The 57,671-nt window shown below is 62.9% G+C and carries 48 protein-coding genes (1 of these 48 running past the window's edge); 15 read left to right on the top strand and 33 right to left on the bottom strand.

The genetic code is table 11. The features are described 5' to 3' along the window. The 4 genes from xerC to PQQ95_RS00225 form a co-directional block, all read right to left on the bottom strand. A protein-coding gene (xerC, locus tag PQQ95_RS00240) for a tyrosine recombinase XerC (protein WP_408433512.1) crosses the window boundary here: on the bottom strand, positions 1–719 show its 5' portion. It extends 205 nt beyond the left edge of the window; the window shows 719 of its 924 coding nt (coding positions 1–719); it begins with the start codon at positions 717–719; its stop codon lies off the left edge, out of view. Positions 720–744: 25 nt separating this feature from the next. Beyond that, positions 745–1,464: a DUF484 family protein gene (locus tag PQQ95_RS00235; protein ID WP_408433509.1), complete on the bottom strand. Its 720-nt coding sequence runs from the start codon at positions 1,462–1,464 to the stop codon at positions 745–747. Positions 1,465–1,664: 200 nt separating this feature from the next. Continuing rightward, on the bottom strand, positions 1,665–2,528 hold the full coding sequence (gene dapF, locus PQQ95_RS00230; RefSeq protein ID WP_408433506.1) for a diaminopimelate epimerase: 864 nt from the start codon (positions 2,526–2,528) through the stop codon (positions 1,665–1,667). Positions 2,529–2,610: 82 nt separating this feature from the next. After that, complete coding sequence (locus tag PQQ95_RS00225; protein ID WP_408433503.1) at positions 2,611–3,495, bottom strand: lipid A biosynthesis lauroyl acyltransferase; 885 nt, start codon at positions 3,493–3,495, stop codon at positions 2,611–2,613. Positions 3,496–3,773: 278 nt separating this feature from the next. Between PQQ95_RS00225 and metK the strand changes: the two genes are divergently transcribed. After that, on the top strand, positions 3,774–4,964 hold the full coding sequence (gene metK / locus PQQ95_RS00220) for a methionine adenosyltransferase (RefSeq protein WP_408433500.1): 1,191 nt from the start codon (positions 3,774–3,776) through the stop codon (positions 4,962–4,964). 226 nt (positions 4,965–5,190) lie between these two features. Here the strand turns inward: metK and PQQ95_RS00215 are convergent, their stop codons facing one another. After that, complete coding sequence (locus tag PQQ95_RS00215; protein WP_408433497.1) at positions 5,191–5,565, bottom strand: hypothetical protein; 375 nt, start codon at positions 5,563–5,565, stop codon at positions 5,191–5,193. 462 nt (positions 5,566–6,027) lie between these two features. Here PQQ95_RS00215 and PQQ95_RS00210 point away from each other — a divergent pair, with 462 nt between their 5' ends. After that, complete coding sequence (locus PQQ95_RS00210) at positions 6,028–6,789, top strand: phytanoyl-CoA dioxygenase family protein (RefSeq protein ID WP_408433494.1); 762 nt, start codon at positions 6,028–6,030, stop codon at positions 6,787–6,789. A 62-nt stretch (positions 6,790–6,851) separates the two neighbouring features. On the opposite strand, the gene PQQ95_RS00205 is transcribed toward PQQ95_RS00210, so the two are convergent. Further along, entirely contained in the window at positions 6,852–7,058 is a 207-nt protein-coding gene (locus PQQ95_RS00205) for a DUF3185 family protein (RefSeq protein ID WP_408433492.1), read from the bottom strand. Between the two features lie 219 nt (positions 7,059–7,277). Here PQQ95_RS00205 and mgrA point away from each other — a divergent pair, with 219 nt between their 5' ends. Further along, positions 7,278–8,321, top strand: a complete 1,044-nt coding sequence (mgrA, locus tag PQQ95_RS00200; RefSeq protein WP_408433490.1) for an L-glyceraldehyde 3-phosphate reductase — start codon at positions 7,278–7,280, stop codon at positions 8,319–8,321. 229 nt (positions 8,322–8,550) lie between these two features. Here mgrA and PQQ95_RS00195 read toward each other — a convergent pair whose 3' ends face one another. The 5 genes from PQQ95_RS00195 to PQQ95_RS00175 all read right to left on the bottom strand — a co-directional run bounded on the left by PQQ95_RS00195 (position 8,551) and on the right by PQQ95_RS00175 (position 16,614). After that, positions 8,551–8,736: a hypothetical protein gene (locus PQQ95_RS00195; protein ID WP_179707336.1), complete on the bottom strand. Its 186-nt coding sequence runs from the start codon at positions 8,734–8,736 to the stop codon at positions 8,551–8,553. 349 nt (positions 8,737–9,085) lie between these two features. Next, entirely contained in the window at positions 9,086–10,366 is a 1,281-nt protein-coding gene (locus PQQ95_RS00190; protein WP_408433487.1) for an MFS transporter, read from the bottom strand. Between the two features lie 59 nt (positions 10,367–10,425). Continuing rightward, the gene (locus tag PQQ95_RS00185) at positions 10,426–11,940 is read right to left on the bottom strand and encodes an efflux transporter outer membrane subunit (protein WP_408433485.1); all 1,515 of its coding nucleotides are present in this window, start codon (positions 11,938–11,940) and stop codon (positions 10,426–10,428) included. Continuing rightward, positions 11,937–13,355, bottom strand: a complete 1,419-nt coding sequence (locus PQQ95_RS00180; protein ID WP_408433482.1) for an efflux RND transporter periplasmic adaptor subunit — start codon at positions 13,353–13,355, stop codon at positions 11,937–11,939. The genes PQQ95_RS00185 and PQQ95_RS00180 overlap by 4 nt, the downstream gene beginning before the upstream one ends. 76 nt (positions 13,356–13,431) lie before the next feature. Then, entirely contained in the window at positions 13,432–16,614 is a 3,183-nt protein-coding gene (locus PQQ95_RS00175) for an efflux RND transporter permease subunit (RefSeq protein ID WP_408433479.1), read from the bottom strand. A gap of 406 nt (positions 16,615–17,020) precedes the next feature. Here PQQ95_RS00175 and PQQ95_RS00170 point away from each other — a divergent pair, with 406 nt between their 5' ends. Next, positions 17,021–17,233 carry a hypothetical protein gene (locus PQQ95_RS00170; protein WP_035554043.1) on the top strand — a complete coding sequence of 71 codons (213 nt, stop codon included), beginning with the start codon at positions 17,021–17,023 and terminating at the stop codon, positions 17,231–17,233. A gap of 100 nt (positions 17,234–17,333) precedes the next feature. After that, complete coding sequence (locus PQQ95_RS00165; protein WP_408433476.1) at positions 17,334–18,362, top strand: serine/threonine protein kinase; 1,029 nt, start codon at positions 17,334–17,336, stop codon at positions 18,360–18,362. Between the two features lie 100 nt (positions 18,363–18,462). On the opposite strand, the gene PQQ95_RS00160 is transcribed toward PQQ95_RS00165, so the two are convergent. Further along, positions 18,463–20,364, bottom strand: a complete 1,902-nt coding sequence (locus PQQ95_RS00160; protein WP_408433474.1) for a DUF3857 domain-containing transglutaminase family protein — start codon at positions 20,362–20,364, stop codon at positions 18,463–18,465. 331 nt (positions 20,365–20,695) lie between these two features. Here PQQ95_RS00160 and PQQ95_RS00155 point away from each other — a divergent pair, with 331 nt between their 5' ends. Next, the gene (locus PQQ95_RS00155; protein ID WP_408433473.1) at positions 20,696–21,436 is read left to right on the top strand and encodes a PepSY-associated TM helix domain-containing protein; all 741 of its coding nucleotides are present in this window, start codon (positions 20,696–20,698) and stop codon (positions 21,434–21,436) included. Positions 21,437–21,508: 72 nt separating this feature from the next. Here PQQ95_RS00155 and PQQ95_RS00150 read toward each other — a convergent pair whose 3' ends face one another. The 11 genes from PQQ95_RS00150 to PQQ95_RS00100 form a co-directional block, all read right to left on the bottom strand. Further along, positions 21,509–22,531 carry an XdhC family protein gene (locus PQQ95_RS00150; protein ID WP_408433471.1) on the bottom strand — a complete coding sequence of 341 codons (1,023 nt, stop codon included), beginning with the start codon at positions 22,529–22,531 and terminating at the stop codon, positions 21,509–21,511. Then, the gene (locus PQQ95_RS00145) at positions 22,504–23,100 is read right to left on the bottom strand and encodes an SRPBCC family protein (RefSeq protein WP_408433468.1); all 597 of its coding nucleotides are present in this window, start codon (positions 23,098–23,100) and stop codon (positions 22,504–22,506) included. The genes PQQ95_RS00150 and PQQ95_RS00145 overlap by 28 nt, the downstream gene beginning before the upstream one ends. Continuing rightward, entirely contained in the window at positions 23,091–24,344 is a 1,254-nt protein-coding gene (locus PQQ95_RS00140) for a vWA domain-containing protein (RefSeq protein ID WP_408433465.1), read from the bottom strand. The genes PQQ95_RS00145 and PQQ95_RS00140 overlap by 10 nt, the downstream gene beginning before the upstream one ends. A 5-nt stretch (positions 24,345–24,349) precedes the next feature. Then, on the bottom strand, positions 24,350–25,237 hold the full coding sequence (locus PQQ95_RS00135; protein ID WP_408433463.1) for an AAA family ATPase: 888 nt from the start codon (positions 25,235–25,237) through the stop codon (positions 24,350–24,352). A 143-nt stretch (positions 25,238–25,380) separates the two neighbouring features. Then, positions 25,381–26,178 carry an FAD binding domain-containing protein gene (locus PQQ95_RS00130; RefSeq protein WP_408433462.1) on the bottom strand — a complete coding sequence of 266 codons (798 nt, stop codon included), beginning with the start codon at positions 26,176–26,178 and terminating at the stop codon, positions 25,381–25,383. A 22-nt stretch (positions 26,179–26,200) separates the two neighbouring features. Next, a complete protein-coding gene (locus tag PQQ95_RS00125) occupies positions 26,201–28,582 on the bottom strand; it encodes a xanthine dehydrogenase family protein molybdopterin-binding subunit (protein WP_408433460.1) in 2,382 nt (793 codons plus the stop codon). A 10-nt stretch (positions 28,583–28,592) separates the two neighbouring features. Next, positions 28,593–29,111, bottom strand: coding sequence for a (2Fe-2S)-binding protein (locus tag PQQ95_RS00120; RefSeq protein WP_408433457.1), 519 nt, complete (start codon positions 29,109–29,111; stop codon positions 28,593–28,595). A 1,141-nt stretch (positions 29,112–30,252) separates the two neighbouring features. After that, on the bottom strand, positions 30,253–31,644 hold the full coding sequence (bcaP, locus tag PQQ95_RS00115) for a branched-chain amino acid transporter BcaP (RefSeq protein WP_408433454.1): 1,392 nt from the start codon (positions 31,642–31,644) through the stop codon (positions 30,253–30,255). Between the two features lie 283 nt (positions 31,645–31,927). Further along, the gene (rqpR, locus tag PQQ95_RS00110; protein ID WP_408433452.1) at positions 31,928–32,584 is read right to left on the bottom strand and encodes a response regulator transcription factor RqpR; all 657 of its coding nucleotides are present in this window, start codon (positions 32,582–32,584) and stop codon (positions 31,928–31,930) included. A 10-nt stretch (positions 32,585–32,594) separates the two neighbouring features. Further along, entirely contained in the window at positions 32,595–33,434 is an 840-nt protein-coding gene (locus PQQ95_RS00105) for a sensor histidine kinase (protein ID WP_408433450.1), read from the bottom strand. A gap of 433 nt (positions 33,435–33,867) precedes the next feature. Then, entirely contained in the window at positions 33,868–34,638 is a 771-nt protein-coding gene (locus PQQ95_RS00100) for a ferredoxin--NADP reductase (RefSeq protein WP_149668681.1), read from the bottom strand. 377 nt (positions 34,639–35,015) lie between these two features. On the opposite strand from PQQ95_RS00100, the gene PQQ95_RS00095 reads away from it, so the two are divergent. Continuing rightward, positions 35,016–35,303 carry a hypothetical protein gene (locus tag PQQ95_RS00095; protein ID WP_408433447.1) on the top strand — a complete coding sequence of 96 codons (288 nt, stop codon included), beginning with the start codon at positions 35,016–35,018 and terminating at the stop codon, positions 35,301–35,303. Between the two features lie 92 nt (positions 35,304–35,395). Here PQQ95_RS00095 and PQQ95_RS00090 read toward each other — a convergent pair whose 3' ends face one another. The 5 genes from PQQ95_RS00090 to PQQ95_RS00070 all read right to left on the bottom strand — a co-directional run bounded on the left by PQQ95_RS00090 (position 35,396) and on the right by PQQ95_RS00070 (position 41,650). Further along, positions 35,396–36,355 (bottom strand): ABC transporter permease, encoded by a 960-nt coding sequence (locus PQQ95_RS00090; RefSeq protein WP_408433444.1) that lies wholly within the window; start codon positions 36,353–36,355, stop codon positions 35,396–35,398. Between the two features lie 29 nt (positions 36,356–36,384). After that, positions 36,385–37,362: an ABC transporter permease gene (locus PQQ95_RS00085; RefSeq protein WP_408434517.1), complete on the bottom strand. Its 978-nt coding sequence runs from the start codon at positions 37,360–37,362 to the stop codon at positions 36,385–36,387. 40 nt (positions 37,363–37,402) lie between these two features. After that, the gene (locus PQQ95_RS00080) at positions 37,403–38,968 is read right to left on the bottom strand and encodes a sugar ABC transporter ATP-binding protein (protein ID WP_408434514.1); all 1,566 of its coding nucleotides are present in this window, start codon (positions 38,966–38,968) and stop codon (positions 37,403–37,405) included. A gap of 496 nt (positions 38,969–39,464) precedes the next feature. After that, positions 39,465–40,484 carry an ABC transporter substrate-binding protein gene (locus tag PQQ95_RS00075; RefSeq protein WP_408433441.1) on the bottom strand — a complete coding sequence of 340 codons (1,020 nt, stop codon included), beginning with the start codon at positions 40,482–40,484 and terminating at the stop codon, positions 39,465–39,467. A 113-nt stretch (positions 40,485–40,597) separates the two neighbouring features. Beyond that, on the bottom strand, positions 40,598–41,650 hold the full coding sequence (locus tag PQQ95_RS00070) for a LacI family DNA-binding transcriptional regulator (protein ID WP_408434512.1): 1,053 nt from the start codon (positions 41,648–41,650) through the stop codon (positions 40,598–40,600). Between the two features lie 340 nt (positions 41,651–41,990). Here PQQ95_RS00070 and PQQ95_RS00065 point away from each other — a divergent pair, with 340 nt between their 5' ends. After that, positions 41,991–42,989, top strand: coding sequence for an aldose 1-epimerase (locus PQQ95_RS00065; RefSeq protein ID WP_408433438.1), 999 nt, complete (start codon positions 41,991–41,993; stop codon positions 42,987–42,989). 85 nt (positions 42,990–43,074) lie between these two features. Here the strand turns inward: PQQ95_RS00065 and PQQ95_RS00060 are convergent, their stop codons facing one another. Further along, positions 43,075–43,872, bottom strand: a complete 798-nt coding sequence (locus PQQ95_RS00060; protein WP_408433435.1) for an endonuclease/exonuclease/phosphatase family protein — start codon at positions 43,870–43,872, stop codon at positions 43,075–43,077. Between the two features lie 77 nt (positions 43,873–43,949). Further along, a complete protein-coding gene (locus PQQ95_RS00055) occupies positions 43,950–44,444 on the bottom strand; it encodes a hypothetical protein (RefSeq protein ID WP_408433433.1) in 495 nt (164 codons plus the stop codon). A gap of 291 nt (positions 44,445–44,735) precedes the next feature. On the opposite strand from PQQ95_RS00055, the gene PQQ95_RS00050 reads away from it, so the two are divergent. The 4 genes from PQQ95_RS00050 to PQQ95_RS00035 all read left to right on the top strand — a co-directional run bounded on the left by PQQ95_RS00050 (position 44,736) and on the right by PQQ95_RS00035 (position 49,436). After that, positions 44,736–45,713, top strand: a complete 978-nt coding sequence (locus PQQ95_RS00050; protein WP_408433430.1) for an AAA family ATPase — start codon at positions 44,736–44,738, stop codon at positions 45,711–45,713. Between the two features lie 502 nt (positions 45,714–46,215). Beyond that, on the top strand, positions 46,216–47,322 hold the full coding sequence (locus tag PQQ95_RS00045; protein WP_408433427.1) for an NAD(P)/FAD-dependent oxidoreductase: 1,107 nt from the start codon (positions 46,216–46,218) through the stop codon (positions 47,320–47,322). 226 nt (positions 47,323–47,548) lie between these two features. Further along, positions 47,549–47,860, top strand: a complete 312-nt coding sequence (locus tag PQQ95_RS00040) for a high-potential iron-sulfur protein (RefSeq protein ID WP_408433424.1) — start codon at positions 47,549–47,551, stop codon at positions 47,858–47,860. A gap of 283 nt (positions 47,861–48,143) precedes the next feature. Then, entirely contained in the window at positions 48,144–49,436 is a 1,293-nt protein-coding gene (locus PQQ95_RS00035) for an MFS transporter (protein WP_408433422.1), read from the top strand. Between the two features lie 142 nt (positions 49,437–49,578). Here PQQ95_RS00035 and PQQ95_RS00030 read toward each other — a convergent pair whose 3' ends face one another. Beyond that, positions 49,579–51,099, bottom strand: a complete 1,521-nt coding sequence (locus tag PQQ95_RS00030) for an amidase (RefSeq protein WP_408433419.1) — start codon at positions 51,097–51,099, stop codon at positions 49,579–49,581. Positions 51,100–51,191: 92 nt separating this feature from the next. Next, positions 51,192–51,890: a dienelactone hydrolase family protein gene (locus PQQ95_RS00025; RefSeq protein ID WP_408433417.1), complete on the bottom strand. Its 699-nt coding sequence runs from the start codon at positions 51,888–51,890 to the stop codon at positions 51,192–51,194. 308 nt (positions 51,891–52,198) lie between these two features. Between PQQ95_RS00025 and PQQ95_RS00020 the strand changes: the two genes are divergently transcribed. The 3 genes from PQQ95_RS00020 (at position 52,199) to PQQ95_RS00010 (ending at position 56,038) form a co-directional block, all read left to right on the top strand. Further along, positions 52,199–53,302 carry an NAD(P)H-dependent flavin oxidoreductase gene (locus tag PQQ95_RS00020; protein WP_408433414.1) on the top strand — a complete coding sequence of 368 codons (1,104 nt, stop codon included), beginning with the start codon at positions 52,199–52,201 and terminating at the stop codon, positions 53,300–53,302. Positions 53,303–53,735: 433 nt separating this feature from the next. Continuing rightward, on the top strand, positions 53,736–54,881 hold the full coding sequence (locus PQQ95_RS00015; protein ID WP_093644851.1) for a branched-chain amino acid ABC transporter substrate-binding protein: 1,146 nt from the start codon (positions 53,736–53,738) through the stop codon (positions 54,879–54,881). Positions 54,882–55,021: 140 nt separating this feature from the next. Beyond that, positions 55,022–56,038 (top strand): cupin-like domain-containing protein, encoded by a 1,017-nt coding sequence (locus tag PQQ95_RS00010; protein ID WP_408433411.1) that lies wholly within the window; start codon positions 55,022–55,024, stop codon positions 56,036–56,038. 92 nt (positions 56,039–56,130) lie between these two features. Here the strand turns inward: PQQ95_RS00010 and PQQ95_RS00005 are convergent. Beyond that, a partial coding sequence (locus PQQ95_RS00005; protein ID WP_408433408.1) for a collagen-like triple helix repeat-containing protein occupies positions 56,131–57,671 on the bottom strand: 1,541 nt, incomplete at its 5' end.

Raw genomic sequence — 57,671 nt, 5'->3', positions numbered from 1 at the left:
GCCACCAGCGCCGCGCGTTTCACCCGGTCACGCACGACATTCGGCGACAGCCGATTGCCACGCGCCGAGAGAAACAGCGGGTGCGGATCGTGTCTGACCATCTGATCCCGCACCGCGAGCCACGCGTTCAAGGCGTCGAGCGCCTTGCTGCCGACCGGCACGATGCGGCGCCGGTTGCCCTTGCCGAGCACCTCGACTTCGGCGGAATCGAGCTTGAGCCAGCCTGCGGAGCGGTAGCCATCGGCATCGGCAAAACGGGCGTCGAGACCGACCAGCTCAGACAGACGCAGGCCCGACGAGTAGAACAGTTCGAGCATCGCGTGATCGCGCAGGCCTTCGGGCGTCGCGGCGGGCGGGCTTTCCATCAGGCGCGTGGCGTCGTCGACGGAAAGCGCTTTCGGCAGTGCTTTGGCCTGTTTCGGCGCGCGCACGGTGGCGACCGGGTTGGCCGGCAGATCGACGCGGCCCGCGAGCCAACGGTAAAACGCCCGCCAGGACGACAGCCGATGGCTGATCGAGCGCGCCGTCAGGCCGCCGGCATGCGCCCGCGAAACCGCGCCGCGAATATCGACCGCGGTGAGGCTTTCGAGCGGCCGGCCCTTGGCCAGCAACCTGAGTTCCTCGAGTTCGTGGGTGTAGCCGCGCAGCGTATGCGCCGACAGCCGCCGCTCATGTTCGAGATTCGACAGGTAAGCGGCGATCGGGTCGGCGTCGGTCACGATGGCCTTGAGCGGGATCGGCGGCTCAGCGCGGCAGCAGACGGCTCAACGCCGCGCTCGCCAACGCGCCGATCTGCGTCAGGAAATCGGTCGCCATGCCGTCGTGGAAGCGGCGTGCGTCCGCCGAACCCATCACCAGCAGGCCGAAAGTGGGCGCTTCTTCCTTGCCTTCGGGGTCGCGCAGCGCGAGCAGCGCGATCGATTCCGTGGCGTGCGCGGACTCGCCCGTCCCGCCGGCGGCCCCGTCGTCGCTCACCGCCGATACGGCCGGCACCAGCCACTGCGCCGCTTCGAAGCCGGTGTTCGCGCCACAGTACGGCGTGGTGAGGCTATTCGCGAAGATTCGCACTTCCTCGCCGACATGGCGCGCGAATTCAGCCTGTGCGTAGGGCTCGGAGACGTCCCACACGCGCAGCGCGGCTTGCGGCACGTCGAAAATATCGCGCAAACCGCTGGAAATCGTGCGCGGCAGCGCGTACGGATCGCGCTCGGCCATCACGCGGATGGTCCAGCGATTGAATTTCGACGCGATGCTGTCGTTTTCGTGGCCGTAGCGCAGCAGCTCGGCCAGACGCCGTTCGAGGTGCTTGTTCTTGTCGCGCAGCATTTCCATCTGCCGTTCCTGCAGCGACACCGCGGCTTTGCCGTGCGGGTTCGCAAGCCGGATCGTCGCGAGCATTTCCGCGTGTTCGGCGAAGAATTCGGGGTTGGCGAGCAGATATTCGGCGACTTCGCGATCGTTCATGGTTTCGGCTAAAGGACTACGGGACGACGCCTTCGGGCGGCGCATCGGTCATGCGTTCTGGGCCGGTGGGAGAGCCGCCGGGTCCGGCGCTTTATCGGCCTCCGCATCGGCCTCTTCGTTGGCCTCCGTTCGAGGCCATGTGTCGGGTGCTTCCTGAGCCGATCGCTCGGCCGTTGAATCGGGTGGTGCGCTGGCGCGGGTCAATCGGCCAGTTCGATCTCGCCTTCGAAGACGGTTGCCGCGGGGCCGGCCATCAACAGCGGCGAGCCGTCTTGCGTACTGTCCCACGTGATGGTCAGCTTGCCGCCGTGCGTGTGTACGAGCACCGGCGCATCCAGCAGCCCACGGCGAATGCCGGCGGCGACTGCCGCGCACGCGCCCGTGCCGCACGCCAGCGTTTCGCCGGCGCCGCGTTCGTAGACACGCAGCTTGATTTCGCTACGGCCGACGATCTGCATGAAGCCCGCGTTCACTCGCTGCGGGAAACGTGCATGCCGCTCGATCACCGGACCTTCGACGAGAACCGGAAAATCTTCGACATCGTCGACCACTTGCACGGCGTGCGGATTGCCCATGGACACCACCGAAATCCAGCGCGTCACGCCGTTCACGTCGAGCGGCCAGAGCGTATCCGTGCCTTCGCGGCGGCCTTCGAGGCCTTTGGTGGCGAACGGTACGCGCTCCGGTTCGAACACGGGGGCGCCCATGTCGACCAGCACTTCGCCGTTTTCCTGCATGGTCAGCAGGATGACGCCGTTCTGCACTTGCACGCGCACGCTGCGCTTGTCGGTGAGGCCGCTGTCGCGCACGAATTTGACGAAGCAGCGCGCGCCGTTGCCACAGTGCTCGACCTCGCCGCCGTCGCAATTGAAGATGCGATATCTGAAATCGACGCCGTCCACGGTGGGTTTCTCGACCAGCAGCAACTGGTCGGCGCCCACGCCGAAATGCCGGTCCGCGAGCGCGCGCACCTGCGCCGGCGTCAGGTTGACCGGTTGGGTGTAGCCGTCGAGCACGACGAAGTCGTTACCCGCGCCGTGCATTTTGGTGAATTTCAGTTTCATCACGCTATTGTAAGTGACGCGCCTGCAGGTGGGCCGAACGCGACATTATTTCCGCTCTCCAGCGTTTTTTCGAAGCCGGCTCTCAATACACACTCGGCTCGCCCGGCGGCCGGGTCTTGAAGCGCTTGTGCACCCAGTAGTACTGCTCGGGGATCAACGGAATCTGCTCTTCGAGGAAGGCGTTCATGCGGCGCGCGTCGGCTTCGTCGTCGCCAGTGGGGTAGTTGTCCCACGGCTTGAAGACTTTCAGCCGGTAGCCCTTGTAGTTCGGCAGCACTTCGCCAATGAACGGCACCACTTGCGCATGGCCGACCCCGGCGAGCCGCCCGACAGCCGTCAGCGTGCACGTTGGTATGCCGAAGAACGGCACGAACGTCGAGTTGCGCATGCCGTAGTCCATGTCGGCGCCGAGCATGACGGGCTTGCGGTCGCGCAACCAGCGCAGCACGATGCGCGCGCTGTCGGCGCGGCTTGCCATGTCCGCGCCGAAGCGGCCGCGCGCGGCGATCGCCACGTCGTCGAGCACCTTGTTGGACATCGGCTGGTAAAGCGCGCCGCACTGCCGGTTCAGCGCGTGATTGATGAACACGGAGCCCGCTTCGATGCCGACGAAATGCGCGCCGAGCAACAGGGTAGGAGGCATGTCCGGGTCGCTCAGATCGATCTCGCTATCCACCTGCACGAGCTTTTCCAGCTTCTTTGCGGACCCGAACCACTGGACGCTGCGCTCGACATAGCTGCGGATCGCGTGGCGGAAGTGTTTCTGCGCGATTTCTTCGCGATGCTCGGCGCTCCACTCCGGGAAGCACAAGCTCAGATTGATGTGGACGATGCGCTTGCGATTGCTGGGGATCTGATAGAGCAGCCAGCCCAGTCCGTCACCGAGTCGCGCAACGAAACCGTATGGCAGCAATGCCAGAAATTTCAGCAGTCCAATGGCCAGGTGGGCACCAAGACGACTCAGCATGCCGCCCCTCCGTGTAGGGCGTCGAGCGACGCTTTGCTCAAGAAACCTGAAGACGGGTCGAAATACACCACGGGTGATCACTCTGTGACAATCAAAGGAAGTCGCTATAATAAGGGCTTCGCCGAGTTAATAGACAACTTGCGGGGCGAAGCTGGCGGGTGCGATCCATGGGATAGGCCCTCTGCCGGTAAGGTAATCCGCTAAAGCGTCGCCGCTTCAAGGCTCCCGAAGCTGGCTACGTGAAACTCAACCGTAACCACAAAACAGGAGTCTGCAACGTGGCAAACGATTATCTCTTCACTTCCGAATCTGTGTCCGAAGGCCATCCCGACAAAGTCGCGGATCAGATTTCGGACGCCATCCTCGACGCCATCCTGACCCAGGACAAGTATTCGCGTGTTGCAGCCGAAACGCTGTGCAACACGGGTCTCGTCGTGCTGGCCGGTGAAATCACCACCACCGCGAACGTCGATTACATCCAGGTCGCGCGCAACACGATCAAGCGCATCGGCTACGACAATACCGATTACGGTATCGACTACCGCGGCTGCGCGGTGCTGGTGGCGTACGACAAGCAATCGCCGGACATCGCTCAAGGCGTGGACCGCGCGCACGACAACAACCTCGATCAAGGCGCCGGCGACCAGGGCCTGATGTTCGGTTACGCGTGCGAAGAAACCCCGGAACTGATGCCGTTGCCGATCCACCTGTCGCACCGTCTGGTGGAGCGTCAGGCGAATCTGCGCCGCGACGGCCGTCTGCCCTGGCTGCGCCCGGATGCGAAGTCGCAAGTCACCGTGCGTTATGTCGACGGCAAGCCGCATGCAATCGACACGGTCGTGCTCTCCACCCAGCATTCGCCGGATATCGATCTGGCTACGCTGCGCGAAGCCGTGATCGAAGAAGTCATCAAGCCGACGCTACCGGCTGACCTGATCAAGGGCGACATCAAGTTCCTGGTGAACCCGACCGGCCGGTTCGTGATCGGCGGCCCGCAAGGCGATTGCGGTCTGACGGGCCGCAAGATCATCGTCGACACGTACGGCGGCGCGGCGCCGCACGGCGGTGGCGCGTTCTCGGGCAAGGATCCGTCGAAGGTCGACCGTTCGGCGGCTTATGCCGGCCGTTATGTCGCGAAGAACATCGTGGCGGCTGGCTTGGCGTCGCGCTGCCTGATTCAGGTTTCGTACGCAATTGGCGTTGCCCAGCCGACTTCGGTCATGGTCAACACGTTCGGCACGGGCCGCGTGTCGGATGCGACGATCACGAAGCTGGTGCTGGAGCATTTCGACCTGCGTCCGAAGGGCATCATCCAGATGCTCGACCTGCTGCGCCCGATCTATGAGAAGAGCGCGGCCTACGGGCACTTCGGCCGCGAAGAGCCGGAATTCACGTGGGAAGCTACGGACAAGGCACTGATACTCGCAGAGGCGGCCGGCACTGAACCGGTCGCTGCGCTGGCCGAATAAGCGCACGCAGTCCGCTTCAGCAAAAAACCCCGCCGGCGCAAGCCGTGCGGGTTTTTTTTATGGTCTTCGTCGGAGGCGCGCGCTGTACCGTGAGGCGATAGCAGCATTGACACCCTTGCGGCATGCACGCTTTACAGCTTGACCGAGGGCGTGGCGCCCGCTGTTCAAGGCTGGCGCGCGGTGCCACGACGCTGAACGGCTCGTTAGCCGTTCAGCCGCGATTCATTTACCGGCTAGCAAACGCGAAGGCGAACGCAAACCAGCCGGTGCTGCCGCTCGTCGACATCCGGCGCGGGCGACGGCTCGTGTTTTGAGGCGTGGCGACCGGCGCATTACGTGTTGCGGTGAGGCGCAGCGGCGTCGGTTTGCGCAGCAGCGTCCGCAGCGAAAAACGACGCGCGCTGCCTTGCAGACGCAGCGCGGAGAAGAAGGTATGGAACCAGGTGCGAATGCCGTCGACCGCTTTGGCTTCGCGCCATTGTTCGCCTAATGCGCGAGTGCGGGTGGCATGGTGACGCAGCGCGCGCACGACGTGACGGCGCGTCGGCCGCGCTGCTTTCAGTGCGGCGCGGGTAAGACGGGTGCTCAGAAGAGTATGCATGGCTTCACAAGTAGGCAGCGTGTCGCGCGACGGAGGGTGCGCCAGAATGAGCACCAAATGTGCCAACGGCGGTGTCGCGATGGACGGCGCGAAAGCCCGGAATTCGACGGGAAAGAACACGGAGGGCGGCGGAATCGGCCCTGGTGGCCTGTGCGCGCCGCAAAAGTGCGGGAAGAGCGATCAACATGTGTTCAGCGTACACGCGATTCATGACGTCAGAAAGTCGGTTTTTACCCTGCGAATACGGGTTTTTACGGGGGCAGTACGATGTGCGTGCTCGCGGGGTCGCGCCCTTTGCGGTCGATTTTCGTGCGTGCTTGCCCTGACAGCGTGCCGTGTCACCAGCCGTTTCGCGTGAAAGTAGTGCGTAAGGCCCTGGCCTCTCGAAAGGCGAAACAGCGCACAGTCCGATCGCGCCCGTTTTACAATCGAGCATCGGTCAGTCGAAAGTAACGGAACACCATGTCACTTCACTCGAAGAAAGAACAGATTCAAACGTTGCGGGAGCAAGGATTTGTCGTTGTGCCGGGATTGGTTTCTCCTGAGCGTTGCGCTGAACTGAAGCAGATTGCAGAGCGCCAGCTGCAGGAAGCGGCGGCGCCGATCGAGTTCGAAGCAGATCTGCGGTATCCGGGCGCACCGGAATCCAAACATGCGCCGGGCGGCCATACGGTTCGCCGCCTGCTGGATGCGTACGGGCGCCATCCGCAGTTTGCGCAATGGGCGACCGCGCCGGAAATTCGCGGCTGGATGGAGTTGTACTTCGGCGAGGAGCCGCGCTTATCGCGAGCGCATCACAATTGCATGATGACCAAGCACCCTGCTTATGGCAGTTTGACCGGCTGGCATCGTGACGTGAGGTATTGGTCGTTCGAACGCGACGACCTGGTGTCCGTGTGGCTCGCTGTCGGGTCGGAAACGGTCGACAACGGCGCGTTGTGGCTGGTGCCGAAGTCGCACAGCGCGGCCTTCACGTCCGACCGATTCGACGAGGCGAAGTTTTTCCGCTCCGACCTGGAAGAGAATCAGGCATTGATTCGCACCGCGGTTTCGCCCGAGCTTAAGGCGGGAGACGTGGTGTTCTTCCATTGCAACACGCTGCATTCGGCGGGCAAGAATCTCAGCGACCAGGTGAAATTTTCTTTGGTGTTCACTTATCACGGGGCAAGCAATGTGCCCCTGCCGGGATCCCGCTCGGCGGCCAAGCCGGAAATTGCCTTCTAGTTTTTTTGCCTCATGCGGCGCGGATGTCCCTTGATTCCGCGCCGTGCAAAACACGCGGCGCTCTACCGCTTGCGCCCGGAAACAGCCACCCCGGTCAGGCCGGCAATCGTGGCGATAACGCCGCCCACGATCAGCATGATCGCCTTGTTGGTCGGGGATCCGGTAAATACGCGAGACACCTCGCTGCTGACCGAGTTGAATGCCTGCCCGCCGAAATACAACAACACGATACCGCCGACAATCAGCGCGATTGAAATCGCCTTCGCCATGAATTCATCCCTCCGTTAAGCTTTGACCGGCCAAAGTGTAGGGGAGCCGCAAGCCATCGTCCATCCCGCATACTGGACGCCTGCACGTATCACGGCGATTGGCTACCATAGCGGTCCGGCCTCACCCATACCTAAACATAAAATCTGCACGCCTCCCGCAGCATGTGATCTCCTCACGCCCGTGATCGCCGGGCGACTTCAACATCAAGGACACTAGCAATGGCTTACGAAGCAGCTTCAGAACGCTATTCGGACATGCAATACCGCGTCTGCGGCAAGTCGGGTCTCAAACTGCCGGCGCTGTCGCTGGGCCTGTGGCACAACTTCGGCGATACCACGCCGATCTCCGCGCAGCGCGACATCCTGCGCACGGCCTTTGACCTGGGTATTACTCACTTCGACCTCGCCAACAACTACGGCCCCCCGTATGGCAGCGCCGAAACCAATTTTGGCCGGCTCTTCAAAGACGATTTCAAGCCGTATCGCGATGAACTGCTGATTTCGTCGAAGGCCGGTTGGGACATGTGGCCGGGTCCGTACGGTCAGGGCGGCGGCTCGCGGAAGTACGTACTCGCGAGTCTCGACCAGAGTCTGCAGCGCATGGGTCTCGATTACGTCGATATCTTCTATTCGCATCGTTTCGATGCCGATACGCCGCTCGAAGAAACCGCCGGTGCATTGGCAAGCGCCGTGCAGCAGGGCAAGGCGCTGTACATCGGTATTTCGTCATACTCGGCCACCAAGACGCTCGAAATGGCCAAGCTGCTTGCCGGGTACAAGGTGCCGTTGCTGATCCATCAGCCGGCGTACAACATGCTCAACCGCTGGATCGAAAGCGAGCTGCTGGACACGCTCGAGAACGTCGGGGCGGGCGCGATCGCCTTCACGCCGCTCGCACAGGGTTTGCTCACCGGCAAGTATCTGAACGGCGTGCCGGAAGACGCGCGCGTCAACAAGCCGGGCGGCGGTTCGTTGAAGCAGGAGCATCTGAGTCCGCAAAACATCGAACACGTGCGCAAGCTCAACGATATCGCGCAACGTCGCGGCCAAAGCCTCGCGCAGATGGCGCTCGCCTGGGCGCTGCGCGATCCGCGCGTCACGTCGGTGCTCATCGGCGCAAGCCGTGCGGAACAGGTGCGCGAGAACGTCGGTGCGCTGAAGAATCTCGCGTTCTCGGCGGAAGAGCTGGCGGAGATCGACCGCTACGCGACCGAAGGCGGCATTAACCTGTGGGAAAAGCCGTCGACGGATCAAGCGATCTGATCGCGTGGCGTTTCATGCCGTAAAGGCATGGCGTCGAAACATGCCGTGGCAACATGTAGTAAAAGGCACGCAGTAAAAGCACGCCGTAGAAACGAAGAAAGCCGCCCGTGAGGCGGCTTTCTTTTCAACCCAATTCAAGCGCACGCATTTCCCGCGCAATAGCCGAAGCGACTGCGTTCAGTCGACCGGACCATCGGCGAAGCGTCCAGGCCGTCTTCGCCGGACTTCGCTACACCAGCGCAGGCAAGCCTTCAACCAGCACGACTGCGAACACCACGCCGATCAGCGCGCCAAGCACGCGTAACACGTTGTGTCGAAATTCCGTCTTGCAGGGAAGCGCGCCGACAAACAGGGCGCCGGCCAGCGCCATCGGAATGACCAGGATGAAATCGCCAATCGTGAAGTAGGTCGTCATACCCGTCTCCTTATGTAGTACTGACGCGGGCGGTGGCTCGATTTCTGGAGTCATGCACTGCCAACGTTCGATTCGAGTATAGGCGACGCTTAGATCAACATAACAACGTTTTGCGGCGCTGCAGCGCGTCTTCGCAGGCTGCTGAACCCAGTACCGCAAAGGCCGCAGCGATTGGCGCGTTGCAGCAAAAACGCCTTGAAAAATGAAGTGTTTGCTTACACTGGCCTTACTTTTCAAGCCTGTTCGATGCGTGGCGGATGATTCTCGCCTGACGGGGAGCCAGCTCTTGCAGGCTCGGTTCCATGCTGCGTCCCGGATCGGTTGCCATCTAGCCGATCAACTGTGTCCCTCATGCCGTGAGCCGTTCCCGTTGACGTAAGCGTGTGGCCGAAACGAGGCCGACGACAAGCAGCACGCCTACCAGTCCGGCGACCCCGTTCCACCCATCACTCGCCCATACGTGTCCGCCATAAGAACCGACCACGCTCGAACCGATGTAATACGCGAGCAGATACAGCGCGGCCGCCTGACCTTTGGCTTCTTTGGCGAGGCGTCCGACCCAGCCGCTTGCCACCGAGTGTCCGGCGAAAAAGCCGAACGTCACGCAGGCGATGCCGGTCGCAATGGCCGCCAGCGGATGCAGCATTGTGAGTGCGAGTCCGAATAGCATCAGCAGCAAGCTGCCGGTCAGTACGCGCGTTCGGCCGAAGGTGTCGGCCATGCGGCCCGACCACGGCGAGGCGATCACGCCCGTCAGATAGACGACGAAAATCGCACCGATCTCCGTTTGGCTCAGCAGATAAGGCGGCGCGAGCAGGCGGTAACCGATGTAGTTGTACAGCGTGACGAAGCTGCCCATTAACACGAAGCCGAGCAGAAACAGCAGCGGCAAGCCCGGCCGCGTGAATTGCTTCAGCAATGCAGTGCGGTGATGGGCAAAGCCGAGCCCGCGACGCGGCACGAAATGGCGCGATGGCGGCAGCAACGCGCGAAACGCGAGCATCGACAAAATGCCGAGCACGCCGATCGTGCCGATTGCCACGCGCCACGAAAAAAGATCCGCGACGATGCCTGTAATCACTCGCCCTGCCATCCCGCCGATCGCCGTGCCGCCGACGTAAAGCCCCATCGCCAGACCGAGCCCGTCGGGGTGCACTTCTTCCGCGAGGTACGCCATCGCAACAGCGGGCACGCCACCGAGCGCGAGGCCTTCGAGCGTGCGCAGCACGAGCAGCTGATGCCAATGCGGCGCGATCGACACGCCGATCGTCAGCAGCGCCGACAGCATGAGCGACGCCGTCATCAGCTTGTGACGGCTCCATCCTTCCGAGACGAAGCCGGCCACGAATATGGCGAGCGCAAGCGCGGCGGTGGTCAGCGAGAGCGACAAGCTGCTTTGTGCCGGCGTCACGCTGAACGCCGTAGAGAATGCAGGCAGCAAAGGCTGTACGCAGTACAGCAGCGAGAATGTGGCGTAACCGGCGAACAGCAGCGCGACGCTGGCGCGCCAATAGGCCCGCGTGCCGCGTTCGAGATAGGGCGTGTCAGGGAGGGGCGCGGAGGTGAAAGAAGCCGATGACGCGGGAACAGCTGAAGAAGCAGTCCGGTGGGATTCCGGCGATGCGGTCACGAAAAAATCTCCTTGGGGAACGCAAAGTAAACAAAGGAGTTAAGGATACGCTGAAAAGCTTACCCGTGCGCCGCAGCCTCGCTCGCGGGTGCTGCGGGATGCACGATCTGTTCGTCGGTCGGCAATGCGGATGCATCCCAGCCGCCGCCCAATGCCTTGATCAACGCGACACTCGCGGCCATGCGGCGGCGCGCGATCGACACCGCATTCCGTTCGTTGGTGAGCGCGGTGGTTTGCGCGACCACGACGTCGAGATAGGTGATCGCGCCGTTTTTATAGCGGTCCGACACGACCGCGAGCGAACGTCGCGCGGCGGCTACGGCGTCGTCCTGCGCGGCAGCCTCCTGTTCCAGCACGCGCAATGCGGCGAGATTGTCTTCAACCTGGCCGAACGCGGTCAGCACCGTTTGACGATACTGCGCGACGCTTTCGTCGTAATGCGCTCGCGCTTGCTCTTTCACCGATGCACGTCCGCCGAAGTCGAGCAGCGTGCCCGCCAATGTCGGTCCGAGCGACCATAGACGGCTCGGCGCCAGCAGCCATTGACTGTAGTTGGTCGCTTCGAGCCCACCTGTCACCGACAAAATCAGGCTCGGAAAGAATGCCGCCGTCGCCACGCCGATCTGCGCGTTCATATCGGCAACGTGCCGCTCGGCCGACGCGATATCGGGCCGTCGTTCGAGCAGTGCGGACGGCACGCCGGCCGCCGCGACCACCGGCACGGCTGTGAGCGGCGCAACCGGCAGGGAAAATGTCGAGGGCGTCTCGCCGATCAGGATCGCGATCGCATGTTCGAGTTGAGCGCGCTGCACGCCGAGGTCGAGCGCTTGAGCCTGGGTGGTTTGCAACTGCGTCTGTGCCTGCGCGACGTCCGCGTCGGTGGCGATGCCGCCGGCGTAGCGATGTTGCGTCAGATCGAGTGCTTCCTTGTAGGCCTTGATCGTGTCGTCGAGAAGTTGGCGCTCCTGATCGAGACCGCGAAGTTCGAAGTAGTCCGTTGCCAGTTCAGCCTGCATCGAGAGAAGCGCGGCTTGCGCATCGGCGGCGCTCGCTTGCGCTTCGGCTTTCGCGCCTTCGACGCTGCGCGACACGCGGCCCCACAGGTCCGGTTCCCACGAAGCGTCGGCTTGCACGAGGTAATCGTTCAGCGTGAGACCGGCGGTCGATTTATGCAGCACGTTCTCCGAGGACCGCGCGCGGGAATAATCGCCGTTCGCGCTGACCAGGGGGAAGAAATTCGAGCGGTATTGCGCGACTGTCGCGCGGGCGGCGCGAAAGCGCGCCTCGGCGGCCTGCACGTTCTGATTTGCGCTCGCGACTTGCTGCTCGAGCGCATCGAGCGATGGGTCGGCGTAGACGCTCCACCATGCGCCTCGCGCGAACGTGTCGGCGGGTTGCGCGGGCTTCCAGCCGGTGCCTTCGAGTTCCTTGTAGGTCGCGGCGGTGACCGCAGGCGGCTTGACGTAGTCAGGGCCGACCGTGCAGGCGGTGAGTGTGCAGGCGAGTGCTGCGGCAAGCAGCGAGACGCGTGTGAATGGCGGCGCGAAACGGTGACGTGATGGCGGAGCGTTCATAGTGCGTTCCTCACTGCTTGCAGGCTGGCAACGTGCGCTGCAGGTGCGCCAGAAGCGCCCTCGCTCTTTGCCGCTGCACCAGAAGCACCCGCCGCACTTTCGCCACCGGCCGTTGCACCCGAAGCACCCGCTGCGCCCTCGCCACTTGCCGCTGCACCAGAAGCCCCAGCCGCATCCCCGCCACCAGCCCCAGCCCCAGCCCCAGCCCCAGCCCCAGAAGCGCCAACCGCATCCCCCGCCTTGTCCGCCACGATCCGCACCGGCGCTCCGTCCACGATCGAATCCTGCGGATTCAGAATCACCTGTTCATTGCCTTGCAAACCGGATGCGATTGCCACACGCGTGCCGAAGTCCGTTCCGAGCGAAACCGGCAGCAGCTTCACCTTGTGCTGCGGACTCACGGTCGCCACTTTCACGCCGTCGGGGCGGAACAGCAGCGCGTTGCCTGGCAGCGTAAACGGTGCGGCGCTCGCGCCCAAAGCGAAATGCACCTGCGCGTACGCGCCCGGCAGCAGATCGCCGTTGCGATTGTCGACATCGACTTCGACGAGCATGGTCCGCTGTTGCGGATCGACGGCGCCCGAGGTGCGCGCCACGGTCCCTGGATAATGCCTGGACGGCGTCTCGGTGAGCGTCAGAAACGCCGTCTGCTGCGCGCGCACCTGCTGCGCATAGGCCTGCGGCACGTTCACATACACGCGCAGTCTGTCCGCCTGTGCGACGTGGAACAGTTCCTTCGCCGGTCCGCCGGAACTCCCCGCATCGATCAGCGCACCGACGTCGACATTGCGTGCCGTCACGATGCCGTCGAACGGCGCGTAGACCTTCTGGAACGATTGCGTTTTTTCAAGGCGCGCCACGTTGAAGCGAGCGGCATCCAGCGTGCCTTTCTTTGCGAGCATGTCGCCGACCTTCTCGTCGGTTTCCTGCTTCGAAACCGATTTGCTTTTCAGCATGTCGGTCCAGCGGTCGGCGGTGCTTTTCGCGAGCGCGTAGTTGGCGTTGGCATTCGCGAGATCGGCGCGGGCGGCGCGCAGTTGATCGTCCACTTCGGGCGTGTCGATTTCCGCGAGCAGCTGGCCATTCTTGACGTGCGCGCCGATGTCCGCGTACCACTTCTTCAGATAGCCGTTGGTGCGCGCGTAAATCGGCGTGTCGAGAAACGCCTGCACGTTACCGGGCAGCACGAGGTCGAGTCCCGCCGTCGATTTTTGCGGACGCACGACTTCGACGCTCGTCTGGCTGGCGTGCTCGGCGTCGCGTTCAAGTGCCGCATGCGCGTCATGGCGCGACCAGATGCCTTGCGCCGCGAGCACGAGGATCACCGCGACCACCGCCGCGATCACCCAGCGTGAGCGCTTTTCCTTCGCGGGATCGCGCATGGCGTTGGATCCGTCCGGATGTTTTCCTTCCATCAAGTTTCCCCTGTCTGAATGCGTGGGCAGTCGAAGCTGCCTCTTGTGCTTCGTGTTGCGTGTATCGCGCGAGTCGTCATGGTTTTTGCACCACATGCTCGGCCGCCCGTTGACGCCGCGCCGCGAGCCGCCGGTAGATCATCGAAAACACGACGGGCACGAAGATCAGCGTAGCCAGCGTGCCGACCGTCAAACCGCCGATCACCGCGCGCCCGAGTGGCGCATTCTGCTCGCCGCCTTCGCCTAGACCGATTGCCATCGGCACCATGCCGATCACCATCGCGAGCGCGGTCATCAGCACCGGGCGGAAACGCGTGAAGCCCGCCTCGATCGCCGCGCGCGTCGCGTCGCCGTGTTCGAGCAACTTTTCGCGTGCGAAGCTAATCACGAGAATCGAGTTGGCGGTGGCGATGCCGATACACATGATCGCGCCGGTCAACGCCGGAATCGACAGCGTGGTGTGCGTGAGAAACAGCATCCACACAATACCCGCCAACGCACCCGGCAGCGCTGTGATGATGATGAAGGGATCGAGCCACGACTGGAAGTTCACCACGATCAGCAAATACACCAGCAAGATCGCAAACACCAGGCCGGCAAACAGGCCGGAGAACGAATCGTTCATGGTCTGCACCTGGCCGCGCACTTCGATGGTGGAGCTTTTGGGGAGATCGGCCTTGGCGTCGTTGATGATCTTGCTGATGTCATCGGAAACGCCACCGAGATCGCGGCCGTCCGCGGTGCCGAAAATGTCGATGGTGGTTTGCGCGTTGTAGTGGGTGAGCACCGCGTTGCCCGCTTCGCGTTTCATCGTGGCAAGCGAGCCGAGGATATTGCTGCGGCCGTTCGCGTTCAGCGGAATGTTCGCGAGCGATTGCAACGAATCGATCGTGTATTGCGGCGCTTCCGTGATCACGTTGTAGCTGACGCCGTTGCGCGGATTGAGCCAGAACGTCGGCGTGGTTTGCTGGCTGCCGGACAACGTAATCAGCAGATTGCTCGCAATGTCGCGTTGCGAGAATCCGGCTTGCTGCGCGCGCGTGCGGTCCACATCGATAAAGATGCGGGGCAAATCGGCGGGCTGCTGGATGCGCGCGTCGGCAAGACCCGGCACCGTGCGCAGCCGGTTCAGCAACTGCGCGGCGAAGGCGCGATTGCCGGCTACCTCGCGTCCGACGATCTGAATGTCGATCGGCGACGGCATGCCGAAGTTGAGCGTCTGGCTGACGATATCCGCGGGCAGGAAGGCGAACTGCACGCCGGGGAATTCGTCGGTGAGCGTTCGGCGCAGAATGCGCACGTAATCGGCGCTTGGATGATGATCGGGATTCAGCGTGATCAGTATGTCCGAATCCGAGGTGCCGATCGTGCCGGTGTTGCTGTACGAGAGGTTAATGCCCGAGACCGGCAAGCCGATATTGTCGATGAGCGAATGCAACTCGCCCGGTGGTATCAACTGACGAATCCGCGTATCGACGCGATCGGTTACCACCGCGGTTTCCTCGACCCGCATGCCGGTTTTCGCGCGCAGATGCAGCGCGATCGTGCCCGCGTCGACTTGCGGGAAAAAGTCGCGGCCGAGAAACGGCATCAGCAGCATCGACGCGCCACAGCAGACGAGAAACAGCGTCACGAACAGACCCGGCCGCGCAACCCGCGCCTCGAGAAACACGCGATAGCGTTCGCGAAAACGTGCGAAGCCGCGCTCGAAGCCATAGTGCGCGCGCATGAACGGATTGCGCGTTTGCTCGGGCGCGTGATGCAGGTCCGCCGGCTTGTGGTGATAACGCAGCAGGTATTTCGCCATGGTCGGCACGAGCGTGCGCGAGAAGAAATACGAGGCCAGCATCGCGAACACCACCGCTTCGGCGAGCGGAATGAACAGGTAATGCGCGACGCCCGTCAGCAGAAACATCGGCACGAACACGATGCAGATCGACAAGGTCGAGACCAGCGTTGGAATCGCGATCTGGTGCGCGCCGTCGAGAATCGCCTGCTCCAGCGTCTTGCCTTGTTCGAGTTGATGGCTGATGTTTTCGATCGCCACCGTCGCATCGTCGACCAGAATCCCGACCGCGAGCGCAAGGCCGCCCAACGTCATGATGTTGATGGTTTCGCCGAGCAGCGACAGCGCAATGATCGAGGTGATCATGGACAGCGGAATCGACACGGCGATGATCAACGTCGCGCGCCAGTTGCCGAGGAACAGCAGAATCATCAGGCCGGTCAGGCACGCGGCGATCAGCGCCTCGCGCAGCACGCCTTGCACGGAGGCGCGCACGAACAGCGACTGATCGGCGACCGGATCGATATTCAGCGAAGCCGGCACGAGATTGCGCAGCGTCGGCATCATCTTCTTGATACGGTCGACGATTTCGAGCGTGGACGTGTTGCCGCTTTTGTTGATGGTCAGCAAGGCGGCGCGCTGACCGTTCACACGCACGATGTTGGTTTGCGGCTGGAAGCCGTCGCGCACGTGCGCAACGTCGCGGATATAGACGGTGCCGTTCGCGGTGGATTTGATCGGGATGTTATTGAGGCCGGCGAGCGAATCCGGGCTGCCGTTCATCTCCACCGAATATTCCGTCGAGCCGATTTTCGCGGTGCCCGACGGCAGGATCAGGTTCTGTGCGGTGACTGCATTGACCACGTCCATGGGCGACAGGTTGCGCTCCTGCAGCTTGCGCGAATCGATATCGACCATGATCTGCCGCTGCTTGCCGCCATAGGGCAACGGCGCGGAGGCGCCAGGCACGGTGGCGAGTTGCGTCTTCAGGAAATTGTTGCCGAAGTCGAAAAGCTCCTGCTCGGTGAGCGAAGCGGACGACAGCGCGAGGCGCAGGATCGGTACCGTCGACGCGTTGTAGCGCAGGATATTCGGCGGCGTGATGCCCGGCGGCAACGAGCGCAATTGCGTTTGTGACAGCGCGGTGACTTCGGCGAGTGCTTCATCGATATTCGCGTGCGGCTGGAAAAAGATCTTCACCACCGCGATTCCGTTCAGCGAAGTCGACTCCGTATGCTCGATATCGTTGACCGCGGTCGATAGCCCGCGCTCGTAGTTGAGCACGATGCGCCGTTCCATCTCGTCGGCGGGCAGGCCGTTGTACGACCAGATTACCGACAGCACCGGAATGTCGATATTTGGGAAAATGTCGGTCGGCGTGCGCAGGATCGTCAGCGGACCGACGATCAGCAAAAGCAGGGCCAGCACGATAAACGTATAAGGGCGCCGCAGCGCCAGGCGAACGATCCACATGGCTAGTGAGGTAGATGAAAGCCGACGCGGCCCGCACAGCGGCCATGAGGTCTGCGGCGACGGCGCCCGGCGGTCGCAGCGGGCGGATTAAGTGGATCGTTCTGACGGTGCATGATTTTGATATATCGCCCCGGCTGGGTTTATGATGGTCTCGTTACGACGCTTTACGCCCAGATCATCGGCCCGGCGCGCTGTAATGGGAATAGGGCGAAACGACGGGTGAACAGCCTTGAGTTCGCGCTTTCCATGGCCCCGCAAAACGGGAACAATGACTCGAACCTCTCACGCGTCTTACGCGCAGCAGATTGGGTGCGTACGCAACGTTATTGGCGAAGCGGCGCTTTTATCATCACCTTGACCGGCAAGGAAACCATAAAGCCGGCTATGGGAGAAACGGGGAAACATCATGCAAATCGGTTCCATTGTCCGATCGGTGCATATCGCCGTGCCGCAAGGCGCACGCGGGATCGTCATGCGCATTCTCGGCGACATGGCTATGGTGGCCTGGTATGCCGGCGAACCCGGCACATCCGAGCATCTCAATACTGAACCCTTTTTCCTTGAAGATCTGATCGATACGGGCGAGCAGGTGCGTCCGTCGAGCGCACAGGTGCATTGACGCTGGTTTGAGTCCGCTTCATGGTAGTTGCAGGTGGCTGTCAGCCGCAAGGTGAGCCGACGCCCTCGTCTTTGACGGCGGCGCGGCGCACAATGCGGACATGAACGACGACAATCTCGACCCACAGGACGGCGCTGATAGCGCCGTGCCTTTCGCCCGGCTCAAGCCGGAAATCGTGCTCGACGCGCTCGACAGCGTGCTCAGCAGCGTCGGCGTGTACACCGACGGCCGCATGCTGCCGCTCAACAGCTACGAGAACCGCGTGTACCAGGTGGGCGTGGAAGACGGCCCGCCGGTGGTCGCCAAGTTCTACCGTCCCGAGCGTTGGACCGACGCCGCCATTCTCGAAGAACACGCCTTTGTCGCCGATCTCGCCGCGCGTGAGATTCCGGCGGTGCCCGCGCGCGTTTTCGACGGGCGCACGCTGCATACCTTCGACGGTTTCCGTTTCTCGATCTTCGAACGCCGCGGCGGCCGCGCGCCGGATCTGGACCGGCGCGATACGCTCGAGTGGCTGGGACGCTTTATCGGCCGCATCCATGCGGTCGGGCAGACACAGAACTACATCGAACGCCCGACGCTCGACATCAACACGTTCGGCTACGAGCCGCGCGACTTCCTGCTGTCACACCGCTTCGTGCCTGACGATGTGCGGGCCGCCTGGGAGACCGTGGTGAATCTCGCGCTTGAAGGCGTCGAACGCGCGTTCGAGCGCGCCGGCGATATTCGCATGCTGCGAATGCACGGCGATTGTCATCCGAGCAACGTGCTATGGACCGACGGGGGCCCGCATTTCGTCGACTTCGACGATAGCCGCATGGGGCCGGCGGTGCAGGATTTGTGGCTGCTGCTGCCCGGCGATCGCGTCGAGGCTTCGCGTGCGCTGGCGGATCTGCTCGCCGGTTACGAAGACTTCTGCGACTTCGAGCCGCGCGAACTGTATCTCGTCGAAGCCTTGCGCACGCTGCGGCTGATTCACTATCAGGCGTGGCTCGCGCGCCGCTGGGACGACCCTGCGTTTCCGGCTGCGTTTCCGTGGTTCAACACGCAGCGCTACTGGGAAGACCGCATCCTCGAACTGCGCGAGCAGCTTGGCGCGATGCAGGAAGGGCCGCTCTGGCCGGTTTGAGCGGTAGCAGCTTAGCTGCGCCTGCCAGGTCTGTGGCGGTGGGTGCTAACGCGGCAGCGCATCGGGCGTTGGCGCCAGGGCACGACACATCGACGCGCTCCTACGGCGCCTGCGACGCCACGCTCGACGATTCCACCAGCGTCGATTTAACAATGACTTCGGCGCGCACGTCGCGCCCGATCGCTTCGATCGCGGGACGCATCCGCGCGAAGTCATCGGGCGTGCAAACCTCGCTGTCGAAATGGGTGGCGCCGTCGCGCGTCATCGTCACCACGTTGCTGAGCGGATCGAACGTGTACTGCGACTGGAAATCGACGAAGCGGTCCTGGGTTCGTTTCGCTTCCGGCATCTCGAGCACGTGGAAATTCGCGGGCAATTCAATGCGCGCGCGTTCATGCAGCGCCAGGTTGTGGCAGACGAAGGGCTGCGTGCGCTGCCGTTCGCCGAGCCAGTAGCGGGTGTCCGCTTCGAGGCCGCCGGCCAGACTGGTCAGCGCCGGAATCGATGCCGCTGCGCCCGGCACCACCAGATTTTCGAGTATGCCTTTCATCGTGATCGTCAGCGGGCCGTCGGCAACGGTGAGGTCGCTGGTGGCCAGCGTGGCGGTGCCGCGCAAGTTGGCGCTGCGCAGTTCCGCCTGGATCGAGTCCTCACGTTGCGCGGGCGTCTGCGTGCGCAACATCGCGCGCGCCTGTTCGGCTGTCGGGCCCGATGCTTCCAGACGATAAGTGAAGCTCGCCGAGCCATCCGGTTCGACTTTGATCGACAGGTCGGTGCTGCGCGTGATCAACTCGGTGGCCGGCGTTTGTGCGACCACTCCCTGATTGACGAGGACGGTAGGCCGGTTCATATCGGACGAAGGCAGAAAGCCGAATTCGACATTCGACGCGGTCGAGTCGGCGTATTGCTGCAAGTCCGGCAGCCATGTGATGGCGTGATTGATGACGCCGTAACCCGGCACGCTGGGCAGCGTATAGATCGAACCGCTGCTGATCAAGGCCGGTTCGTTGCGAATGCCCACCGCGTCGAGCATCGCGCCGTACAGCGCCACGTGATCCTTGCAGTCGCCGTAGCGGTTCGCGAGGATTGCGCTTGCGCTGTGCGGCACCACCGAGCCGCGCCCGACGTAGATCGCCACATAGCGGACGTTGCGGCGCACCCAGTCGTATAGCGTTTTGGCTTTGTCGCGCGGGGTGTGGTCGCGCGCGGTGAGGGTTTGCGCCAGACGCGTGACGGTGGCGTCGCGCGCGCCCGGGTCGGCCGAGGATGCCCGGTAGCTTGCGGCGAAAGCGGCGTAGTCCGGAAAGGTCGAGACCATCAACCGGTCGCCGTACGATACGTACGCGATCGAGCCGCGCTCCAGCCGGCTGAAATGCGCCTTGTCGTAACGATATTCGTAGCGTGTGCGACCGTCGCGCGTGACGGGTTGAAGCGCGGTGAAGCCGCGCGCATCGGCATAAAGCGGCTTGCCGGCGGGCAGGTCGTAGATCAGGTGAAAGTTGTGCGTTGGCGCGAGATCGGGGGGCGTGAAGTCGCTGAATTCGCCCGGCACGATCGGCTGCTTTTGCGTCTTGCGATAGGTGAGATGGACGCGCGCGCCGGGTTCGACGGCGGGGAACACGATCACTTTTTCCTGGATGTCCTGGAACATCGGTGCGTTGAACGAGCGGGCTTCCTGCACGTCGCGGATCTGATCGGGCTGCACGTCGTGACGCACACCGTCGGCAGTGACCGTGTAGGCCTCGATGATCTGCACGTCTGCCATATTGCGGTTGAACCAGACGTATTGCTGCGCCACCCGCGCGACGCCTGCTTCGTTGTTCACGTGCAGCGTCATCGAATCGAGCTTCGAGAAGGAGCCGTCGGTGTTGACCGTGAAGGTCTGCGTTTCGCCTTCGTTGGTATAGGGATCGTCCAGTTTGGCCGCGAGGCTCGCGCTCGCGGTGTGGATGCCGGCAAGCCAGCCGAGCGAGGCAAGACAGACCAGGGAAGAGAGGCGCATGGCAGGCAGGTATCCGGAACGGCAACGTTGACGGGATCGCCAGCTAGAGTCCGTTTACGCCGCCCGGATGTCAAGCGGATGCCGCGCATTGCGATTGAGCAAACGCCCTAATTATGTAATGATATCCATTCTCAATTGAAAGGCGTCGCCAGCTTTCTGTCACATTTCTCCTCCTCTGTGACTGCCAGCCAGCCTCTCAGCCGGACGGCCTGGACCGCAAGCCGGGTCTGTCCGGCCCTTCCTTTCGAACTTCCCGTTACCGCTGATGAGAGCGAGCGCCTCGCTGCCGCCCGTCGGCGAGGGTTTAACTTGCTGCGCCTGGAGCATGGATGTGAACGCGCCTGATTCGATCGATATGAAACCTGCTGCGGGTGGCGGCACACAATACACCGCACATACGCCAGAGCGCGGCCATCATCTGATGGACGACGCGGAGCAGGCGGCACGGCGCCAGCGTTCGCGGCGGGCGAATTTCATCAAGTGGCTGCGCAAGGTGCACGGCTGGGTCGGCCTGTGGGGCGCGGTGTTGGGGCTGATGTTCGGCGCGACGGGCTTTTTGCTGAATCATCGGGGCGGACCGTTGAAGGTGTCGTCCGGTGAGCCGCAGGTCGAGGAGATGCAGATTTCCGTGCCGCAAGGGCAACTGAAGTCGCCGATGGAGATGGCGAAGTGGCTCAAAGGCGAGTTGAAGATCGACGGCAAGCCGGGGCGGGTGAAGCGCGAGCCGGCGCATCCGGTGGCGTGGGGCGATCGCCGCACGATGCAGCCCGAGTTCTGGCAGGTCGGGATTTTTGGGCCGACTCAGAATGTGCAGGCGGAGTACTGGGTTGGGAATGGGTTTGTTGCGGTGAAACGCACCCAGAACTCGTTTCTCGCGACGATGAACAACCTGCATCGCGGCGTGGGGTTGAGCGTCGGCTGGGTGTTGCTGATCGATACGATCGCCGGCGGCATGATTCTGCTTTCTCTGACCGGCGTCCTGCTGTGGACTGAGTTGAACAAGCGGCGGACGGTGGGCGTCGTGCTGGTGGGCGGATCGGTGATTGCTGCGGTGGTTTGCGGGTTGACGTAAGCGACTTCTGCCTCGCGCGGTGACCTAAGCGCATGAAGCGCCGCGCGGGCAAAAATCAGACGCTATGCCCTGTTAAACGCTGCAAGTCGCGCCACCCGAAGCCGCAATTTCCCGCGCGGCCTTAGCGCCCTCAACCTGCAGCAACGTCGGCAATGAAACGCCATTCTTGGCTGCGGTGACCTCGGCGAGAATAGAAACAGCGATCTCAGGCGGCGTCCGGCTGCCGATATAAATCCCAACCGGCCCATGCAACCGGGCCAACTCGGTATCGTTCAGATCGAACTCTTTCAATCGTTCGCGCCGGGCCTGATTGTTCCTTCTCGACCCCAAAGCGCCGACATAAAACGCCGGTGTCTTCAACGCCTCCATCAGCGCGAGATCGTCCAGTTTCGGATCATGCGTTAAAGCGATCACCGCACACCGCTCGTCGAGCTTCATGTCGATCACGGTATCGTCCGGCATGGTCCGCACGATTTTCGTGCCGGGAATATTCCACTCCTCGGTGTACTCCTCGCGCGGATCGCACACGGTGACCTGGTAATCCAGCCCGACCGCGATGTTGCATAGATAGCGCGACAACTGCCCCGCGCCGATCACGAGCATGCGGTAGCGCGGGCCGTGAATCGTCAGCAGACGTTCGCCGTCGAAATGCACACCGTCGGTTGCCTGCGCTGCACCGAGCCGTGTCGCGCCCGTCACCATGTCGACTTCGCGGGCCACCAGACGGCCGGCCTCCACCGCATTGCACAGATCGGCAATGCCGCTTTGCGGCGTCAAAGGCTCCAGCACCAGTTGAATCGTGCCGCCGCAAGGCAGCCCGAAGCGGTGTGCTTCTTCCGCGGAAATGCCGTACTTCACCGCTTCCGGGCGAGTCTGCTCAATACCTTTTTGCCGCACGCGGTCGATCAGATCGTCTTCGATGCAGCCGCCCGATACCGAACCCACCACGAGTCCATCCTCACGCACCGCGAGCATCGCGCCCTCGGGACGCGGCGACGAGCCCCACGTCTTCACCACCGTCACCAGTAGCGCGCGATGTCCTTCTTCCAGCCAACGTGCACTGGACTTCAGGACTTCGAGATCCACGCTGTCCATGATTTCTTCCTTTTCGTTCCGTCGCCACCGGACTCCGTGTCCGTGGCCTCATTCGATTCTGTATTCTGCGCCGCCGCATCCGCGGCTGCAGCGTCCCCGTCATCCGGGGCTGTGGCGCCGGCCGCTTCGCCGCCGACCTGCGCACCGAAGCGCTTGAAAAATTCGCCCGCGATTTTACGCGCCGCGCCGTCGACCAACCGTGAACCGATCTGGGCGAGCTTGCCGCCGACCTGCGCCGTCGCGGTGTACGAGAGCTTTGTCGCGGACTCGCCCTCTGGTTCGAGCGTAACGAGCGCATTGCCCTTGCCGAAGCCTGCCGCGCCACCCTGACCTTCGAAAACGATGGTGTAGCGGTTCGGCGCCTCGATGTCGGTCAGCAGCATACGCCCTTTGAAGCGCGCCTTCACCGGACCGACCGATGCGCTCACCACCACCGCATACGCGTTGTCGCCATCCGGGTCGATGCTCTCGCAGCCTGGAATGCACGCGCGCAGAATTTCGGTATCGTTGAGCGCATCCCACGCGCGTTGCTGAGGAACCGGCAGCGTATGGGTCTCACTTAATTCCATGGCGTTGCTCCTGCGGTTGTCGTGGCGCAGACGGTCAAGCGAGGCGCGCGCGTGAGTTGCGCGAGGTCGCGGCCGAACGCTGTCAGACTGTCCAGATTATGAACCGGACGATGTGCGTCGACGTACGGCAGGATCGCCCGCACGCCACGCGCCTTCGGTGAAAAACCGCTGAAACGCAGCAGCGGATTGAGCCACACGATGCGGTGTGCGAAGCGGCGCAGGCGCGCCATTTCGGTGTCGAGCACGTCGATCGCTTCGTGATCCAGGCCGTCGGTGACGAGCAGCACCGTGGCTCTGCCGGTCAACACACGGCGCGCCCAGCGCCGGTTGAATTCGGCGAGCGCCGCACCGATCCGCGTGCCGCCCGACCAGTCGACCACCTGATCGGTGAGCGTGGCGATCGCCACGTCGGGATCGCGCTCGCGCAGCGCGCGCGTCGCGTTGGTCAGACGCGTGCCGAAAAGGAACACCTGCAGGCGCTCGCGCGATTGCAGAAGCGCGTGGCAGAAGTACAGGACCGCGCGCGAATAGCTGCTCATCGAGCCGGAGATATCGAGCAGCAACACGAGCGGTGGTTTGCGTTCCACTACCGCGCGATACTTCCATACCGTCCAGTCGCCGCCCGCGCGCACCGCGTGCCGGGCGCTCGCGCGTAAATCAGCATGGGTGCCGTGCGAGGCGGCCTTCAGGCGACGCGTCGGTTCGGTGGCGAGCGGCAGACGCTGGCTGCGGATCAGATGCCGCAAGGTCCGCCATTCGTCGGCCGAAAGCGTGTCGAAATCGCGATGACGCAGCCGCTCTTCCGCGCTGAAGGTGACGTGTGCGTGCAGGTCGTGCTGCTCGGTTTCCTGCGGCGCTTTGCGGTGCGGCGAGGGCGGCGTGCGCACGGCAAGCGCGTCGGCGAGCCGATTGTTGCGCTTGGGAGGCGGCAGCCCGTCGCGGATTTTCGGCAGCAGCAGTGCGCGCAGCTTGCCCTCCCAATCCGGGTCGCGCCAGAACAGATCGAAGGCGGCGTTGAAGAGATCGCGTTCGTCCGGCGCACGAATCAATAGCGTGGCGAGTGCGGCGCGCACATCGTCGCGCCGGCCGAGGTCGATCCAGTGCAACGCGGCGAGTGCATCGACGGCTTGCGCCGGCGACATCGGCAAACCCGCGCCGCGCAGCACGCGCACAAAGTGGACGACGTTGCGCGCGAGTGTGGGGGTATCGATCGGTGCAGCCGACGGGTCGACGGAAATGGTCATCGCCGTTATCCCGGCGTTGTGAGACATTGCGCGATCTGCGCGGCGTCGACACGCGCCAGATCGTCCTGATACTTGAGCAGCACACCCAAGGTGTTCTGCACCGATTGCGGATCGAGTTCCGTTACCGACAGCGCTTCCAAAGCACGGCACCAGTCGATCGTTTCGGCAATGCCGGGCGCCTTGAACAGATCCATGCCGCGCAGCCGATGCACGAAATCGACTGCGCGCCGTTGCAATTCAACCGACGTCTGCGGCGCGCGCGCCGCGACGATCTCCAGTTCACGATCGCGCTCGGGATAGCCGATCCATTGATACAGGCAACGGCGTTTCAACGCGTCGTGTACTTCGCGTGTGCGGTTCGACGTCATCACGACGAGCGGCGGCCGCTCCGCGCGCACCGTGCCGTATTCGGGAATCGATACCTGGAAGTCCGACAGCAGCTCCAGCAGAAACGCTTCGAACGGTTCGTCGGCGCGGTCGATCTCGTCGATCAGCAGCACGCGCCGTGCGCCCGGATGATTTTCATCGGGCATCAGCGCTTGCAGCAGCGGACGCTTGAGCAGGAATTCGCTGCGATAGAGCGTGTCGTTGCCGGGCCGCTCGCCGGCTGCTTCAGCCAGACGCAGCGCCATGATCTGGCGCGGGTAGTCCCATTCGTAGAGCGCGCTGGCGGTGTCGAGTCCTTCGTAGCATTGCAGACGCAGCATCGTGGTGCCGAGCATCCCCGCCGCGGCTTTGGCGAGTTCGGTCTTGCCCACGCCCGGCTCGCCTTCGACGAACAACGGTCGCTCCATGCGCAGCGCTAGATACAACGCGGTCGCGAGTTCGCGGCTGGCGAAGTAGTTTTGGGCAGCGAGTTGCGCGAGGGTGTCGTCGATTGAAGCGGGCTGCATGGTGGTCCTGAGTCTGCACGGTGAAGAGCAAAACGGCGCGCTCGCGAAGCGTCGTGGTTGCGCCAATGCACCGCGCCGCTTGCGCGATAGAACAAGGCTGACGCGCTCCGCTGGGTCACGTCAGCCGCCGGTCGAAAGGATCGCTAACCGTTCGCCTTCGCCACCGCTCGCGCGGTCAGCACCGGAATCAGATGCGCGCGATATTCGGCGCTCGCGTGCATGTCGGTGTTCAGGTCGGCGTCGGATACGGTTACCGCTCGCGCGGCATCAGGCGTGAAATTCGCCGATAGCGCGCTTTCAAGTTCCGGGACGCGAAAAACCGATGCCGCCGCGCCCGTCACCGCCACGCGTACGCCGCTTGCGAACTTCGCGACGAACACGCCGACCAGCGCAAAGTGCGACGCCGGTTGGCGGAATTTCTCGTAGGCGGCGCGCTCGGGCACGGGAAACTCGACGGCCACGATCAGCTCGTCGGGCGCCAACGCGGTCTCATACATGCCGACGAAGAAATCGCTCGACGTAATCCGCCGTCGATCGGTGACGATGGTTGCGTCCAACGCCATCGCCGCAGCCGGATAGCAGGCGGCCGGATCGTTGTTCGCGAGCGAGCCGCCGATGGTGCCGAGTGCGCGCACCTGGCGATCGCCGATGTGCCCGGCGAGATCCGCGAGCGCCGGCAGCACGCGCCGAAGCTCCGCATGATCCGCAACGTCCGCATGGCAAACGGCTGCGCCGATTGTCACCTTGCCGGCATCGACGGTGATCGATTTAAGCGCTGGAATCCGCGTCACGTCGACCAGTTGCGACGGCTGCGCGAGCCGCAGGCGCATGGTGGGCAACAGGCTTTGTCCGCCTGCGATGAACTTTGCGTCACTGTCGGCGGCGATGGCTGCGGCGGCCGCTTTCGGATCCGTCGCGCGTTGATACTCGAATGAATACATGTCGAATGCTCCGCTCAGGATCTTAGTGGGTTTGCTTGGCAGCATGGATGGCGGACCACACGCGATGCGGTGTCGCCGGCATCTGCAGGTCGGTCACACCGAGTGGCGCGAGCGCGTCGAGGATTGCGTTGATGACCGCCGGTGGTGAACCGATCGCGCCTGCCTCGCCGCAGCCTTTCACGCCGAGCGGATTGTGCGTGCACGGCGTGCCCTTCGCGGTTTCGACGGTGAAGTTCGGCAGATCGGACGCATGCGGCATCGCGTAGTCCATATAGGAGCCGGACAGCAACTGGCCGCTCTCGTTGTCGTACACGCAGCGCTCCAGCATGGCCTGCCCGATACCTTGTGCGAGTCCGCCATGCACCTGGCCTTCGACAATCATCGGATTGATCACGTTGCCGAAATCGTCGACCGCGGTGAACTGCTGGATGCGGCAGACGCCCGTCTCCGGATCGACCTCGATCTCGCAGATATACGAGCCGGCCGGATACGTGAAGTTGGTCGGATCATAGAACGCGCTTTCTTCGAGACCCGGTTCGAGCACGTTGAGCGGATAGTTGTGCGGCACATACGCCGCGAGCGAGATGTCGGCGAAGGCTTTGGTGCGATCGGTGCCCGCGACGCGGAACACGCCGTCCTTGAAGTCGATGTCTTCCGCCGCGGCTTCCAGCAGATGCGCGGCGATTTTCTTCGCTTTGGCTTCGATCTTGTCGAGCGCCTTCATGATCGCCGAGCCGCCGACCGCGATCGACCGCGAGCCATACGTGCCCATGCCGAACGGAATGCGCCCCGTGTCGCCGTGAACGATCTCCACGCTTTCCAGCGCAATGCCGAGCCGGTCCGCGACCACTTGCGCGAAGGTTGTCTCGTGCCCCTGGCCGTGACTGTGGGAGCCGGTGAACACGGTGACCGAACCGGTCGGATGCACGCGAATCTGGCCGACTTCGAAGAGCCCGGCGCGTGCGCCCAACGCACCGGCGATGTTCGACGGCGCCAAACCACAGGCTTCGATGTAGCACGAGTAGCCGAGGCCCCGCAGCTTGCCGTTCTTTTCGGATTCCTGCCTGCGTGCCGGGAAGCCTTTCACGTCTGCGAGTTCGAGTGAACGTGCCAGGGTGGTTTCGTAGTCGCCGGTGTCGTAGGTGAGGCCGACCGGCGTGGCATACGGAAACGTGCGGATGAAATTGCGGCGGCGGATTTCCGCGGGATCGAGCTTCATCTCGCGCGCGGCGGTTTCGACGAGGCGCTCAACGACATACGTCGCTTCCGGACGGCCCGCGCCGCGGTAGGCGTCGACCGGGACGGTGTTGGTGAAGACCGCTTTCACCTCGGCGTAGATGGCGGGCGTCGCGTACTGGCCGGCGAGCAGCGTCGCGTACAGGATGGTCGGCACGCTCGATGCGAAGGTCGACAGATACGCGCCCATGTTGGCGATCGTGTGGATGCGCATCGCCAGGAACTTGCCATCGGCATCCATCGCCAGTTCGGCTTTGGTGACGTGATCGCGGCCGTGTGCATCGGACACGAAGGCTTCCGAGCGCTCGGCGGTCCATTTGACCGGACGGCGAATTTTCTTCGATGCCCACGTTAGCGCGACGTCTTCGGCATACAGGAAAATCTTCGACCCGAAACCGCCGCCGACATCCGGCGCGATGACGCGCAGTTTCGATTCCGGCAGCGACAGCACGAAAGCGGCCATCAGCAGCCGTTCCACGTGCGGATTCTGATTCGCGACGTAGAGCGTGTAGCTGTCGTCCTGCGACGAGTAGCTGGCGTTGACCGCGCGCGGTTCGATCGCATTCGGGATCAGGCGGTTGTTGACGATGTCGAGCGTGGTGACGTGCGCCGCTTTCGCGAAGGCGGTGTCGGTCGCGGCTTTGTCGCCGTGGCCCCAGTTGTAGCAGACGTTGTCCGGCACTTCGTCGTGAACCGCGGCTTGACCCGGATCGGATGCGTGCGCGGTATCGACCACGGCCGGCAGCACGTCGTAATCGACCTCGATCAACTCGGCGGCGTCTTTCGCGGCCTTGATCGAATCGGCGATCACCAGCGCGACCTGATCGCCGACGTGGCGTGCTTTCGTATGCGCGATGATCGGATGCGGCGGCTCGTTCATCGGCTTGCCGTCGGTGCTGTGGATCAGCCAGCCGCACGGCAGCCCGCCGACGTTGTCCGCGGCCAGATCGGCGCCCGTGAAGATCGCGACGACGCCGGGCGACTGTTTGGCCGCGGTGGTGTCGATGCTGTTGATTTTTGCGTGCGCGTGCGGCGAGCGTACGAATACTGCATAGGTTTGCTGCGGCAGGACGATGTCGTCGGTGTACTGACCGTTGCCGGTGAGGAAACGATAGTCTTCCTTACGTTCGACGGAGGCGCCGATGAGATGGGTGTCGGGTGCGTTCATCGTCGTCTCCTCAGGCGGTGGCTGGCGCAGTGGCCGCGGCGTTGGCGTTGGCCGTGCCGGCGGACTTCATGCCGTTGGCGCCTTCGAGCACTGCTTTGACGATGTTGTGATAGCCCGTACAGCGGCAGAGATTGCCGTCGAGCTGGGCGCGTACGTCGTCGCCGGTGAGATCGGGCTGACGTTCGACGAGCGAGACCGCGCTCATTACCATGCCGGGCGTACAGAAACCGCACTGCAGGCCGTGGCAGTGTTTGAAGGCGGCTTGCATCGGGTGGAGGGCGCCGTCTTTGGCGAGTCCTTCGATGGTGGTGATGTTTGCGCCTTCGGCCTGGACCGCGAGGATGTTGCAGGATTTGATTGCGCGGCCGTTCAGGTGGACTGTGCATGCGCCGCACTGGGCGGTGTCGCAGCCGATGTGCGTTCCCGTTAGGCGAAGTTGATCGCGCAGGAACTGGACAAGCAGGGTGTTGGGGTCGATTGAGGCGCTGATGGGCGCGCCGTTCACCGTCAGACTGATGCTGATCGCCATGAAGTTGTCTCCTTATGGGGTGAAACCGGACCTTTGTTTTTTCCTGCCTTTAGCTGCCTGCTCGTGGGGTCCGATGAGGGTGCTGCGGGTTTTGCGGTTTTTTTTATGGGTCTGCCGAAAAGTAAAGCACAAATTGCTTGGGGGCGCTATTGGGTTGTGTGCCTGCTTGGGGCTTGTTTGTCTGTTTGCTTGCGGTGTTGGGCTTTCTTTGGATTGGTTGCCTGGGCGGCGCTTCTCTTTCTCTGTATGCCTACGGCGTTGGCCTTTCCTTGTTTTCTTATTGGTTTATTAGCGTCGCCCCTGTGCGGGGCGGGCACTTACTTCTCTTTGCCGCCGCAAAGAGAAGTAAGCAAGAGAAAGCGGCTCACACCGCTAACTCTTAAGCGGGTCCCCCGCGCAGTTACGGTAGTGGTGCATCTGGAATCTGTGCTCTCGCGCATTCGGCGCCGGTGACAAAGCACTCGTCCGTTCCCACTTCGCACTGCGTGCGTCGCGGACGGGTCTGCGGAGGGAACCAGCGGTTTTGTTTCGCGCGGCGGGGACCATCGGCTTCGCCTCGGTGAGACGTTTTCGCTGTTATTGGCACAACCCGAAAGATGGGTGTATCGACGGCGATGGTCGGGCGAGCCGATCACGCTGATTATGTCCCGGCATCGGCGAACGCCCACTTCAACGGAAATATCGGCGAGTGCATTCACTATACGACCACAGTGTGTCCGCGATAGCGATGCAGCAACGAATCAGGAAACCGGAAAAGCTGCGAGAGCGAAACCGCAGCAAATGGTTGTATGAACCGGGCGTCGGCGCGCGCGGGCCGCCGGAAGTATGACTCCTTTGTCACTACCGCCGAATGCGCGAGAGCACGGATTCCAGATGCACCACTACCGTAACTGCGCGGGGGACCCGCTTAAGAATTCGCGGTTTGAGCCGCTTTCTCTTGCTTACTTCTCTTTGCGGCGGCAAAGAGAAGTAAGTGCCCGCCCCGCACAGGGGCGACGCTAATAGACCAATAACAATTCAAGGAAAGGCCAACACCCAAAGCGCACAAAGGAACGCGCCGAGCAGGCAAACAAACCAAGAAAAAGCCTACACCGCAAGCAAACAACCAACAAAAGCACGCCGCAGGCAAAACCCCAACCCTTTATTCCGCCAACTTAGAATGCCGCCGCGAATAGCCAAAATAAATAACCATCCCAACCAGCAACCAAACCACAAACGCCACCCAGGTAACAACCTGCAGATTAACCATCAAAAACAGACACGAGGCGACAGCCAACACAGGCACAACCGGCACCCCAGGACACCGGAACGCCCTCGGCAACTCAGGATGCGTCTTCCGCAAAACCAGAACCGCAATCGACACCATCGAAAATGCAGCCAACGTGCCGATATTGATCAGCTCCGCCAGCACATTCAACGGCACCAGCGCGCCAATCAGCCCAAAGAAAATCCCCACGAGCCAGGTCGTAAAAAACGGCGTAGCAAACTTCGGATGCACGCGCGAAAGCCGCGCAGGCAGCAACCCATCCCGCGACATCGCGAAGATCACGCGCGTCTGGCCATACGCCATCACCAGAATCACCGTCAGCATGCCCAGCACCGCGCCAAGGTCGATAAAGCCCGCCACCCACTTCTGACCTGCCACCTGCAACGCATAAGACACCGGGTGCGAAATGTTCGCGAACTGCGCCGACGGCACGATACCGGTGACCACGGCCGCCACCGCGACGTACAGCACCGCGCACACGCCCAGCGATGCAATGATCCCAATCGGCAGATCACGCTTCGGATCTTTCACTTCCTCCGCCGCGGAAGACACCGAATCGAAACCGATGAACGCGAAGAACATCACCGCCGCAGCGCCGAACACGCCGTTCCAGCCGTTCGGCATGAACGGATGCCAGTTCGCCGGCGTCACGTGGAAAACGCCCACGCCGATCACCAGCAGCACCACGACCACCTTGATCGCCACCATGATGTTGTTGATCCGCGCGGATTCACGCACGCCGAGCGACAGCAGTGCCGTGATCGCCATCATCACAAGGAAAGCGGGCAGGTTGAACCATGTCTCATGCCCTGGCAATGCGCCGGGCGCCGCCGTCAGCACAACCGGCAAGCTCACGCCGAAGCCCGACAGCAACGATTGCAGATAGCCCGACCAGCCGACCGACACCGCCGAGGTTGCCAGTCCATACTCGAGCATCAAGTCCCAGCCGATGATCCACGCGGCCAGTTCGCCCAGCGTCGCATACGAATAGGTGTAGATGGATCCCGCGACCGGAATCGTCGATGCGAACTCGGCATAGGCGAGCGCGGCGAACCCGCAGGCAATCGCCGCGATCAGGAACGAAATCATCAGCGCCGGGCCGGCCTGAACCGCGCCCGTGCCGGTCAGCACAAAAATGCCGGTGCCGATAATGGCGCCGACACCGAGGAAAGTCAGATCGAGCGCGCCAAGCGCTTTCTTCAGGCCGGCGTTCTGAGCGCTCGCGGCGATCATGTGCTCGACGCTTTTTTTGCGAAACAGGGACATTGGCGGTGGGTCTCCAGTAGTGCACGCATCTTGCGCGCCGAATGTCGGGAAAACTTTCGATTTTAACGGATGCGCACCTTTGCACCATTTTGGGACACTGTTTTTAGCGTCGGATGGAAAGGTGGAAAACGCCTGCCGGCGGTGATTCAGGGGTGACGTTTGTCCAGGCACAGCAAATGGCGCAAAGGCTTTCGCGCACGGCGCACCGGAAGGGTGGGAATCGCTCTCCTGTGGCTGCGTCCGCGGCGAACGGACGCTATTCAGCGATCCCGGAGCGCGAGCGTTAGCCGGTCATCGCCGGATTCAGATCGACGAGGCGGTTGCTCATGACGTAGAAAGTCAGTTCGGCGTTGTTGCGCAGCTTCATTTTCTCGAGCAGCCGGGTGCGGTACACGCTGACTGTTTTCACCGAAAGCGATAACGCCAGGGCGATATCCGTCAGCCGCTTGCCGGAGGCGAGCATGCATAGCGTCTGATATTCGCGATCCGAGAGTTTTTCGTGCGGCAATTGCTCGCCGTCGAAGGAAACGTAGTCCGCCAGCGCTTCTGCCATGGCTGGGCTGACGTATTTACGGCCGGCCGCAACTTGCTGGATCGCACCGATCATCTGCGCGGCGTCGACGGTCTTCGACAGGTAGCCGGCGGCGCCGGCCTTCAGCGCGCGCACGGCGTACTGGTCTTCGCGGTACATCGAGAACATCAGTACGGCCACGCGCGGCGCTTTGCGCTTCAAGCGCTTGAGCACTTCGACGCCATTCATGTCGGGCAGCGAAATGTCGAGTAGCACTACGTCGTAGCTGTGCTGGGTAACGGCCTCAAGCGCTTCGGCGCCGCTTTGCGCCTCGGTGACTTCGCGCGCTACACCGCGGTCGAGCAGCAACTGGCGGACGCCCTGGCGGACCACTGCATGGTCGTCGGCGAGCAGGATGCGCAGGCTCATGATGGCGTGCTCACGATTGCAGCGCGCGCCGTTCGGCGGCCGGCGCGCTCGCCAGCATCGCATCCCACGCAAAGCGGGCGCGCACGAGCGTGCCGCGCGGCGCGTTGCCGCTGTCGCCGCGGCGTGAGCCGATTCGCCGTGCGCTGATACGCAGCGTGCCGTCGAAGGCGGCGCAGCGCGCCTGCATACCGCTCAGGCCGAAATGGCCGCGACGGCTGCGGGCGGTGCGCGTCAGGCCGATGCCGTCGTCACTGACGATCAAGGTCAGGTGACGGCGGCCGGTTTCGATCCGCACATCGGCGGATTCGGCGCGTGCGTGCTTGGCAATATTGTTCAGTGCTTCCTGGGCGACCCGGAACACGGCCAGCGCGGCGTCGGTGGGCAGGCGCGTGAGCCGCACGTCGGCGGCGCAGACGAAACTCGTACGCAGGTTCGTGCGCGCGGCGAAGTCGCCGGTCCAGTGCGCCAGTGCCCCGACAATGCCCGCCTCGAGCGACGGCGCATGCAATTCCGCGACGGCCTGGCGGCTGGCGGCGCATACGGCGTCGAGTGAACGATTCGCAACGGCGAGCGCGGCGGCGCACTGCGGCGGCGCATCGGCGGGCAGCCAGGTTTCGACGCCGGCAAGGGCGAAACGCGTCGCGGTCAGTTCGGCGCCCACGCCGTCGTGCAGTTCGCGCGCCACATGGCGGCACGCCGCTTCCTGCGCCGCGACGAGCTCGGCCGACAGTTCGCGCACGCGGGCACGCAGTTGCGCGAGTTCGCGCTCAGCAGCGGATGGCGGCGGTGCGGCGTGTGCAAGTGAAGGCGGGGTGTGGGCGCTAAACGGGACGACAGTCGACGTATCCATGACTTTCCCTCTCAGGAAGCAGTGTGAACGGCGAAGCGGGTGCGCATCGGCGGCGCGAAGACAAAAGAACGCATGCGAGTCTCTGGCCTCCAGTGGTGTCCTTTACGCGTTGTGCGCGACGGACAAGTTACTACGGCTTGGCGTAACGAAATTTACATTCAGTAACATGCTGGTCGTACCACGGCAGGCATGTAAACCCACCGATCGTGCGTCGCGATGATATCTCATAAAAAGAAAAAATGCAGGCGCACCAAGGGTTAGCGCCTATATTTCATGCAATGGTTGACGTTTTGCAACGCCAGCGATGTAGGAAGAATGCTGACACCAAATGTCAGGGCGATGGCGCCGATTTGTAACTGCACAACAAAAAAAGGAGCCCGAAGGCTCCTTTTTGCTGGGTACGCGGCGCGAGCCGCTCAATCTGAGCGTTCGTTCAGCCGACGAACGCCTTTTCGACCACGTAGTGGCCCGGCGCGTTATTGCTGCCTTCCTCGAAGCCGAGGTCGTCAAGCAGCTTGCGCGTGTCGCGCAGCATGTGCGGGCTGCCGCACAGCATCACGCGGTCGTCTTCGAGCGAGAAGCCCGGCACGCCGAGGTCGGCGAACAGCTTTTCGGTTTCGATCAGTTCGGTGATGCGGCCACGGTTCTGGAACGCTTCGCGCGTCACGGTCGGGTAGTACAGCAGTTTTTCCTGCACCAGTTCGCCGAGATGCTCGTGCGCCGGCAGGTGATCCGTGATGTATTCCTTGTACGCCAGCTCGTCGACGAAACGGCAGGTGTGCGTCAGAACCACGCGCTCGTAGCGGTCGTAAATGTCCGGATCTTTAATGATCGACATGAACGGCGCGAGGCCCGTGCCGGTGGACAGCAGCCACAGCGTCTTGCCCGGCAGCAGGTTGTCGGCCATCAGCGTGCCGACCGGCTTCTTGCCGATCAGGACTTCGTCGCCGACCTTCAAATGCTGCAAACGCGACGTGAGCGGGCCGTCCTGCACCTTGATGCTCAGGAATTCGAGGTGCTCTTCGTAGTTCGCACTCGCAAGGCTATAGGCGCGGATCAGCGGCTTGCCGTCGACTTCGAGGCCCACCATCGTGAACTGGCCGTTTTCGAAACGGAACGACGGATCGCGCGTGCAGGTGAAGCTGAAAAGCGTATCGGTCCAGTGATGGACGCTCAGGACGGTTTGTGAATTCAGGTTGCTCATGGCTTCTTGGATAGTGCGAAAACAAAGGCGGCCAGTCGTTTTAGCCGGCCGGCACGGCAAGGGCGATGCTGCGCTAACCCGAGAACGGGAATCACGCGCAATCCGCTATTTTACCGCGCCCGCTGCCCGAGGGCTGTGGCGCGGCGGTTGAGCGTGGTGAAGCGGGTTACCGGACCAGGAAGCGTCGGCGCCGGCTGTGGATACGATCGGCGCCGCGAAGTACGTTGGCGTAGGTGCGGCCACGCTTCAGCAAGGGTACGGCGATGGGCGAAAACCGCGCGGGGCGGCTGCCATCGGCTGTCCGGCATGCGCCGGATAGGCGCGCCGCGCGGGCAACATTTTCAGGATGATACCGAAACCCGCCGTGCGCCGCAGCATTGACCCTGCTGATAAAACTGGCAAAAGCGCGGGTGAGCGGTGAGAAAACTCAGGAAAGCGCGATGGAGGGGCGGGATGTGCGCCTTCTTTGGGCCATGCTTGTTTGTCACGGCCGGTTGGTACACAAACGGGAATTGATGAACGGTTTATTCGCCGGAATCCCTTTCTGTGTAGGGAGGTTGGCGCATAAATTTGTGATCGCGTATGGTGACGCCCAGGCGAGGCTGCCATCACGCAGCCTGCCGCAATTCGGTGCGGCGATAAGCGTGTCGCGTGTTGTGTTTTGAGGACACCGACGCAATCAGCGAGACGCGACGATTGTTGGATCTCCGCTATGCCGAACCGCAATCGGCTCGCCGGCTCGGCGCCCTATTGCGAATTACGCTGCAGCAGCAACACGTTTCTTGCCGCGCTGCTTCAGCACTCTCGCCTGCAACACGATCACCAGCAGCAGGAACACGCCGCGAATCACCGATTGCCAGTAGGCCGAGAGGCTGATGAACCCCAGGCCGTTTTCGAAGTTCAGCAGGTTGAACACCAGCCCAAGCAGCAGCACGCCGGCAATCGTCATCGCGATCGAGCCTTCGCCGCCGGTGAGCAGGGTGCCGCCGAGCACCACCGCCGAGATCGCGAACAGCTCCCAGCCGACGCCCTCGTTCGGCTGACCCGCGCCGAACTGCGCGGCCAGGATCACCCCTGCCATGCCCGCGAGCAGGCCGCTTACCGCATAAGCAATCACCAGCGTCCGGTCGACGTTCAGGCCCATCAACCGTGCCGCTTCTTCACTGCCGCCGATGGCCAGCGAATGCCGCCCGAAACGCGTGCTGCGCAGCGCGAGCCAGCCGGCGATGGCGGCAACCGCCGCGACGATGCCGGGAATCGGCAGGCCGAACAGATCGCCTTGACCGAAGTTGCCGAAGTTCGAGTCGGCGGCAATCGACACCGCGTCGTTCTTGCCGAGCAGCAGCGCCACGCCGTGCGCGCCGAGGCTGGTCGCGAGCGTCACGATGAAGGGCAGGATTTTCAGCCGCGTGATGATCAGGCCGTTGAGCACGCCGACGGCCATACCTGCCGCACAGCCGGCCACGACGGCAACCCAGCCGCCGTACACGCTGGTCAACGCGGCGACTACGCTCGCCAAAGCGGCCACCGTGCCGACCGACAGGTCGATCCCGCCCGTGATGATCACGAAGGCCATGCCGATCGAGATCAGCGCGAACATCGAGTTGTAGCGCCAGAATGAGGTGATGTTGTAGGCCGAGCCGAAATGGTCGTAGCGCACGAGGCCGAGCACGAGGAGCGCGACGAGAGCGAGCAGGATAGGGAGGTTCTTTTTCATCGCATCGAGTCCGAAGTGTCCTGGAGGCGTTAGCGCGAGCGCCGTTGCACATACACCGCCGCGACGATGATGCCGGCCTTTACCACGAGTGCCGCCGCGTCGGGAATGCCGTGCGCGAGCAGCGTATAGCGCAGCAACTGGATGATCAGCGCGCCGATCAGCGTGCCGCCGATATACGCCTTGCCGCCCGTCAGCGCCGTGCCGCCGACCGCCACCGCGGCGATCGCATCCAGCTCGACGCCGAGCCCCACCACGTTCGCATCCGACGACGAATTCACCGAGATCGAGATCAGCCCCGCCAGTCCCGCGAGCGCGGCGCACAACGTGTAAGCGATCAGCTTGACGGTGGCCGTCGGCACACCGCACAGATAGGCGGCCTTTTCGTTGCCGCCGGTGATCAGCAGATACTGGCCAAACAGCGTCTTGCGCACGATCCACGCGAACAGCGCGACCAGCGCGAGCATCAGCAGCACCTGAAACGGCACGCCGGCAACCTTGCCCAAGGCGATCCACTGGAAGGCGGGCGTGTTGAACGCCTGCAGGCTGCCGTCGGTGACGACCTGGGCGATGCCGCGCCCGGCGATGAACAGCACCAGCGTCGCGACAATCGGCTGGACGGATAGCTTCGTCACCAGCAAGCCGTTGAAGACGCCGCACGCGGCGGCGGCCAGCACCGGCAGCACGAACGCCAGTGCAATGCCGCCCGGCCCCGGAATGTTCAGGAACAGCATCGGCGCGAGCGCGCCCGAGATTGCCATCGACGCACCCACCGACAGATCGATGCCGCCCGTCGCCACCACCAGCGTCATGCCGATGCCGACGATCACGATCGTCACCACCTGCGTCATGTTGACGTTGAAGGTTTGCAGCGACCAGAAGTGCGGGGTGAAGATCAGGTTGAACAGCACCATCGCAAGCAACACGATCACTTCGCGTTGCATGGCCAGGTGCCGCCATTTTTTCACCGTCGATGCGGCCGTGGCGCGTGATGTGGCGGCGTCCGGCATAGGCGGCGTGGCTTGGGTGTGCAACGACTCAGTGTGCAACTTAAGCGCCATGACGGTCGCCCTCCAACGCGTCTTCGATATGTGCGGATTGCGCGGCTTCGACCAGTTGCGATTGGCCTTCGCTACCGTAGGCGATGGCGTCCATGATCGCGGTTTCGCTCATGTCGGCGCCATTCAGTTCGGCGACGGTGCGGCCGTCGCGGATCACTACCGCGCGATCGGCCACCGCCGTCAGTTCTTCGAGTTCAGAGGCGGACAACAGCACAGCGAGGCCTGCATCGCGCAGTTCGCGCACGATCTTCGCCACGTCGGCTTTAGCGCCGACGTCGATGCCGCGGGTCGGTTCGTCGAGCAGCAGTAGCGACGGCTCCGCGGCGAGCCAGCGCGCGAGCAGGACCTTCTGCTGATTGCCGCCGGACAACTCGCGAATCGGCTGATCGGCCGAGCGCAGCTTGATGCCGAGCGACGCAATGAAACGGTCGACAATCGCCTGCTGTTTCTTCACGTCGACCACGCCGTTTTTCGCCAGCGTGCGCAAGCAGACGAGCGTGAGGTTGTCGCGCACCGAGAGTTCGGGGACGATGCCTTCGGCCTTGCGGTCTTCGGTGAGGTAAGCGAGGCCGCGCGCGATCGCGTCCTGCGGCGACTTCAACGCCACCGTCTCTCCGCCAATCGACAATGAGCCTTGCTCGAGCGCATCGGCGCCGAACATCAGGCGCATGGTTTCGGTCCGGCCCGAGCCGAGCAGTCCGGCGAGACCCACCGCTTCGCCCGCATGCACTTGCAGCGAGACGTCGCTCACTTTCGGATGGGCGCTCAGGTGCGTCGCGGCGATTGCCTGCTTGCCGCGCCGCGCGAGGTTCGCTTCGCGTGCAGCGGCGTCTTCGTGCACGACGGCGGCCAGCGTGCGGCCGAGCATCGTCGTGACGAGTTGCAGCTTGTCCATCTCCGCCATCGTGCTTTGCGCGACCGTCTGGCCGTCGCGCATCACCGTAACGCGGTCGCATAGCGCATACAGTTCGTCGAGCCGGTGCGAGACGAAAATCACTGCGCGACCGTCGTCGCGCAGTTTGCGCACGACGGTGAAGAGCAGTTCCACTTCGCGTTCGTCGAGCGACGAGGTCGACTCGTCCATGATGACCATCTTCGCGTCCGACGAGACGGCGCGCGCCAGCGCCACCATCTGCTGGATCGCGGTCGAATAGCGGCCGACCGGTTTCTTCACATCGATCTGCAAGCCGAACGATTCGAGCAAGGCGGCGGCGCGTTGCTGCACGGCGCGCCAGTCGATCAGGCCGAAGCGGCGTGGCTCGCGGCCGAGGAAAATGTTTTCCGCCACCGAGCGGAACGGCACCAGGTTGATCTCCTGATAGATCGTGCTGATGCCGGCTTCGCGCGCCTGTTTGGGCGTGCGGAAATCGACTTCGCGGCCTTCGAAGCGCACGCTGCCCGAGCCGCGCCGATACGCGCCCGTCAGGATCTTGATCATGGTCGATTTGCCGGCGCCGTTCTGGCCGATCAGCGCGTGCACTTCGCCGGCTGCCACGCTCAGATTGGCGCTGCGCAACGCGGGCACGCCGCCGAAGCTGATGCCGATGTCCTGCATGTCCAGCAGCGGCGAACGGGTAAGGGGAGAGTGTGGCGTCTGCGTGCCGGATTCCGTCACGGGGTGTCCTCCTGATGCAAGTGCTGCTTCACGTGCTGCCTTATTCGCTGCCTCATGCGCTCCATGAACCGCATGTATTGCGCAGGGCGAGCCGTGGTGGCCGTAAGTTCGGGCGCTATGCAGGCGATGTGGCAGAACCATGTTACGCCGCATAAAAGCGAAGCGACGGCTCGTGCTGCCACGAACGCGTCGCTCCGAACCCTTCCCGTCACCCGCCCCCCGAGGAGACTGATTCGGGGCGGGGACGTCCTGCGGGGCGTCCGGGGGGAGACTTTCGGGCGTCCGCGTATGGGGACTTCCGTCGGTCTTCCCCTATTCCTCGAAGGGATTGCCTTCGAGGCGGGAGACTTCCTTCGAGACGCAGCGGAGAGCGTGGACACTCCGCTGCGGTACCGCCGTCAAGCGCCCAAACTGCGCGTACGGCGGCGGTTCGCTATCAATAGCCGTACTGCATGTTCTGCTGCACGTTGCTCTTGTCGTAGAAGCGGTCCGAGACCTTGACCCACGTCGGGATCTTTTCGCCCTTCGCGTAACGTTGGGCGACGTCGCAGGCGAGCGGGCCGAAGAACGGGCTCGACTGCACGCTCGCGCCGAGTTCGCCGGCGGCGATCGCGTCCATGCCACCCTTGGTGCCGTCGATCGTGACGATCTGGATGTCCTTGCCCGGCTGCTTGCCGGCCGCCTTGATGGCAGCGATCGCGCCGAGCGCCATTTCGTCGTTATGCGCGTAGACGGCGGTCACTTCCGGATGCGCCTGCAACAGCGTTTCCATCACCTGACGGCCCTTGTCGCGCGCGAAGTCGCCGCTTTGCGAGGCGATGATCGTCATGCCCGGGTTCTTCGCGATGATTTCGTCGAAGCCCTTCTTGCGGTCGTTCGCAGCGGACGCGCCCGTGGTGCCTTCGAGTTCGATGATCTTCGCCTTGCCGCCCGTCGCCTTGACGAGCCAGTCAGCCGCGCGATGACCCTGATCGATGAAGTCCGAGCCGATGAACGTGATGTAGTCGCGGCCCGCCTTGGCCACCGACTGATCGACGTCACGGTCGACCAGGATCACGGGAATGCCGGCCTTTTTGGCTTGCAGCACGACCGGCGCAAGCGGCTTTTCTTCGCGCGGCGGGAACACCAGCAGATCGACGTGCTGCGCGATCATGTTCTGGATGTCCGATACCTGCTTGGAGTTCGAGCTGTTGGCGTCGGTCATGACCAACTGCCAGCCGCACTTCGCGGCGATGTCCTTGAAGCTCTTGGTCTCCGCGAGACGCCACGGATTGTTGCTTTCGGTCTGGGCGAAGCCGACCTTCAGCGGAGTTTTGGTGGGCAGCTTCGGCAGCGCGTCGTCGGCGTGCGCCGTGGCGACGCCGAAGCCGATGGCCAGAGCCAGCAGCGAACCTGCCAGCGGACGAATCTGCTGCTTGCGCGCGAGCTTGCGCGACTGCGTGTTGAGCGACGCCATTGTCTTCCTCCAGTACCTGGTGAGGTGTATTTGCTTTTTAGTGTTTCTCCTGTCGGCCGAGCTGTTTCACCCTGACCGGACGTGCCGATTATTCCACTGGGAATTATTATCGGTCAATCACTAATAATATTAATTATTGGCTTTTCTGCCTCGGTAATTACCCTGACCGAGTTGCGTTCGACGAGCGGACCGTCGAGTTTGACGAGACGATGTCGCACGGGCGCGCCGGCTGCGCGGTTGTGTTCTTCCTGAAGCAAGGTTTCGACGGCCCAGCGTCCCAGTTCGTAGTTCGGCAGCACCACGGTCGATAGCGGCGGATGCGTGTGGCGGGCAATTTCCTGGTCGTCGTAGCCGAGCACGGAAACGTCTTCCGGCACGCGCAGGCCGAGTTGCTTCAGGGCTTCGATTGCGCCCAGCGCGGTCAGATCGTTGGCGCAAAAAATGGCGGTCGGCGGATTCGCTTCACGCATCAGGGAGAGCGTCATTTCGAAGCCGAGCCCCGAGCTCCAGTCGCCGTCGCGCACCAGTTCCGGCGCATACGGCAGGTCGGCGGTGGCGAGGGCGGTGCGATAGCCTTTGAGGCGGTCTTTCGATGCGTCCTGCCACGGCTCGCCGTTGATATAGCCGATCCGCCGATGCCCTGACTGCAGCAGATAGTCGGTCGCCAGATGGCCGCCGGCGACCTCGGCGGGCACCACCGACGAAAATCCGCCTTCGCTCGTGTAGCAGTTCAGCAGGACGGTGGGCACCTGCGAGAGTGCCGCCGGCAAGATGACTTTGCGGGTGTAGACGGTCGCGTAGATCACGCCGAATACATGCGGGTTCGACAGCGTCGCGTCCAGCACCTGCTTTTCGATGTCGGCGTTGCCGTGCGTCGAATAGACGGCGAGCATCTTGCCGCTCGCATAGGCCGCATCGCGCGCGCCGTCGACGTTGACGACCGGATGTGGACTGGTGGAAATCTCGTCGGCCAGATAGACGATCAGGTTGCGTTCATCGTCCGAAACCGATACCGGTTCGCGCAGCGAGAGCCGGTAGCCGAGGTCGTGTGCGGCCTTCAGCACCTTGTTGCGGGTGGTCTCGGAGAACTTTGCGCCGGTCGCGTTGTTCAGCACGAGCGAGACAGTGGATTGCGACACGCCGGTGAGCTTGGCGATGTCGGTCATGGTCGGGCGGCGTTGAGTCGATTTTTTCATTGTGCGGGCCGCGCTGCAGCGGCGCGAAAACAGGAGCATGCCGATGGCATTCGTGATGCTGACGGTACCACTAATAATATGCGCACGGCAACGCACGCTAACCCGCCATTTGGGAGTTTTGGTAAGGCATGATTCGGCGTGTTTCGACAAATTTATTACTAATAATATTGACCGATGCGCTTTGGCGTGCGATTCTCGGTCGCGCGGAGCCCTGACGGCTCCGCCGGCCGCGCGCTGTGCGCGGCACGTCATAGGAGACATCGATGGGCGTTCATGCCGCCATCCGCCTGAGGCCCGGCCTTTTCTGACCATGCGCGACGTTTCCCCGAATCCGACCCGGTCCTTCGTTGCTGAACTCACGGCGCTCACCGGCCTCACGTGGCTCGACGACCCCGCGATCGCGCCGTCGCTTGTCACGTTAACGGCAGGTGCGATGCGTGTGGTGATCGCGCCGGAAATCGGCGGCGCGCTGGCGGCTTACTACGAGTCGACACCCGAGGGGCCGCTCCATTGGTTGCGGCCGGCCACGCAAGCGGCGTTCGATGAACGCGATCCGCTGCGCATGGCGAGTTTCCCGCTCTTTCCCTATTGCAACCGGATTCGCGACGCGCGGTTCCAGTTCGACGGCGGCACAGTCGATCTGAACGGCGATGACACGCGTTTTACGCATGCGTTACACGGCAATGCGTGGCGGCATCCGTGGCAGGTGGGGGCGCGCACGGGGAGCTCGGTGGAATTGCACTTCGACCACGAACCGGATTCGCAGCGGCCCGGCGACTGGCCGTTCCGCTATCGCGCGCAGCAGCGTATCGAGCTGATTGGCGGCGCGTTACGCATCACGCTGTCCGCGCAAAATCTTGGCGACAGGCCGATGCCTTTCGGCATGGGCCATCACCCGTACTATCCGCGCACCACGCAGACCCGCGTCTACGCCGACGTGCAGGCCATGTGGCATGCCGACGCCGACGTGCTGCCCACGCATCTCGGTCCGCATCCCGCGGTTGAGGCGTTGCGTCACGGCATGTCGCCGGACGCGTTTGAGCTCGACAACAACTTCGCCAACTGGTCGCGCGAGGCGACAATTGTGTGGCCCGACGAACACCGTCAACTGACGATGACCGCTGACGCGCCCTTCGATCATTTGGTGGTATTCGCGCCCGCCAACGATGCGCAACTGTGCGTGGAACCGGTGACCAACACCACCGATTGCTTCAATGCCGTCGGCATGCAGGAGTACGTGGGCGGCTGCGTGTTGCAGCCGGGCGAGAGGATCGCCGCGGGCTTGATCTGGACGCCGAGCAGAAGCTAAGCGCGGTTGTTAGCCGCGCGCTCGTGCTTGTACGTTTGAGACAGGCAAAAGAAAAAGGGCGGCCATGCCGCCCCCTCAATCTGGCTCACTCGACTCGCAACCGCGCCATATACGGCAAATGATCCGACAGCCACGCCGTTTCCTGCGTTGGCTGGATCCATTCGACCGGCTGCATGCCGCGCACGAACATCTTGTCGAGCGCGAGCGCCGGCGAGAAGGCCGGAAACGTGCGGCCCGATTCGCCGAGCAGCGTGGCCACTTCCTGCAGGCCGTGTTCGGCGAACAGCGGCACCGAGTCGTTGCGCCAGTCGTTGAAGTCGCCGGCCAGCACCAGCGGACCTTCCGGCGCTTCCTTCGCGATCCAGTGTGCGATCCAGTTCATCTGCCGCAAGCGCGCCGAGCGCGTGAGCGCGAGATGCGCGCACAGCAGCGTGACCGAATGACCACCGAAGGTTGCTCGGGCCACCAACAGCCCGCGCTTTTCGAAGCGATGCGCGGAGATATCCCAGCGCCCGCCGAGATCGAGCGGATGCGGTGACAGAATCGCATTGCCATGCCGCCACGATGGTTTGAACACATTCGGCCCAAGCGCGATTTCGAGTTCGGCTGCGCGTGCGATCTCGGTGGCCTGGCAGTGCCAGACATCACTCAACGGATCGGCGAGCGGCGAGCCGAAACTACTGGCCAGAATCGGCGAGGGCATGCGCCGCGCCATCGCTTCCTGTAAAAAATACGCGTCCGCGTGAGTCGATTGAACCCAGCGCTGCATCGCCTGCCAGGCCTGAAAGCCGAGCGGTGTGCGGCCCTTGTGCAGATTCCAGCTCACCGCAATGAAATCCTTCGGCGCTACGCTTTCGCGGATCAATTCTTCTGGGTTTCGCATGCCGCGTTGTCCACGTGTTCTGTTGAGGCTTCGGTTGTTCGTTTCAGTTCGTGCCGTTCGCAGTGCACTGATTCGCACTAGTTTGCGCTGTTCGCAAGACTCGCACGCACGCGATAGACCAGGTTCGGATCCTTGTCGACGATCGTCCAGCTGACCCATTGATCTGGCGGCAGTTTCAGGCCCGGATGACTCGCGTTCACCTGACGCGGTTGCGGCGGCAACTTGCAGCCGGTGTCGGTTTGTTGCGCGCCGTCTTCCTCGAACGTTTCCTGGGCGTCGATCGACAGCGTGACCGCACTCGCATCCGCCTGGAGCGGCGAGATCGTCAGCGTACGCGCCAGATCGATGCTGCCGCCCGGCTGGTCCTTGCAGCCGACGTTATGCTGGACCATCTTGTGATGCGTGTCCGTGCGCGCCTGGCCGACGGTGGTGGTGCCGTCGAATGAATCGATCTGCTGGCCGTCGCGCATGACCTGCAACTGCCATTGCACGACCTGCTGCGCCGCCCCTTGTTGCGCGTTCGCGAGCAGCGAAGTGCCGAACAGCACGGCCACGATACTGGTTTTCCACATAGAAGGATGCTCCGGTCACTGCGTCCGGCAGAGTAGTCAGAAGGCCATCTTACGCCTGATGGGCTGAACGCTTTTCTGACACGCCGAACGGGGCCGGGTTCAGCAATACATCATTTCCGATGAGGACGTGAATCCCACGGGGCTTCGTTCCGGGCTTCGCGGAAAACGGGCCGTTGTTAGCAGCAGACCCGCATGACTGCTGGCTTGCACGCGAATATGTCCTCGCTACACTGGACTTGAACGGTGCCCATCAGGCGCCGCAGCAGCAAGACCAGCCAGACGGGGTGAGCGATGACAACAGCAATGGTCAAACAGGAAATCGCCGTGGCATCTTTCAGTCGGGTATACGACCTCGATCAGGTCGAGACCGCGCTGAACGAGCTGAGCGAAGGCGCGAACGAGGCGCTGCGCGCCACTTACGAAAAGATGCTGAAAACCGGCAATCTGCGCTTCTGCGTCAAGCCGAACCGGATGCCGTCGATCGACGATCTGATCGACGCGCTGCCCAACTTTTCAGCGCCACTCGACGACATCCGCAAACAGGTTGCCTTGTGTCTCGAGACCGAAGACCGGCTCGAGCTGATGCCGATCCTGCTGCTCGGCGATCCGGGCATCGGCAAGACGCACTTTGCCAAGCAGTTGGCGCGCCTGCTCGGCACCGCCTATCAATATGTGGCGATGAGTTCGCTGACGGCGGGGTGGATTCTGTCGGGCGCGTCGTCGCAGTGGAAGAACGCGAAGCCGGGCAAGGTGTTCGATGCGCTCGTGAACGGCAGTTACGCGAACCCCGTGATTGCCGTCGACGAAATCGACAAGGCCAGCGGCGATTCGCAATACGATCCGCTCGGCGCGCTTTACGCGCTGCTCGAGCACGATACGGCGCAGACTTTCATCGACGAATTCGCCGAGATTCCGATCAATGCCGGCCACGTGATCTGGATCGCGACGGCGAACGACGAGCGCTCGATCCCGGAACCGATTCTGAACCGGATGAACGTGTATGAAATTCCACCGCCGGATCACGACGGCGCACGCCGTATCGCTCAATCGATCTACGACGAAATTCGCTCGGCGCATAACTGGGGATTGCGCTTTCCCGAAACGCTCGGCGACGCCGCGCTCGATGCGTTGAAGCTCGCTTCACCGCGTGAAATGCGGCGCGCGATTCTGAACGGCTTCGGCGCGGCGCGCATCGACGGGCGGGATTGGATCCAGGCTGGTGACATTCGGCTGGATTACGGAAATCGCCGAAAACCGATCGGTTTTTAGGTATTTTTGCCCTTTTTTTGCCTGAAAGCCGTCTTTGGACGGCTTTTTTCGATATCAAACAGGTGTTTCACACCTAAAACAGGATGAATGTCGCAGCAATTATTGCGAGTTTTGAGATTGCAGAGGGTTTTAGCCGGTATGTCCTTCTCCAGACGGGTGTCTGGCAAGTGTCCGGCGGCGAGCTAACCGCCGCTGCTGGCAACGATTTCACGACGCGCGGCGACACCATCGCCTGCTTGAAGAGTCGAGCGCGGCAGGCGTCGACGGCGTACACTGATCTTGTCCGGCCCATACGTTTAAGTCCTGCTCAAGACCGAATGCCCGCAGTCGCTCGACTGCGGGCATTTCTGTCTGTGCAGCGTCGTACAATTTTGTAGAGCGGTTGCGTCAGGCCAGATGCGTTCGACAGCAAGCGGTGTGCGGTCCTCGATAGCCGCACGCTGTCTTCATGGATATCGGGTGAACGAGGCAGCGCGCGGCGAAGTCAGCCGCGTCAAGGGACATGGATCAAATCGAATGTGTAGTGATCGGCGCGGGTGTCGTCGGTCTCGCCGTGGCGCGCGCATTGGCGGCGCGCGGGCGTGAGGTGATCGTGCTGGAAGCGGCCGAAGCGATCGGCGTGGGCACCAGCTCGCGCAATAGCGAAGTGATTCACGCGGGGATCTACTACCCGCGCGGCTCGCTGAAAGCGGCGCTTTGTGTGCGCGGCCGCGAGATGCTCTACGACTATTGCGTCGAGCACAACGTGCCGCATTCGCGCTGCGGCAAGCTGCTGGTCGCCACCTCGCGCAATCAGATTCCTCAGCTCGAAAGCATCATGGCGAAGGGGCGCGAGAACGGCGTACTCGACCTGATGCGGATCAACGGCGACCAGGCGCAAGCGCTCGAACCGGCGCTCGAATGTGTGGAGGCCGTGTTCTCGCCGCAGACGGGCATTGTCGATAGTCACCAGTTGATGCTGGCGATTCAGGGCGACGCGGAGCGCGACGGCGCGGTCTGCGCGTTTCATGCGCCGGTCGAGGCGATCGAAGCGAGCAATGGCCGCTTCATCATCACGGTGGGCGGCAGCGCGCCGACCACGATCAGCGCAGCCTGCGTGATCAACAGTGCCGGTTTGTACGCGAATGCGCTGGCGCGCACGATTCGCGGCCTCGACGCGCGGCATGTACCGCCGCTCTATCTCGCGCGCGGCAACTACTTCAGCATCTCGGGGCGTGCGCCGTTCAGCCGTCTGATCTATCCGATGCCGAACGAAGCCGGCCTCGGCGTGCATCTGACGATCGATCTCGGTGGCCAGGCGCGTTTCGGTCCCGACGTCGAATGGGTCGATGCGATCAATTACGATGTCGATCCGCGTCGTGCGGAGTCCTTCTACGCGGCGATTCGCGCATATTGGCCCGCGCTGCCCGACGACGCCTTGCAGCCCGCCTATGCGGGGATTCGTCCGAAGCTTTCCGGCCCAGGCGAGCCGGCTGCCGACTTCGTCATTCAAGGTCCGGCCGCGCATGGCGTGCGCGGGCTCGTCAATCTGTTCGGTATCGAGTCGCCGGGATTGACGGCTTCGCTCGCGATCGCTCAGCGTGTTTGCGAAGTGAGTGGGCGTGTTTAACTGTCCGACCCTTGGCGGAGTTATCCCGCTGATCACGTCGTCGCTCATCTCACCGCTCGCGTCATGCGGCCAATGGACATTCGGGGCGCGTAAGGCCCGCGCGGGGTAGTACCGATTCGGTTATCTCTATCATTTGGGCCGTCACGCGCGACGGCTTCATTGCTATCCTTGGGGACCGCTGTCATCAGAACGGCGATCAGTTCAATATAAATGGAGTGAGTCCCCCATGAAATCTTCCCGTCGTACGTTTTTGATCTCCAGTATTGGTGTGGCATCCGCGTTTGCCCTGTCGCGCCAGGCTTTCGCCGATGCCCCGAAGGTCGCCGAGACCGACCCGACCGCACAAGCGCTCGGCTACAAGGCCGACGCGAGCAAAGTCGACAAGGCCAAGTTCGCGAAGTACGCAGCAGGCCAGGACTGCGGCAACTGCAGCTTCTATCAAGGCAAGCCGACCGACCCTTACGCGGGCTGCCCGATGTTCGCGGGCAAGCAGGTCGCGAGCAAGGGTTGGTGCAGCGCATATAACAAGAAGGCCTGATCACGCTTGAGCCGCATACATATTCAGTGTTGCGGCAAATGCGCCGCAACATCGCGGCGGCCGGATTGCGGTTCGGTTATCAAGGCGTCTGCCGCCCTGCGCGACAGACGCCTTTTTGCTGCTTGATAACAGCTTGCGCGCTCTTTACACTCCAATGCGATTGCTGCGGCGGGCGTTGTTTTTTCTCGTTCACGCCAAGGCGCACTAACGCATAACGCACGCTGAAGCACATCTACGCTGAGACGCCGCACCACGCGACATGTTTCGCAAGCTGGAGATTCGAATGGCACCAGCGTCCCGGAGCCTCAATACACGCGCCGTTGTGGCGGCTGTGATCGGCAACGCGCTCGAATGGTACGACTTCACCGTGTTCGGTCTCCTCACGGTGGTGATCGCGCAATTGTTCTTTCCGGCAGGCAACGACTACTCGTCGATCCTGCTGACCACCGCAACCTTCGGCGTCGCCTTCGTCATGCGGCCGATCGGCGGCATCGTACTCGGACTGTATGCGGATCGCGCGGGACGCAAGGCGGCGCTGTCGCTCGTCATCGCGCTGATGACGCTCGGCATTCTGCTGCTCGCGATCGCTCCGCCGTATTCGGCGATCGGTATCGGGGCGCCTTTGATGATCGTGCTCGGGCGTTTGCTGCAGGGTTTTTCCGCCGGCGGTGAATTCGGCAGTGCTACTGCATTGCTGATCGAAGCGGCCCCGTTTTCGAAGCGCGGCTTCTACGGCAGCTTGCAGATGGCGAGTCAGGCGGCGGCGCTTCTGCTCGGCGCCATGGTCGGCGCGTTGATCACGCACGGTCTTTCACCCGAGGCACTCAAGTCATGGGGTTGGCGCATACCGTTCATTCTGGGCTTGATCATCGGGCCGATCGGTTTTTATATCCGCAGGCATCTCTCCGATTCGGAAGCCTTTCTGCTGGCGCAAAAAACGGCGCGGCGCGCCACGCTCGGCGAAGTGTTCAGAAGCCATAGCCGCGACGTGCTGTGCGGACTCGGCGCAGTGATCGCGCTCACCGTGACGATCTATGTGCTGATCAGTTATCTGCCGACCTTCGCGGTCACGCAATTGAAGCTGCCTTATGCGCAATCCTTTTACGCGGTGATCGTCGGCAATCTGCTGTTGACCGTGCTTTCGCCGTTGGCGGGCGCGTGGTCGGACAGGATCGGACGCAAGGGACTTTCGTTGTGGTCGCTGGTGCTGACGCTCGTGATCATCTATCCGCTGTTTGCTTGGCTCGCGGCGGCGCCGAGCGTGTCGAAACTGATTCTCGTGCAGGCGCTATTGTCGATTGCGCTGTCTGGATACTACGGGCCGTTCGGCGCGCTGATCGCCGAACTGTTTCCGGCGAACGTGCGCTCGATCGGCTTATCGCTCGCGTACAACGTCGCGGTGATGCTGTTCGGCGGCTTCGGGCCTTTCGTCGTGACGTGGCTCATCGACACCACCGGTTCGGCGCTCGCGCCGACTTACTATGTGATGGGCGGACTGGCGCTCTCGATCGTTGCAGTGGCGTGCATCCCCGGCAAGCGTCATGCGGATCTCGATGCGCGGCGCAAACCGGCCTGAGTGTTCAACCGCGCGGCGGCCTGAATCGATTCTTCTGACGTTGCCGGAGCCGGAGACCGAGCCTGAGTAGACGACGTCTGGGTAGGCGCATGAATTGTCGTCTGAACAGGCGCCTGAATCGATACACCGGGCGCCTGCTCGTCTAGCTGCGCGCCTGTATCAACGGTGGCCGTTTGTTGAACCACGGCCGCGTCGCTTCGAGTTGCGCGGCCAGCCGCAGCAGCGTTGCTTCGCCGCCCTCGCGTGTGGCGAACTGCACGCCGATAGGCAGCCCGCGCGCGTTCCAGTAGAGCGGCACCGACATCGCCGGTTGGCCGGTCAGATTGAACAACTCCGTGCATCCTGCCCATGCGAATGCCTTGTTCGACGCTTCGGTCAGCAGCTTCTTCATCAGCGGTTCGAGCGGCATCGCCGTGACGGCGCGCATCTGCATGCGCTCCGCGGCGGTGGGATGCATTTCGCCGATCTTGATCGGCGCGCCGGCGAGCGTCGCGCACAGGAGCACGTCGTAGCGGTTCAGCAAATCGGTGAGGCGTTCCGTGATCCGGCGCTGTTCTTCGAGCGCGCCAGGCAGGCTGCGCTCACCGAGTTTTCGGCCGACGTGCGCCATGGCCCACGTCGAGATTTCGAATTCGTCCCGCAGCGGTTTGCGGCCGGTGATGCGATCGGCGTGCAGCACCATCTCTTCCGCTGTCACGGACCAGAGCATCAGGAACGCATGGCGGACTGCCGCGAAATCGATACCGAGCGACACCGGTTCGATGTTGTGGCCAAGCGAACTGGCGAGTTGCGCGGCGTCTTCGAGCGCGGCGCGCGCGTCGGCGGAGAGCGAGGGCGCCAGCATCGGATCGGTGACGTAGGCAATGTTCAGCGGCTTGCAGGGCTCGCGGCTGGCGCCGAGGAAAGTGCCCGGCGCACCGAGTGGTCTGTCCGCATTGCCCGCCAGCAGATCGAGCAGCAGCGCACTGTCGCGCACGCTGCGCGATACCGCGTGATCGATGCCGAGATCACCGGCCGCGGCAGTCGGTGTCGCGCGCGGCACGCGTCCGCGCGAAGGTTTGAGGCCGAACAGTCCACAACATGAAGCGGGAATGCGGATCGAGCCGCCGCCGTCCGATGCATGCGCGAGCGGTACGATGCCTGCGGCGACCGCCGCGGCCGCACCGCCGCTCGAGCCGCCAGGCGTGTGGTCGAGATTCCATGGATTGCGGCACGCGCCGAACAGTTCGGGCTCCGTATAAGGCATCTGACCGAGTTCGGACGTGCTGGTCTTGGCGAAGATGTTCAGGCCGGCCGCTTTCGCGAGTGCGACGACCGGTGCGTCCTCGGTCGGCTTGAAGTGGCGATAGTGGCGGCTGCCCATCGCCATGCGCAACCCGGCGACCGCCGCGCCCAGGTCTTTGATCAGATAGGGCACGCCCGCGAGCGCTGCTTGCGGGCTTCCAACCTCAGTATGGTTCGCGCCGTTCGCCCGGTTTGCATCGTCACGCGAGGCCCGCTGACGCGCGGCGTCGTAGTCCTTCAGGACAATTGCGTTGATCGCGGGATTGACGGCCTCGGTGCGGGAGATCGCGATGTCCAGCAACTCGCGCGCGCTGGCTTCGCGGCGTCGAACCAGGTCGGCGAGGCCGATGGCGTCATGGGCGAGATAGTCTGATTGCACGACGCCAGGTTCCTCTTTATAGAGTGTTGATTTTGCCGGTTGTCTCCTTGGGGTGACAACCGGGTGTTCTATCCGCGAGTGACCGTGGCAGGTTACAGCCGTTCGCCGAGGAAGGTCAGCGTGCGGCCGTGGGCGAGCGCTGCGGCGCGCTGGTTATACGACGCGCGATCCGTGCAGTTGAAGCCATGATCGGCGTTCGGATAAATGTTGAATTCCGCATCGGCACGGCCGGCAAAGCGCTCCTGAATCTGACCGACGGCCGACAGCGGAATATGCGCGTCGAGTTCACCGTAGTGGAATTGCATCGGCACTTTGATGTTCGCGGCGTGATCGAGCTTGTTCTGGATGCCGCCGCCGTAGTACGCGACCGCGCCGTCGAGCGTGCCCTGCGCAGCGGCCAGATACGCGAGTTGACCGCCAAAGCAGAAGCCGATCGCTGCAATCTTGCCGGTCACTTCCGGCATCGCGCGCAGCGCCGCGGCGGCTGCGCCGATATCGGCCACCGCCAGATCGACATTGGTCTTTTGCATCAACTCGATGCCTTTCGCGCGATCCGCGCCGTCATACGTCAATTCGACGCGCGGCTGCACGCGCCAGAACACGTCCGGGGCGAGCGCGATGTAGCCGTCCTGCGCGTACTGATCCGCGACCGCACGGATGTGGCTGTTCACGCCGAAGATTTCCTGAATGATGATGACGGCCGGCCCCTTGCCGCCTTTGGGCAGCGCCAGATAGCCGCCGAAACTGTCGTTGCCGGCGGGGATGTCGATCCAGCGGGAAGTCGTGCTCATGTTGCTCTCCAATTACTCGTGCGTCGATGCGCGGGGTCGGTCTGAATGAATGCCACAGGCCTGAATGCCTGAGACGGGCGGTCAGTTTGCCATCAAAAGAAACGCCTTGCAGTGAGAGGCCGCGCGCGGTCTGACGACGCCCGCAGTGCACCTTCAGTGCGCCCACCGTGCCCCCACAGCGCGGCGCCAATCTCGTAAGACGATTGAAACATTCTCGATAATTCATTTTTCCGCGCGCGCGAGGCTCGGTACAGTCGAGCGTATCGGCTCGCGCGTGCCGCGCGGGTCCTGAGACAGAGGAATCGATCATGAGTGAAGGCAGTTTTGTGACGCCATTTGCCGAACGTTTCGGCATGCGGGTGCCGGTAGTGCAGGCGCCGATGCTCGGCGGCGCGACCACGCCGGCGATGGTCGCGGCAGCATCGAACGCGGGTGCATTCGGTTTTCTGGCCGGCGCGGCGCTGGCGCCGGAGAAGATCGCGAGCGAAGTTGCGGCGATCCGCGCGCTGACTGATCGTCCGTTTGGCGTCAATCTGTTTGCACTGCCGCCTGCTACCCCCGATGAGGCGACCGTGCGCCGCGCGCTCGAAGCGATCGATCCGATCCGCGCGGAACTCGGCTTGCCGCCGGGCAACCCGCTTGAACGCTATGCGCCCGACTTCCGCGCGCAACTGGAAAAACTGATCGAATTGCGTGTGCCGGTGGTCAGCTTCACGTTTGGGCTGCTCTCCAAAGACGACGTTGAACGTTTGCGCGCTGCGGGTTCGTATGTAATAGGCACCGCGACACATGTCGCAGAAGGACTGGCGTGGCGCGACGTGGGCGCTGACGCGATCGTCGCGCAAGGCGCGGAAGCCGGCGGCCATCGCGGCACGTTCATCGGCGCTTTCGAAGACGCGCTGATCGGCACCATGGCGCTGGTGCCGCAACTCGTCGATGCGACTGGCCTGCCGGTGCTCGCGGCGGGCGGCATTATGGACGGACGCGGTATCGCCGCAGCATTGGCGCTGGGCGCGCAGGCGGCGATGATGGGGAGTGCGTTTATCACGTGCGCCGAAAGCGCGATCTCCCCGGCATGGAAAGAGCGGTTGCGTTCAATGTCCGACACGTCGACTTCCGTGACGCGCGCGATCACCGGCCGTCATGCGCGTGGCATACGCAATCCGTTGATGCAGCGTTTGAGCGAGTCGCCGCATAAGGTCGCGCCTTATCCGGTGCAGAACGGCTTGACGCAGGAACTGCGTCAAGCCGCAGGCCGCGCGGGTAACAGCGACTATCTGTCTCTGTGGTCAGGCCAGGGTGCGCCGCTTGGCCGCAAGCGCCGGGAAGGTCTCGGTGCCGCCGAACTCGTTGGGCAACTCGAGCAGGAATGGCATGCTGCGGCGGCACGGATCGGCGCGCTCAAACGTTGATTCGGCACGGCTCAGGCGCGTCGCGCAGCACCCTGCGGCGTGCCTTGTTTTTAAGCCTAAAGCCTATTCGAAACATTAACGGTTTAACACGCTAAAAGCTTTAGGCCGTGTCGTTAGACGAACAGCTCACCTAGCGGAAACCCGCATGGGCTGGTGCTTTCCAGCCTGTCTTTCGCGCTGGAATCGGCTCCTGTTGGATAAACGCTATTAGTGTTCATCCCACTTCCTCAAAAAAGTCCCACAATTTAATTTGATGGCCTACACTTGCGCGCAAGTGCGATTTGCCGTCTGCCACAAACAGTCCGGTGAACGTGCTGGCCAAGTGCATGAACGATGCAACCGGCGTGGTCGTCCACGGGACTGAGCGACACGTGTAGGGAAGCGGGGGCACAGGGCGATTACGTTGTTTTTGGGACCGAAACTGGAGACTTACATGAACATCAAGATTCAAAAGCTGTTGCCGATCAGCGCTGCGGCCATGTTGTTTGCGTCGTTGGCAACGGGCGCGGTGGCGGACGAGGTCGTCAAGATCGGCCACGTTGCACCGTTGACCGGCGGTATCGCTCACCTGGGTAAAGACAACGAAAACGGCGCGCGCCTGGCAGTTGAGGAAATCAACGCCAAGGGCCTGACGATCGGCGGTCAGAAAGTCACGCTGCAACTCGACGCACAAGACGACGCAGCTGACCCGCGTACGGCTACGCAAGTCGCGCAGAAGCTGGTTGACGATAAGGTCGTCGCCGTGGTCGGCCACTTGAACTCGGGTACGTCGATCCCGGCTTCGAAGATCTATAGCGATGCTGGCATCGTGCAGATCTCGCCGTCGGCAACGAACCCGGCCTACACGCAACAAGGTTTCAAGACGACGTACCGCGTCGTGGCGACCGACGCACAGCAAGGTCCGGCACTGGCTAACTACGCAGCCAAGGGTCTGAAAGTGAAGAGCGTCGCGATCGTCGACGACTCGACCGCTTACGGTCAAGGTCTCGCCAACGAATTCGAAAAGACCGCCAAGTCGCTGGGCCTGAACGTGATGTCGCATGACGCGACGAACGACAAGGCTGTCGACTTCCGCGCGATTCTGACGAAGATCAAGGGCGAAAACCCGGACGCGATCATGTACGGCGGTATGGATGCAACCGGCGGCCCGTTCGCCAAGCAAGCCAAGCAGCTCGGCCTGCGCGCGAAGGTGCTGGCAGGCGACGGCGTGTGTACCGACAAGCTGTCGGATCTGGCTGGCGACGCAACCGACAACATCGTCTGCTCGGAAGCCGGTATGGCGCTCGAGAAGATGGCTGGCGGCGCAGCGTTCCTCGCCAAGTATCAGAAGCGTTTCGGTCAACCGATCCAGATCTACGCTCCGTTCACGTATGACGCTGTGTACATCATCGTCGACGCTATGAAGCGTGCGAACTCGACCGATCCGGCGAAGATCCTGGCAGCAATGCCGGCGACCGACTACAAGGGTGTGATCGGCGAAACCACGTTCGACTCGAAGGGCGACCTTCAACACGGCGTGATCTCGCTGTACAACTACAAGGCAGGCAAGAAGACGCTGCTCGACGTAGTCAAGATGTAAGAGCCGCATGACCGAAGACAGCCTGGTTTGTCTTCGATCAAGTAGATAAAAGGCACGCGCGCCGTATGGCTCGCGTGCCTTTTCTTTTGGGATTGGCACGAGAGGTTGGCGAGTTTGAGAACATTGTTTGGGAGAATGCCGTGACCACTGAAATCCGTTCGATCGACAACGGCTGGCGCCGCTGGATTGCCGAGAATCTGCTGCTCGACGCACCGCCGCCCGCCGTGCACGGTGCGCTGGTCGGACATGGTTTCGACCCGGCCGAAGCCGCGCGCGAAATCGAGACGGCGCTCGCGAGTCCTTACTTTGAGGGCGCGGTGCGCTTGCGCAATCGTTTGCGCAAACGCGAATGGATATTATCGGTGTACGGCGCACTCAATCGGATGCGCGCTGGAAGCGGTGTGATCGAACGGCGCGAGCGCTTATCGCGCGACGCGTTCTTTGAGCAGTACTACTTTCAGAACCGGCCCGTGATCATCACTGGCGCTTTCGATTTCTGGCCGGCGCGCACGCAGTGGAGTTTCGACTACTTTCGCGAGCGGTGCGGCGATTGTGAAGTCGAAGTGCAGTTCGGCCGTGAGTCGGATGCGAATTACGAAATCAATCAGCCGAAGCTCAAGCGCATGATGCGTTTTGCCGATTATGTCGATCTCGTCGAGCGTAGCGGCTCGACTAACGATTTCTACATGACCGCCAATAACACCTCGCACAATCGCGCGGCGCTCGCGGCGCTGTGGTCAGACGTGCCGACTATTCGCGAATATCTCGACGCCGAGTCGCCCGATACGGGTTTTTTCTGGATGGGGCCCGCTGGAACGAAGACGCCGTTTCACCATGATCTGACCAATAATTTCATGGCGCAGGTGATCGGCCGCAAACAGATCAAGCTGGTTCCGCTGTCCGATACGCCGCATATGGCGAACATGCTGCATTGTTATTCGCAGGTGGACGGCAGTGCGATCGACTACGAGCGATTCCCGTCCATGCGCAATGCGCATTTAATCGAATGCACGCTCGAACCCGGCGAATTGCTGTTTCTGCCGATCGGCTGGTGGCATTACGTGGAAGGACTCGATGCATCGGTGACGATGACGTTCACCCATTTTCTGCAGCGTAACGACTTCTCGCGCGACTATGTGACGTATCACGAACTCTGACAAAAAAACGGCGAACCGGTTTGACCCGGCTCGCCGCCCCCCTTTGACGCTTGTTTTTCCGCGTCTTTATTTGCTGTCGTTTTTTGTATTCGTTACTTCTTCGTCGTCAGGCCACCTAGACCGCCGAGCAAGCCGCCGCCCGTGGTGCCGCCCGCCGAGCCCGCTGTACCCGTCAGCGCGCCGGTGACGGTGCCCAGCAGACCGGTGATGGGCGCAAGCGGGTTGCTGGTGCTGCCGCCCGTGCCGCCTGACCCCGCAGCCGACCCGAGCGCGCCTGTCAGCGACGACACCGCCGACGTCACCGGTGCCAGCGGGTTGCTGCCGCCGGTCGCACCGCCCAATGCGCTGGTGACCGAGTTCAGTACGCCGGTCAGTGGGGCAAGCGGGCTGCTGCCTGAACTGCCGCCGAGGCCACCCAGGCTGCCCGTCACGGTGTTGAGGACGCTGGTCAGCGGTGCAAGCGGACTGCTGCCTGAACTGCCACCGAGGCCACCGAGGCCACCGAGGCCACCGAGACTGCCGGTCACGGTGCTAAGGACACTGGTAATGGGCGCAAGCGGGCCACCCGAACCGCTGCCGCCGGTCAGGCCGCCGCTCAAGGTACCGGGCAACGCGGTGAGAATGCTGGTCAACGGCGCTAGCGGATTGCCCGTAGCACCGCCACTGCCGCCCGGATTCAGGATGCCGGTGAGGCCGCCGAGCGGATTGCCGCTGCTTGCGCCGCCCGCGGTCAACAGGCCGCCGGCGGAGGTGACGGTATCGCCGAGCTTGGTCACGACATTGCCGAGGTTCTGGCCGATCGGGTTGCCGGTTGCACTGCTGACCTGGCTGCCTGCGCTGTCGAGGCCGTGGCCGATGGTCGACAGCAAACCGTTCAGCGGTGCGCCGAGTCCGGTCGTATCGCCGACGGTTTGGGTCGTTTGCGCGAGCGTGGTGGTGATCGGCGTGATCGCGGTGCTGACCGTTTGCGTGATCTGCTGGATCGGGCCGTTCGTCAGTTGCGAGGTCAGTTGTGTGCCCAGGCCGCTGACTGCGGTGCCGAGCGTCGAGACCGTGCTGCCGAGCGGCGTGGTCAGCGGGCTGAGCGGTGCGGTGGGGCCGCTGCCGAGACTCGTCACGAGCTGACCGGCGCTGTTGACGGCTTGGCCTGCGTTGTAAACCAGACCACCGGTGCTCGCCAGCGTCGTGCCGAGCGGATCGGTGGAATTGCCGAGTTGGCCGAGGCCGTTCGCTGCACCCGTGCCGACTGCAGTGACACCGGCGCCGAGACTCGAGACGACATTGCCGAGTGCGGTCGTGGTGGCCGGGTTCGCGCCGGGGATCGGCGTGAGGCCAATCTGGCTGCCGATCGCGGAGACGGTCTGGCCGGTCGCGGTCACCACGTTGCCGGTGTTCTGGACGACGACGCCGATTGGATTGGCGCTGGTGGGCGTTGGCGTGGGCGTGGGCGTCGGTGTAGGAGTCGGCGTCGGGGTAGGAGTCGGAGTCGGAGTCGGAGTCGGAGTCGGAGTCGGTGTCGGCGTCGGTGTAGGAGTCGGCGTCGGCGTCGGCGTCGGGGTTGGCGTCGGTGTAGGAGTCGGCGTCGGCGTCGGCGTCGGCGTCGGCGTCGGCGTCGGCGTCGGCGTCGGCGTCG

The organism is Paraburkholderia caffeinilytica (genome assembly GCF_046030355.1).
Classification (GTDB): Bacteria; Pseudomonadota; Gammaproteobacteria; order Burkholderiales; family Burkholderiaceae; genus Paraburkholderia; species Paraburkholderia caffeinilytica_B.
The sequence above is the reverse complement of the archived record's forward strand: the minus strand, read 5'-3'. Positions and strand labels throughout refer to the sequence as shown.

Excerpts from the sequence above, each read along its gene's own strand:
- PQQ95_RS00235 (WP_408433509.1), bottom strand. The coding sequence starts at position 1,464 with ATGAACGATCGCGAAGTCGCCGAATATCTGCTCGCCAACCCCGAATTC.
- dapF (WP_408433506.1), bottom strand. The coding sequence starts at position 2,528 with ATGAAACTGAAATTCACCAAAATGCACGGCGCGGGTAACGACTTCGTC.
- PQQ95_RS00225 (WP_408433503.1), bottom strand. The coding sequence starts at position 3,495 with ATGCTGAGTCGTCTTGGTGCCCACCTGGCCATTGGACTGCTGAAATTT.
- PQQ95_RS00215 (WP_408433497.1), bottom strand. The coding sequence starts at position 5,565 with ATGCATACTCTTCTGAGCACCCGTCTTACCCGCGCCGCACTGAAAGCA.
- PQQ95_RS00210 (WP_408433494.1), top strand. The coding sequence starts at position 6,028 with ATGTCACTTCACTCGAAGAAAGAACAGATTCAAACGTTGCGGGAGCAA.
- PQQ95_RS00205 (WP_408433492.1), bottom strand. The coding sequence starts at position 7,058 with ATGGCGAAGGCGATTTCAATCGCGCTGATTGTCGGCGGTATCGTGTTG.
- mgrA (WP_408433490.1), top strand. The coding sequence starts at position 7,278 with ATGGCTTACGAAGCAGCTTCAGAACGCTATTCGGACATGCAATACCGC.
- PQQ95_RS00195 (WP_179707336.1), bottom strand. The coding sequence starts at position 8,736 with ATGACGACCTACTTCACGATTGGCGATTTCATCCTGGTCATTCCGATG.
- PQQ95_RS00185 (WP_408433485.1), bottom strand. The coding sequence starts at position 11,940 with ATGAACGCTCCGCCATCACGTCACCGTTTCGCGCCGCCATTCACACGC.
- PQQ95_RS00180 (WP_408433482.1), bottom strand. The coding sequence starts at position 13,355 with ATGGAAGGAAAACATCCGGACGGATCCAACGCCATGCGCGATCCCGCG.
- PQQ95_RS00175 (WP_408433479.1), bottom strand. The coding sequence starts at position 16,614 with ATGTGGATCGTTCGCCTGGCGCTGCGGCGCCCTTATACGTTTATCGTG.
- PQQ95_RS00170 (WP_035554043.1), top strand. The coding sequence starts at position 17,021 with ATGCAAATCGGTTCCATTGTCCGATCGGTGCATATCGCCGTGCCGCAA.
- PQQ95_RS00165 (WP_408433476.1), top strand. The coding sequence starts at position 17,334 with ATGAACGACGACAATCTCGACCCACAGGACGGCGCTGATAGCGCCGTG.
- PQQ95_RS00160 (WP_408433474.1), bottom strand. The coding sequence starts at position 20,364 with ATGCGCCTCTCTTCCCTGGTCTGTCTTGCCTCGCTCGGCTGGCTTGCC.
- PQQ95_RS00150 (WP_408433471.1), bottom strand. The coding sequence starts at position 22,531 with ATGGACAGCGTGGATCTCGAAGTCCTGAAGTCCAGTGCACGTTGGCTG.
- PQQ95_RS00145 (WP_408433468.1), bottom strand. The coding sequence starts at position 23,100 with ATGGAATTAAGTGAGACCCATACGCTGCCGGTTCCTCAGCAACGCGCG.
- PQQ95_RS00140 (WP_408433465.1), bottom strand. The coding sequence starts at position 24,344 with ATGACCATTTCCGTCGACCCGTCGGCTGCACCGATCGATACCCCCACA.
- PQQ95_RS00135 (WP_408433463.1), bottom strand. The coding sequence starts at position 25,237 with ATGCAGCCCGCTTCAATCGACGACACCCTCGCGCAACTCGCTGCCCAA.
- PQQ95_RS00130 (WP_408433462.1), bottom strand. The coding sequence starts at position 26,178 with ATGTATTCATTCGAGTATCAACGCGCGACGGATCCGAAAGCGGCCGCC.
- PQQ95_RS00125 (WP_408433460.1), bottom strand. The coding sequence starts at position 28,582 with ATGAACGCACCCGACACCCATCTCATCGGCGCCTCCGTCGAACGTAAG.
- PQQ95_RS00120 (WP_408433457.1), bottom strand. The coding sequence starts at position 29,111 with ATGGCGATCAGCATCAGTCTGACGGTGAACGGCGCGCCCATCAGCGCC.
- bcaP (WP_408433454.1), bottom strand. The coding sequence starts at position 31,644 with ATGTCCCTGTTTCGCAAAAAAAGCGTCGAGCACATGATCGCCGCGAGC.
- rqpR (WP_408433452.1), bottom strand. The coding sequence starts at position 32,584 with ATGAGCCTGCGCATCCTGCTCGCCGACGACCATGCAGTGGTCCGCCAG.
- PQQ95_RS00105 (WP_408433450.1), bottom strand. The coding sequence starts at position 33,434 with ATGGATACGTCGACTGTCGTCCCGTTTAGCGCCCACACCCCGCCTTCA.
- PQQ95_RS00100 (WP_149668681.1), bottom strand. The coding sequence starts at position 34,638 with ATGAGCAACCTGAATTCACAAACCGTCCTGAGCGTCCATCACTGGACC.
- PQQ95_RS00090 (WP_408433444.1), bottom strand. The coding sequence starts at position 36,355 with ATGAAAAAGAACCTCCCTATCCTGCTCGCTCTCGTCGCGCTCCTCGTG.
- PQQ95_RS00085 (WP_408434517.1), bottom strand. The coding sequence starts at position 37,362 with ATGCCGGACGCCGCCACATCACGCGCCACGGCCGCATCGACGGTGAAA.
- PQQ95_RS00080 (WP_408434514.1), bottom strand. The coding sequence starts at position 38,968 with ATGCAGGACATCGGCATCAGCTTCGGCGGCGTGCCCGCGTTGCGCAGC.
- PQQ95_RS00075 (WP_408433441.1), bottom strand. The coding sequence starts at position 40,484 with ATGGCGTCGCTCAACACGCAGTCGCGCAAGCTCGCGCGCAAGCAGCAG.
- PQQ95_RS00070 (WP_408434512.1), bottom strand. The coding sequence starts at position 41,650 with ATGACCGACATCGCCAAGCTCACCGGCGTGTCGCAATCCACTGTCTCG.
- PQQ95_RS00065 (WP_408433438.1), top strand. The coding sequence starts at position 41,991 with ATGCGCGACGTTTCCCCGAATCCGACCCGGTCCTTCGTTGCTGAACTC.
- PQQ95_RS00060 (WP_408433435.1), bottom strand. The coding sequence starts at position 43,872 with ATGCGAAACCCAGAAGAATTGATCCGCGAAAGCGTAGCGCCGAAGGAT.
- PQQ95_RS00055 (WP_408433433.1), bottom strand. The coding sequence starts at position 44,444 with ATGTGGAAAACCAGTATCGTGGCCGTGCTGTTCGGCACTTCGCTGCTC.
- PQQ95_RS00050 (WP_408433430.1), top strand. The coding sequence starts at position 44,736 with ATGACAACAGCAATGGTCAAACAGGAAATCGCCGTGGCATCTTTCAGT.
- PQQ95_RS00045 (WP_408433427.1), top strand. The coding sequence starts at position 46,216 with ATGGATCAAATCGAATGTGTAGTGATCGGCGCGGGTGTCGTCGGTCTC.
- PQQ95_RS00040 (WP_408433424.1), top strand. The coding sequence starts at position 47,549 with ATGAAATCTTCCCGTCGTACGTTTTTGATCTCCAGTATTGGTGTGGCA.
- PQQ95_RS00035 (WP_408433422.1), top strand. The coding sequence starts at position 48,144 with ATGGCACCAGCGTCCCGGAGCCTCAATACACGCGCCGTTGTGGCGGCT.
- PQQ95_RS00025 (WP_408433417.1), bottom strand. The coding sequence starts at position 51,890 with ATGAGCACGACTTCCCGCTGGATCGACATCCCCGCCGGCAACGACAGT.
- PQQ95_RS00020 (WP_408433414.1), top strand. The coding sequence starts at position 52,199 with ATGAGTGAAGGCAGTTTTGTGACGCCATTTGCCGAACGTTTCGGCATG.
- PQQ95_RS00015 (WP_093644851.1), top strand. The coding sequence starts at position 53,736 with ATGAACATCAAGATTCAAAAGCTGTTGCCGATCAGCGCTGCGGCCATG.